This is a genomic window from Myxococcales bacterium (assembly GCA_016703425.1).
Classification (GTDB): domain Bacteria; phylum Myxococcota_A; class Polyangia; order Polyangiales; family Polyangiaceae; genus JADJCA01.
Genome location: JADJCA010000008.1, coordinates 416,716 through 474,386, shown reverse-complemented (window position 1 = coordinate 474,386; position 57,671 = coordinate 416,716). Strand labels below are relative to the sequence as shown.

Here is a 57,671-nt window from a genome sequence, read left to right as displayed (position 1 = left end):
GCCGCGGAGATCGGTCGCCGCCTCCAACGTGGTTCGTGTGCTCGCGGCCGCCTCGGTGAACACGCGGCGAGACGTGTCCGGGCCCAGCCGGTAGGTGCCGTAGTCGAACATGGCGGCCAGGAGGCGCCCACCAATGTCGCTTCGGTTTTCGGTCCCGTCGCCGTCCCCGCGCTCGCCGTTCGCCCTGTCACCGTTGCCCCTGTCCCCGTTCCCCCTTTCACCGTTCATGGTGGCGTTCCACGGAGCAGGTCACGCGCGCGCGCCAAGCCGCTGGCCAAGGCGACGCCCGGTGCGAGGGCCGCCTTGAGCGCCAAGAGCAGAGGGCGCGGAAAGGTCGGAGGGACCTTAGGCTCCGGCACCGGCGGGCCGCCGTAGCGACGCACGAGCGCCGCGGCGGTGAGCAACGCGCTCGACACCGCCCCCTCCATGCACGCGAGGTCGATGGAGTTCTGCGCGTAATCGCCGCAGACGAAGAGGTTCGCGATCTTGGTGGTGGCGGCGGGCCGATCGGGCCACGCGCCGATGGTGTTGATGAAGAGCTGAGAGGCGACGTTCGAGTTGAGATCGATGGCGTCGATGAGCGTGTCGGGGATCGGCAAGTACTCGCGGATCTCGCCCATCAGGGCGTCTTTGGCAGCGTCGTCGTCGACGTTCATGAGCGGGACGTAGTTGCTGGCGATGAAGCACAGGTTCGTCGTGGGCTGATTGGGCCACGCCTGCGCCGCGTCGATGAACGAGAGGCCATAGCGGCCACCGTGGAGAAATACGTGCTCGCGAGGCACGTTGGGCAACGTCGAGCGCAGCTTCACTTGCATCGCGGCCATGGGCCGCATCTCGAGATCGTTGATGTCGCCGAGCGACGGATCGAGGCGATAGACGTCGCCGTCTACGAAGGCGCGCGTCACCTCCAGCGGGGTCGCCAAGATGAACGCGTCGGCCGTGATCGAGGTGCCGTCTTCGAGCACGACACGCGTGACGAGCGAGCCGCCGTCGACCTCCACGGACTTGACGCGCTGCTCGAGGCGAACCTCGACGCCGGCGTCGGTGACGGTCTTCGCCAGCGGATCGATGAACGTCGACTGAAGATCGCCGGGGAGCACCGACAAGAAGGGTGACGCTTGCCGGAGCCAGAAGCCGCCGATGCGTTTCGCCGTCATCGCGCTCATGTCGTAGGCGGGGATCGCCGACGCCTTGAGCATGTTCTCCTGGTTCAGCTCGGCGACGCGCTCGGTCATGTACCAGGCCTGGCGCATGAGCCCGATGGTGCTCACGCGATCGAGGAGGCGCTTCTCCGAGAGGGAACGCCCCACCATGTCGAGCGTGAAGTACGCAAAGAGGACCTGCTCGTACCAGGGCAAGAGGCCATTGAAGGTGTCGTGAAGCACCGCCGAGACGCTCGCGGGGCCTCGCACCGTGATGACCTCAGGGAATTTCCCCCGATCGAGGTAGTGGTAGCGATCGAAGTCGGTGAGTGTGACGCCGAGCTCCGAGAGGAGCGCGCGGACGTTGGGGTACCAGGCGGGGAAGACGTGGTAACCGTGCTCGACGATGCGTCCGTCTTTAACGTCGGCGCCGGCCTTGCCACCGAGTCGCTTGGAAGCCTCGAGGAGGAGCACCGAGTGCCCTCGCCGCGCGATCTCGCGCGCGGAAATCATGCCCGAAAGCCCGCCCCCAACCACCACGACTCGGCTCATAGGTGACTCGTCAGCTTAGCGGCGTTTTGTTGCAGTTTGCGACGATTCGCCGCGCCCTCGCGTGGGCCGGAGGGTGGGGCTGGACGCGCCTAAAGGCGCACGTCGTGCGCGGCCGCGCGCCGCTCCCCCAACCATGCAGTAGAATCGCCTCGTGCATGTTCGCCTAGGAGTGTTGGTCCTCGCTTTGCTTGGTGCGTGCGATTCCGCGAGCGACCTCGCCGTGACGCCCATCGAGGAAGGTCCGCCGGACGCCACGCTGAGCGGCGACGCCGGGCTCGAAGCGTCGCCGCCGACGGACGCAGGAGCCGACGTCGGGCCCGCCGCTCCGACCTTGTCGCAGGCTGGTCTCTACCAAGACATCGCCGCGAAGGTTGTCGCTGCCGGCGCCGTCGAGTTTTCACCGGCGCACCCGCTCTGGTCCGACGGCTCCGTCAAGAGGCGCTGGATCGTGCTGCCTGCGGGGGCCGTCATCGACACCTCGAACATGGACCATTGGCAGTTTCCCGTCGGCACGAAGTTCTTTAAGGAGTTCGCCTTCGCCGGAAAGCGCGTCGAGACCCGCATCATCGAACGGCTCGCGACGACCGGTCAGATCGGCACCGACTACCGCTTCGGCGCCTTCGTCTGGCGGAGCGACGAGAGCGACGCGGACTTCCGGCCCGACGGGCTTCCCGACGCCCTGGCCGACGCTGGCGGCATCCGCCACGACGTGCCCTCGCAGGCGCAGTGCAACGCGTGCCACGGCAGCGAGCCGGGCTTCATCCTCGGCTTCTCGGCGGTGCAGCTCTCGAAGGGCGGCGCAGCGCCGACCTTTAAGTCGCTCGCTGCGGCGGGAACCTTCTCCGTTCTACCCGACGCCGGGGCTGACGCAGCCGCCGACGCCGGCGACGCGGGCATCGACTTCCCCGTACCTGGCAACGCCGTCACGGCCGCGGCGCTCGGTGCCCTTCATGCGAACTGCGGCCATTGCCATCAGCCTGCGGGTTTTGCCTTCGACGAGACCAAGATGGTCTTGCGCTTGACGGTCGCCGACTCGCGCGCCGCGACGCCGGGGCCCGTCACCTCGATGGTCAACGTCGGTCTCGACAAGTGGCTTCACCCGACCCTCAAGACGCGCGTCGTGCCGAAAAATCCCGCCGCGAGCGCCGTCTTTCACCGCATGACCCAACGCGGGACGGTGGAGCAGATGCCGCCGCTCGCGACGAGGCTCACCGACGACGCGGGCGCCGCGGCCGTCTCCGCGTGGATCATGAGTCTGTAACGACGCGCGTCGACGGCGCGCGCCTCGCGCGCTTTACCAGGCGTAGGCCTCGGGCGCGGCCCCGCCGGGCCCGGGGAAGAGAGCGTCGAGCTCCTTCATGGTCTCGTCTGAGAGCTTGACCTCGAGCGCCTTCATGGCGCCTTCGAGGTGCGCCATCGTTCGCGGGCCCACGATGGGCGAGGTGACGGCGGGGTTTTTCAGCACCCAGGCCAAGGCCACGTCGGCCGGCGAATGGCCGAGCTTCTCGGCGAGCGCGTCGAACTTCTCGAGCGCCACCTTGTGCTTCGTGAGCGTGCGCTGTTGCAGATCGCCGGTGCGCCGCCCTTCGGCGAGCTTCTTCGCGCCGCCGAGCACGCCGCCCTTGAGCGGACTCCACGGAATGAGCGCGAGCCCGTAGGCGAGGCACGCAGGAATGACCTCGAGCTCGATGGTTCGATCGATGAGGTTGTAGAGGCTCTGCTCCGAGACGAGCCCCAAGAAGTGACGCGCCTTCGCGGCTTCTTGCGCTTGCGCGAGGTGCCATCCGGCGAAGTTGGACGAGCCGACGTAGACGATCTTGCCTTGCGTGACCAAGGTCTCCATCGCCTGCCAGATCTCCTCCCACGGCGCGTCTCGGTCGACGTGGTGCATCTGGTAAAGATCGATGCGGTCGGTCTTGAGCCGCTTGAGCGACGCCTCGCACGCGCGAACGATGTGAAGCGCCGAGAGCCGCGACTCGTTGGGCCAATCGCCCATGGTGCCGAAGACCTTCGTCGCCAAGACGACCTTGTCGCGACGAGCGCCGCCTTGGTCGAACCAGCGGCCGACGATCTGCTCGGTGACGCCTTCGCCCTTCTTCCATCCGTAGACGTTGGCGGTGTCGAAGAAGTTGAGCCCGAACTCGAGGGCCCGATCCATGATGGCGAAGCTGTCGGGCTCCGTCGTGTGGGGACCGAAGTTCATGGTGCCGAGGCAAAGGCGGCTGACTTTGAGGCCCGTGCGGCCGAGGCGTGTGTACATGGAGAGGTCCCTCAGGTGATCCGTGTGAATGCGAGGCGCGAGGCGTCGGTCACCACACTTCGCAGCGCTTGCCTTCGCCGCGGGCCATCGGTGCGCCGTCTTTGCACGCGAACGCCTTGCTGAACTCGGGCATGTTCGAGACGACGCCGTTGACGCGCCACTTGGGCGGCGAGTGGTAGTCGTCGGTGGCGCGGCGCTTCGCGGCCTCGGGGCGGACGTTGCCGCACCAGCCCTGCGCGTAGCCGAGGAAGAACTGCTGATCGGCGCTCATGCCGCTCGCCTGAGCCGAAGGCGCGCTCTCGCCGCCGGAGCTCTTCCACGCGAGGTACGCGAGCTTCATGCCGCCCAAGTCGGCGATGTTTTCGCCCATCGTGAGCTTGCCGTCGACCTTGAGGTCGTCGATGGCCACGTAGTCCGAGTACTGCTTGTCGACGCACTCGGCGCGGCGCTTGAACTCGCTGCTCGAGGCCGGCGTCCACCAATCGGTGACGTTGCCGGCGCCATCGAACTTGCGACCCTCGTCGTCGAAGCCGTGGGTGAGCTCGTGGCCCATGACCATGCCGATGGCGCCGAAGTTGACCGCCGGCGGAAACGCGCTCGAATAAAACGGCGGCTGAAGGATGCCCGCGGGGAAGACCATCTCGTTCATCGACGAGTCGTAGTAGGCGTTGACCTCGGGCGGCGTCATGAGCCACTCGTTGCGGTCGAGCGGCTTGCCGATCTTGGCGAGGCGCCGCTTCATCTCGAAGGTGTTGGCGCGGGACATGTTCTCGTAGTGCTCGCCGCGCGCGATGGTGAGGCCGTCGTATTTGCGCCACGTGTCGGGAAAGCCGATTTTGTTGGCGATCTTGTGGAGCTTCTCCTTGGCCCGCGTCTTCGTCGTCGCGTCCATCCACGAGAGCTTGTCGAGGTTTCCGTCCATCATCTTCTCGATGAGGCCGATCATGCGGAGCGCGTCGGCCTTGCCGGCGTCGCCGAGGGTTCGCTTCACGAAGGGGCGCGCGAGGGCTTCGCCCATGGCGACGTCGGCGGCGCGAACGCAGCGCTTCCAGCGGGGCTGAAGCTTCGCCGTCCCCGTGAGCACCTGCGAGAGGACCATGTCTTCGTCGACGAACTTGGCCGGGAGGCGCTTGGCCGACGAGTGGAGCACCTGCCACTTGAGGTACGTGCGCAGCGCGCCGCCGCTACCGGCCGCGCCTGCGCCCGCCGCGTCCGTCGCGACGCGGGCCACGGCCTTCGCGAAGTCAGGTTGCGCGAGGTTGAGCTTCTTGGCGACGGCGGCGTCGATGCCGAGCTCGGCGAAGTAGGTCTTCCAGGGGAACGCGCCGGCTTGTTTGCCGAGGCCCGCGAGATCGGTCGGGTGGTAGACGTTCTCGGGGCTCCGAAGCATGACGCGCTTCATGGAGGCTTCCGCGAGCCGCTTCTCGAAGGCGACCACAGTCTTGGCGCTCTTTTTCGCCGTCGCCTCCTTCTCGCCGCCGAGCACGAACATGCGCGCGACGTGGTCCTCGTATTTGACGACGAGCTCCTTGCGCTTCGCATCGAGGTAATAGTCGCGATCGGGAAGGCCCAGGCCGCCTTGCCAGACGCCCGCGATGAACTGCGTCGAGTCCTTCAGGTCTTGTTCGGCCTCGAGCGTGAAGAGCGCCGAGATGCCGTTCTGGTGGAGCCAGGCGAGCGCCTTGGCGAGCGAGTCGGCGTTCTTGACGCCATCGATCTTGGCGAAGGCCGGCGCCAGGGGCTCGATGCCGCGCTTCTCGACGGCGGCTTCATCCATGCAGCCGGCGTAGAGATCGCCGAGCTCTTTCGCGTACGCGTCGGTGGAGGGCGCCAAGCTCGCGAAGCCTTCGAGGACGTCGCGGAGGACGATCTGATTCTGCTCCGTGATGACGCTGAAGCTTCGCATCCAGGTCGCTTGGTCGTCGGGGATCGGCGTCTTCTTCATCCAGCCGCCGCAGGCGAACGCGTAGAAGTCGTTGCACGGCTCAACGCTTCGATCGAGCGCCGCGTCGTCCACAGCGGGCGGCTTCGCCTTGGCGGCGCCGGCGTCCGCGCTCGACGTGAGCGGATTGACGGGACCCGGCAGCGCCGTCGTGGGACCGGGAACGGCCGGCGGCGGGGGCTCGCCGGCGCAGGCCGCGGCGAGGAGGGGAGCGAGCGAGAGCGTCGACGTGAGGATCAGCGAAAGGGCGCGCATGGCCGAAGGAGTACCGCGGAAGGCGCCCGTTTGCGACAGCGGTGACGAGGATTCGAACTCAAGGATGTGCCCGTCGACGGGGCAACGGCTACTTCCGCCTTGCGCGCGACTTTGACGACCAGACTCGCAAGGGGCAATGTTTGGAGGGCAAGGTTTGCGCGGTGACCCTTCACCGTGCCGCGAACGCACGAGCAAGGGCGAAACAGGTGACCGCGCCCACGACAGGCCCGGCTCCAGCACCGACACATGGGACAGGGAACGGACCCGCTAGCCCCGCGGCGATTGAGCCGGCCATGGCGCCGGCCAACACGCGGCCTATGGGAGATGCGTGACGTTGGCGCTGCGCGACAGCGACGAGGCTGCCCCACGGAAGAAGGAGGGCGCACCCTGCGAGAGCTGCCATCAGCGCGCCGTCCTCGCGGGCCAACGTCAAGATGCCCTCAACGGTTGGCACGAGCGGCAGGTTGTCGGGGCGCCACGCGAAGAGGACGTCGCCCACCCCGAGTGCGAGTCATGGGGCAGCGCGCCGGGCCCGCCCAAGAGGCGCTGAACGCGGCTCGGCATCCACGAACAGCCCGATGGCTGTGAACGCTCCAAGCGAGGCGAGCGCTTGCCCACCGTCGGGCTGAAGCACATGCAGCGCCTGCAGAGCGAAGGCCAGCGCGAGTCCGCGGCCCCGTTGGCCTTGCGAGGTCGCATGGGCGCTCGCCGCGAAGACCCACGGCGAGAACGCGGCCGATGCGTGGAGCGACAGCGAACCGATGGGCAGCCAGCGATGGACCCCGGCGCTGCCAGGGCTCACGAGCGTCGTGGCCATGAGCAAGAGCGCGAGGAGACCGAGCGGCACCGCGAGCGAGCGCACGCGAGGGCCGCCGAGTCGTTTGACACCGCCGGCCAAGAGAAGTCCCGCCGCGAGCCCGGCCACGTTGGTGAAGAAGGGCGCTGCGGGCAAACCCGCTCGCCGAGCGATCGTCGCGCCCATCGCCGAAGCGAACGCGATTGCCAAGAAGGGCGCGACCATCGCGCGATCTTCTCACGGCCCGTCTAGCGGCGACCACCATGGCCCAAACTTGAGGTGCCAAGTTGGAGCCTCAAGTTGGCAGAGTCGGCTTCATGTTCCAACTCACGGAAGCCGAGGCGAAACGGTCAAGGTCGTCCACCCGCTGGCTCAGGTGGGGACGCACGCTCCCGCCTTGACCGCCGACGCTGCTCTCGCTGGAGCCGGCGCGAGCGAAATCGCACTCCCCTCAGTTCGATGCGCGGTCGGCTCGCTTGCTGAGGGCGTGGCGTGAGACGCCATCGCTACCGAGGGCCGGGGCAGAAGGCTCAGGTCTACTTGAACGGCCAATCGCTGACGGTGTCGGGCTCGAACCAGACGGCGGAGACCGGCACGACGGGCTTTCAGGTTGGGACGAACTCGCAAGGCGTACCCGAGCCTTGGGGCGGACTCATCGCCGAGATCATCGTCACCGACAACGCCATTTCGGACGACGACCGTGAGCGCGTCGAGCAGTACCAGCGCGAGTTCTTTGGGGTCTGAGCGTCTGTCTAACGTGTACGGAGCGGAGCCCATGAATCGAGCGATGTCGTCGTGTCTTATGCAAGACTGGATCACGGTCGGTGGGTCCGGTGCGAGCGGCGTGCTCGTCGTGACGCAGCCATCGGCCACGTGGGTCGACCTCGCCGCGGCCCGCGACGCGGTCTTCTACCTGGAGGTGTCGGCAAAGGACTCTCCGGATTCGGCCACGCTCGAATACGAGACCTCGCCAACGCGTGACGCCTCGCAGTTCCGGTCGATGGCCTCACGGGTGATGACGCCAGCGCTGACGCCGTACGTGCAGCGCGTGACGGTCTACGACAACCCGCCGGTGCCGCTCGCGCGCTGGGCGCGGTGGCGGATCACCTATCCCGCGGCTGCTCTTTGGAGCGTCACGTTCCGAATCAACGTCATGGCCTACGGCCGGTAGGGGAGCACCCCGTGCGAACGATGCTTCTTCAGGATTGGATCAGCGTCTCGTCGACGGTCGCGTGGCCGGTCGGCAGCGCGCTCTTCACGCTCATCCAGAGCGAGCCTCATTGGGCCGTGACCGACGAGCTCCAGGACCTCGCGTTCCTGGTTGAGGTGGCCTACGCGACTGGCTCCGCCCCAACGCTCGCGTTTCAAACGGCGCCGGCGCCGGAGCACGGTCTGTTCTTGCCGATGCAGACGCCGCTCGCGCTTCCTGGCCTGGCCGGCTCGAGCACAATCGTGCGTGCGTTCGCGACCGCCACGACGGGGCCACCTGCAGGGAGGTACGTACGCTGGGCCGTGACCGACACGGCCACGTGGGAGGCGTGTTTTCGAATCACGATGGTCGGTTTCTGAACTGGCCGGGCATCGACGGCCAGTGGTGAGAAGTGAGAAGGACGGCGACCTCGCTCATCGAGGTCCAAGGAAAGTCGAAAGAGACGCGCCTGGGGCGCAGAAGGAGCAAAGGATCATGTACGGATTTCTGTTGCAGGATTGGATCACCATTCGCGGCTCGAACAGCCTGCTCGTGTCGGTCACCCAGAGCGAGTCGAACTGGGCGAGCCTTCAGCCGTACCAAGACATCGTCTTTTGGCTCGAGGTTCGGGAGATCACGGTGACCGCAGCCACCAACATCACCGTCTTCTACGAGACCGCGCCGCTCAAGGACGACTCGCTCTTCATCTCGATGACGACCAACCCCGCGATTACGGTAGCGTCCACGACGCCGACCATCACCAAGGTGCTGCTCCAGCAGAACCCGGCCGTGCCCTTGGCGCGTTGGGTGCGCTGGCGACTCGCCGCGTCAGCCGCGCAGTCGGCGGCGTGGGACATGACCTTTCGCATCTCCTGCGCGGCGAATGCGGTTGGGGTGATGGGGTAGGCGCGCGCGCGGCTCGTTGCGGCCCCGCGGTCACTACCTGGCTCGTGGGGGCCCGGGCTCCCTTGCATCATGGTAGGTGCGACGCTCGCAGCGAGACGCCATGAAGAACCACGGAACCATTGCTAAGCGCATTGTGTTTGCCCTGATCGGGACCGTCGTCCTGACGGCCGCTTACCTTGCGCTGTTCCACAGTGACCGAACGTTCAAACGCTCGTCGGAACCGCATCCCGTGATCATCGATGGTGAGAGGCATCCTCCGGTTCCCCCGTACCCGCTTCCTCTGAACGGCGATCGGTAGTCAATAGAAGGAGCTCCAAATGCCCGGCGAGTATGTCTCCTCGAACGACGCTGCGATTGCCGCGATGCAGGCCATGCTGGTGGCGGGTGACCCGGGGAACGGCGAGTGGGTCTCTGTCATCGTGTTTCTCGGGGGCGGGCATGGGTACACATTCACCAAGCTCGAGTTTCATCCCTTCACGAAGACCGTGGCTGGAGGCATTGGGGCAAACATCGCCGGGCCACTGGCGGCCGCTGCAGCTTGGGTTGCCCGCTTTGGCGGCCGCGTGGTCGGCCTCGCGCACAGTCATCCATATGGGGAGTTCGGCCTCAGCCAGGATGACGTGAAAACCGCGCGCGGCGAGAGCTCAAGCGGGCCGTTTAGCATGTGGGCACTCCACTTTCCCAGCCTGCGAGCGTTCGAGGCGCGATGGGGGTCGCCCCGCGACTATCGCGGCGAACGGAGCTGGGGCGCTGTGGCCGGGTATCACCCAACGAAGGGCAACCCGAGTTCAGGCAAGGCGATAAAGGGTCCGAAGTTGGACTACACGGATCGTCCGGCGTCCGGCGGCGCCAAGGGCAAGTCCGGCCCACCCGAAACGAGCAAGGGCTCGAACTCGGCCGGGACTACGCCAACGACAAGAGGCGACGACTACCGTGAAGGCACGCAGTCTCGGCCAGCCAAGCCGACGAACCCGGCGCCGCAGGCGCCGCCGGGAGCGGGACGAGGGCGGCGATGGTTCTGACGGCGATGATGAGGGTGACGACGACGACAGCGACGACAGCGATGACGAGGACGACGACGACGACACATCGGATGAGGGCGACGGCGAAGAAGACACGACGATAGGCTCCGGTGGAACGAGCGCAGGCCGAACCGTCGACGACGACGGAGGCAGCGGCGGCAACGACTATGAGGCTCGTTGCTTCCACCCGAACTACCTGACGATGGACGCGCGGATGATGCTCGCGATGGCGGACCTCGCATGGCGGCGCGGGCAAGGCCCACGTCCACCGTCCGGCGGACCGACGGACATCTGGCAACCGTTCAAGCGAAAGACGAGCAGCGCAGCGCCCGAAGTGGCGCGCTCGCGCGGGCGCATGCTCGAGAAGTCAGCGTTCATGGATGCTGCGCTGCTCGGAGCGCTCGGGAAACAAGGGAGTCACGGCCCGAGCGACGGAAGCGATCAGATCCCGCTGACGCGCACGGTCGGAGACGAAGCGGAAGCCGAGGCCGCCGCGAACCGCGACGACGTGCGGCGGATGCTCTGGAAGAAACACGTCGAGCCGAGAATCTTGTCGGCGTCGCAGCGGACGAAGAGGACAGGATGAAGCCAAACGAACGGTGGGTGATGACCGAGTGTTCCGATGGTCGTTGACATCGGCTCGCACGAACTCGTGCGACGTGCCCGGGCCCTCGGCCCTGGACCGTCCTACTGGCCGAGCATCTACACGGCCCTCTTCCGCCTGCTGCTGGAGCGCGCCATCGCGCTGGCCGCCCGAGAGGCGGGAATCACCGTGACCGAGGTCGAGATTCGGGAGGAACTAGCGTCCCGGGCTCGCAAGTTGCTCGCAACATCGGATGACCTGCTGCAAATGGCGCGAGTGGCTGGGCTAACCGCGGACGACATGACCGAATACGTGCGCGCGGACCTGCTCTTGCGCAAGTTGACGCCTTCGGAAGCACCTTCCGCTGCGCACCTGGCGCGTGCCGGCGCACTGGCTGCGGCCGAGTCGTTCTTGACACTCCGAATAGGCATCTATCGTGGATGGACCGACCGCTCGAAAGGGCTCATCGCGGCGCGGCGCGTCCTTCGCGCGCGCAGTCCGGGCACGCCATGCGAAGCGACAACGCGCGCCGGACACGACTGCGTGTTGGTGGGACCGCTTCCGACTACGGCGGTGCATCCCGCTTTGTTGTCCGTGAGTCCGGCGAAGCCCGGCGAGCTCCGCCTGGTTGAGCTTCCCTGGATTGGAGTGGCCCTCGTGGAATTGTTACATCGCGACCCGCCTGCCGGGGAAGCTTGGCGTGAGCACGTCCACCAGTTGGCTATTCGACTCCGCCTGGACGAAGCGGAAGCTGCCTACGAGCGACAGGTCAGGCGCGCGTACCCGCCGTGGGTGAACATCCACGCGTTCGGTCGCGCGGAGCAGGAGGCTACGAAATGACCGTGAGTGAGTACGACACGCTTGGGTGGTTTGATCCGTTGCCTGACGTCGCCCGACTGGTTTCGGATCAATTTCAACTCCTGTATCAGACGTTGCTGTCGGACAAGGATGACGACGTGGCCCAATGGGCCCCGGCAGTCGCGTCGGAGTGGAGCAAGGCGGAGCGAGAACTCAACCGGCTGCTGCTCCCGGGGCCCAACCGCTACGGCTCGTTGAGTCGCAGGCAAGCCGCAGCATTCTGGGATCTTGCCATGGGCCTCCGGCGGTGGCGCGAGAAGATCGAATTGGGTCGTCGCAGGCGAGGGTTTGGTATCGGCGCCGCGCACCCGGCTGGGCCACCCCAACTGGTAGCGCCGTTGCCGGGGCAAGGGAGCCGTTGGGGCGTTCCAGGCCCCGGCGCGGGTCCGGCGACTTCGCCGAGTGGTCCGCCCTCGACGCCCGGCCCGGGGAGCGGCGGTTCGACGACGCCCGGTCCGGGAGGCGGCGGCGGTCCGACAACCGGAGGCACCGGACCGCAACAGCCCCACGATGCCAACGATCTGCGCGAGGCGCCCGACCCGCGGCCGACGCCTGCGCCCTCCCCGGATGACAGGGGCCCGGGGCCCGGCCCGCCGGCCCAACCGAGACCCGAGCCGCCGCCGGACGGGAAAAAGAAAGAAGAGAAGGCGGACGACGAAAAGAAGGACGAGGACAAGAAGAAGGACGAGGACAAGAAAGACGAGGACAAGAAAGACGAGGACAAGAAAGACGAGAAGAAGGACGAAGACGGAAAGAAGGACGAAGACGGAAAGAAGGACGAAGACGGAAAGAAGGACAAGGACCAGAAGAAGCCGCCGGAGAAGAAGGCGCCGGAGGCACCCAAGCCGCCGCCCCCACCTCCGGGCCCTCCGTCGCCAAACGTCGCGATGCCCGACCCAACGGGCGACGCCGACGGAGGCGGCGACGGTCGCCCCGGTCAGTTCCACCCGAACTACCTGACGATGGACGCGCGGATGATGCTCGCGATGGCCGATCTCGCTTGGCGGCGCGGGCAAGGCCCACGTCCACCGTCCGGTGGCCCGACGGACATCTGGCAACCCTTCAAAGGAAAGACGAGCAGCACAGCGCCCGAAGTGGCGCGCTCGCGCGGCCGCATGCTCGAGAAGTCAGCGTTCATGGATGCCGCGCTGCTTGGTGCGCTCGGAAAACAAGGGAGCCACGGCCCATCCGACACGGGCGATCAGATCCCGCTGACGCGTACGGTTGGCGACGAAGCCGAAGCCGAGGCCGCCGCCAATCGCGACGACGTGCGGCGGATGTACTGGAAGCAGCACGTCGAGCCGAGAATCTTGTCGGCGTCGCAGCGGACGAGGAGGACAGGATGAAGCCAAACGAACGGTGGGTGCTGACCGAGTGTTCCGAATGGTCGTTGACCATGCGGCTTCCGTTGTTGACTGAAGGCGAGACGGCGGTCGCGGTTGGCGAGGAGGATAGCGTTCGCGAGCGCGGTGAGCTTCGCGAGGTCGGGGCTCCCGACAGCGATGCGGCCGTGCCGAGTGTCGATGCGCGTCGAAAGCGATGAGTCTCCGTGGGGCTTGGTGCTGCCGAGGCTTCTCGCTGCCGAGGAGTAGGTGCCTTGGCTAGCGCCGATGAAGAACAGGGGGAACTCCCTCGCGACGCTAGGCCGGAGCGCGCCGACGAACGTGGTGAAGGCGGCCCGCGGGGATCCCCGGCGGAGCCAACGGGCGCAGCGCACGCGAACGGCGCGTGGCGGCGCTGGCGCTGGTGGTTGCTTGGCCTCGTCGCACTCTTCGCTGTCCTTGCGATCGCGCTTGTCTCTGCGCGTCGGCGCCCGCCGGCACCCCCGCCGGTGCGCGACCCGGCCGAGATCGTCTGGCAGTACACCTGGAACATGAAGAACACCGACGGCCCGTGGTTCAACGAGCCAACACCCCCGGCGCCAAACTTCAAGCCTCCGCGCTCGAGCGCATCGCCGAACGGCTACGTCGTCCCGGCGACGCTCGACGAAGCGGCGGCGCTGTTCCGCGCGTCGACCAGTGATGAGTTCCGGGCGTACTTTCGAACGACCCAGTGGGCCGACAGGCAGTGGATGTTCACAGCCGCCGGCAACATTGACCGCCACATGTCGCTCGTCGCCGGACGCGCGCATGTGTACGCGTTCGAAGGGCATCCCTTCGCCGATTGGGCTGGCCTGTTCTGGCTCTTCGACGGGTCGGCGCTGCGCCGTTGGTTTGAGGAGCACGGAATAACGGAGCGCACGACCATGGTGCGGGTGCTGACCCTCAGGGTCTTGGCGGACATGAACGGCAGTGCGTTCGACTTGCGCTGGGCCAGCGCGACTGCCGCTGGGAACGACTGGTGGCCCGACATAGCCCTGCGGGTCGCGCCGCACCGTTTCCGGGCGAGGAGAGCTGCCCAGTGAGGAGAGCCAGTGCGACGCGCGCGCCGAAGGATGCCTTCGACGGATGGCTGCGACGCGCTTTGGTTGGCGTGCTTGGTGCCCTCGTCGCCGGATGTCACAGCCCGCAGCAGTTCACCGCTCCGTCCATCGCGACAGTCGACAACGCCGCGCGTCGGCGCGAGTGCGCGGCGCCCACGACGACGCCGCAACCTCGCGAAGCGGGCGCCGTACGCGCAAGCCGGACCATCGTCCTCCGCGACGCGGGGGATGGGAGCGTTTGGACGGTTTCGCCGTCCGCTCCCGAATGTCGAGAGCTCCTCCCCGCCGGAGCGTCCCGGTCGATGGTGCGTGCGGGGCAGCGCGTGTGGATCGTGCCAGATGCATCCGCTCGCGATGCGTCGCGTCTGCTCGAGTTTGACGGACGCGTGCTGCGGCCTGGGCCCGCGCTTCCGACCGTGGACGTCGAGGCCGTGCTGCCACTGGCGAGCGGCATGGGCTGGCGCACGCGGACGACGCTCTTGATGCAAGCCGGCCCGGCCGATGTGAAGAGGTTCAACTTGCCTGGTAGCAAGCGCGCGCCGCCGCGATGGGCTGGCACGAGCGCGCAGCAGTCGGTCTACCTGGGCTTCGACGACGGCGAATGGGGAGGCGGCGCCTGGCGATTCGACGGCAGCGGCGACTGGCGCGGTATCGCTGACGTTGGCGAACACCTTGAGGACGTCGTCGCCGACCCGGGAAACCCAACGTGTGTTGTCGCGGCGCTGCGACGGTTCGTCGAAGTGCCTGGCTTTGGCGTTCAAGCATCGACGGTACGCGTCGTTCGCGTGTGCAACGACCAGCGGCCAGCGGAGTCCCTCGGCATGTTCAACAACGCAGAGGGTCTCTCGCTAGGCACGGCTGGCGGGCGCGTCTTCCCCCCCCCCCCCCCCGCCCCCCCCCCCCCCCCCCCCGCCCCCGGACCCCCCCCCCCCCCCCCGCACCCCCCCCCCCCCCCCCCCAAAAAACCCCCCCCCCCCCCCCCCCCCCCGGCCCCCCCCCCCCCCCCCCCCCCCCCCCGCGCCCCCCCCCCCCCCCCCCCCCCCCCCCCCCCCCCCCCCCCCCCCCCCCCCCCCCCCCCCCCCCGCGAAAAAAACCACCCCCCCGGGCGGAAACACCCCCCCCCCCCCCCCCCCCCCCCCCCCCGGCCCCCGGGACCCCCCCCCCCCCCCCCGCCCCCCCCCCCCCCCCCCCCCCCCCCCCCCCCCCCCCCCCGCCCCCCCCCCCCCCCGAACGCCCCCCCGGCCCCCCCCCGCCCCCCCCCCCCCCCCCCCCCCCCCCCCCCACCCACCCCCCCCCCCCCCCCCCCCCCCCCCCGCCGAAAACCCACACAACCAGGGGCCCCCCCGCCCCCCCCCCCCCAGGGGGGCCCCCCCCCCCCCCCCCCCCCCCCCCCCCCCCCCCCCCAAAAAAAACCCCCCCGGAAAAAGGGGGCGGGACCCCGCGGCGCCAAAGGGGGGGCCCCCCCCGCCCCCCCCCCCCCCCCCCCCCACCCCCGCGCCCCCGCGCCCCCCCGGGCCCCCCCGGCCCCCCCCCCCCCGGCGCCCCCCCCCCCCCCCCCCCCCCCCCGCCCCCCCCCCCCCCCCCCCGCCCCCCCCCCGCCCCCCCCCCCCCCCCCCCCCCCCCCCCCCCCCCCCGGCCCCCGCGGCGGACCCCCCCGCCGCCCCCCCCCCCCCCCCCCACCCCCCCCCCCCCCCCGCCCCCCCCCCCCCCCCCCCCCCCCGCCCCCCCCCCCCCCCCCCCCCCCCCCCCCCCCCCCCCCCCCCGAAGCCCCCCCCCCCCCCCCCCCCCCCCCCCCCCCCCGCCGCCCCCCCCCCCCCCCCCCCCCCCCCCCCCCCCCCCCCCCCCCCCCCCCCCCCCCCCCCCCCCCCCCCCCCCCCCCCCCCCGTCCCCCCCCCCCCTCCCCCCCCCCCCCCCGGCCCCCCCGCCCCCCCCCCGGCGCGGGGCCGGGGGCCCGGGGGGGGGGGGCGCCCCCCCCCCCCCCCCCCCCCCCGCCCCCCCCCGGCCCCGCCCCCGGCCCCCCCCCCCCCCCCCCCCCCCCCCCCCCCGCCCGGGCGAAGGCGGCCCCCCCCCCCCCCCCCCCCCCCCCCCCCCCCCCGCCGCCCCCCCCCCCCGCCCCCGGGGCGGGGGGCCGCGACCCCCCCCCCGGCCCCCCCCCCCCCCCCGCACGCCCCCCCCCCGGCCCCCCCCCACCCCCCCGACCCCCCGCCCCCCCCGGGCCGCCCCGCCCCCGGGTGCCCCCCCCCCCCCCGCGCCGCACCCCCCCCCCCCCCCCCCCCCCCCCCCCCCCCCCCCCCGGCCCCCCCCCCCCCCCCCCCCCCCGCCCCCCCCCCCCCCCCCCCCCCCCCCCCCCCCCCCCCGCCCCCCCCGAACCCCCCCCCCCCCCCCCCCCCCCCCCCCCCCCGCCCCCCCCCCCCCCCCCCCCCCCCCCCGCGGGGCCGCAGCCCCCCCCCCCGCCCCCCCCCCCCCCGCCCCACCAACCAACAGCCCCCCCCCCCACCTCGTTGTGCGCGGCATTGATTGCCAGGAGTTGACACCAAGCGGCCCGCGCGGCGTGCGTTGCTCGCACGCTCAAATTTGCGGAATGCCGGTAACGCGAGTCGGTGATGAGGAGCTCTCGCAGTCGTCGGTCATCGGGTTGTCAGACGTTCAATAGTGACTGAAGGGAGGGGAGCAAGGATGAGCGAGCGTAAGTTGCTTGGGACGACCGCCAAGCGCGTTGTGCTTGCGCTCATAGGGGTCGTCGTCCTCACGGCCGCTTACCTTGCGTTGTTCCACAGTGACCGAGCGCTCAAGCGCTCGTCGGGACCCCATCCGGTGATCATTGACGGCGAGTGGCGTCCTCCCGTGCCGCCTTACCCGCGTCCCCTGAACGGCGATCAATAGAAGGAGCGCGCAGCCGCAGCGCGCGCGCCTACAGCGCCTTGACCGCCTCCGAAATGTTCGCCTTGATTGCCGCCCAATGCTCGGCGGTCATGCCAGCGGGGAGCGGCGCGCGGTCGGCGTCCCCGAAGTAGGCGAGGCTTCTTATGACATGCCCCACGTCGACCGACGCGAACTTCGTTTGATACAGCGTCATCGCGTATCCGAGCGAACCACGCGCGGCGCCCGCCTCGAGAAGCCCCGTTAGATCCCAGAAGTCCTTGGCGGCTCCGCGACCGGCGATGGCCGATAGCTTCATGCATACCAAGTCGTCGGGCGACGCAACCGCAACGGGAAGGCCCCCGCGTGGCTCCGCAGGCGCGAGCAGCGGATACCGGTAGCTGAGCACGCTGATCGGTACGCCTTCCACCTCGAGATGGACCGTACCTACGGCGCGCCCCGTCACTTGATAGTCCTTGAGCTTCCTCGCAAGTCGCTCGACGAACTGCTCCGAGTCGAAGGCGTGCGGCACGAACAAGTCGATATCGAGCGACAGCCGATGTCGCAGGGTGCTGGCGACGGCGACGCCCCCGGCGAGGTACGTCCCCTCGTCGAGCAGCGGAGCAAGTCGACTCATCACGCTTCGCTGATGTTCGGGTACCTCGACCCGCGTCGGCGTCATTGCGGGCCCGCCCAGTTTGGGCGACCGCCGCCTTCTGCCACTGGAACGTCGACGTCGTAGATGAGCGCCCAATAGGCGAGATCACGGGGCGCGAGTCGAGAAGGTCCACGCTCGCGCACGAACGCGCGGACGACCTCGACCGGATAGCGGGCGCGCAGCCACTTCATGGCATCCCACGTGCCACGCGACATGACGCGCTCGAGGATGAACTCGGCATCGCGGTCAACGTCGATTCGGTCAACGTCGACATCCCAGAGGAGCCGACGGACCGACTCGGGTAGCGCTTCGTGCACGTGGGCAGTTTAGCAGGACGCGCATGGCCCTGCGCGCGTGCGCACGCGGCGGAACCGACGTGCACGGCCCCGTTTCGATAAAATCCGTCTCATTGTCGACCGACGGCGTCTCATCGTTGGGCGGAGAGCCTTCCTGCACGGCCATCGGACCTTCCGCGGCGGCCGGAGACGCTTCGGTTTTCAGCGGCGAACCTTCGGCCGCGGGCCTCCAAGGCTCCGCGCCCGGAAGCCAAGGATCCGCCACGCGTTTTGAGCCTTCCTTCTTGTCTCCGATGGTTCCCTTGTCGGCGGATGAGCCTCCCGCTTCGTGAGACGGAGCTTCATCGCTGACGTGAGACCCTTCCTTGGCGGCGATGGAGGCTTCATCGCCGGGCTCGTAGGCGATCCTCGTGACTTAGGAAGCATGGGCATCCGTCAACGAAGCTTCCGATGCGGAGCGCGAAGCTTCCGTCGCCGAGCGCGAGGCTTCACCCGCCGTGCGCGTAGGTGCTTGCTCCAAAAACGAAGCGCTCAGACCGAACACGGGAGCAACCTGGTCGAGCACGGAAGCGTTCGTGCTCACCACGCAAGGCGCGCCCGCTGACAACGGAGGCGCCGCTCACGATCGTGAAGTGAGGTCCGCCGCCACGGAAGGCGACGCTTCGACGAAGCAAGGCCCGTGCAGCGCCGCGCAAGCTGGATTCGGAGAAACGGCGCTCCCGAACCGGTTTCGCGGCCGCCACATTCGGCAACTTGTTGGCTCCCGCGCAACCGGTAGACTGACCCACTGTGCAGGACACCCGCGGCGCCGCGCTCGATCGGTATCACGAGCTCCTTCGTGCGCAGCAGCCCTACGAGCGCCTCGCGCAAGCTGTCGCGTTGACCACGATGGTGCGCGAGCTGGCAGTCGCTGGCATCAAGGCGCGGCACCCTGCCGCGTCGGACGCGGAGGTGCGCGTCCGGTTGACGGTGCGGCTCTATGGTCGGGCCGTGGCGCAGCGACTCTTTGGCGACGTTCCGGAAGACGCTCGGTAGCGATGGACGCCATCGCGGTCGCCCTCTCGGTTGCCAAGGCCATCGAATCGGTCGGCGGGGCGTATTTCATCGGTGGCAGCGTAGCGAGCTCGCTGCAGGGAGAGCCGCGCGCGACCAACGACATCGACGTGGTGTTGGAGATTCCGCTGGGCAAGATCAACGCCCTCGTCGCCGCCCTCGGCCCCGACTTCGAGGTTGACGTCGACATGCTCCGCGACGCGCTCTTGCATGGCCGCAGTTGCAACATCTTCTACCTTCCGGTGGTCATGAAGGTGGACCTCTTTGCCGTCGGCCCGAATCCCTACGACGAAATCGAGTTCGCTCGCCGCCGGGCCGTCCCGGTGCGCGCAACGGGCGAAACACTTGTGCTCAAGACGCCCGAGGACACCATCGTTCGCAAGCTCCTTTGGTACCGCGAGGGCGGGGGAGTCTCCGATCGCCAGTGGCGCGACGTCGTCGAGGTCCTACGCGTCAACGTCGACACCCTCGACGGCACGTACCTCGCGACGTGGACCCAGCGGCTTGGCCTCTCCCGGTACTTCGAGCGGGCGTCGGCGGAGGCGCGGGGCGAGGCCACCGGAACGCCCCGCGACTGATCGCAAGAAGAACCCCCCGCCGCGCCGGTGCGGGTCGTTGTAGCGTTGCAAGACTTGCTCCAGCGACTCGAAGGTAAGACGCGCGTCGTCGTTCTCCTGCTCTTCGCTTGGTTCGTTCTCCCAGCGCTGAGCACGAGCGCGCCCTCGTTGCTCGCGCTGCTCGCGGTCGCCCTCGCGGCCGGTGCGGCCCTCGGGCGCGTGCCCGTTTGGGGCGCCGCCGCGTCGGGTCTACTGGCCCTCGCCATGGCGTTCGTCGCACCCACGCAATGGGGCGTCACGTTCTTCGCGCTCGTGGCCACGAGCGTCGCCGCCGAGGCGCTCGTGCTTCCACGTCGACGCGCGTCTCACCTCGCGTGGGCGCTCACGCTCGTCGGACCCGCGCTCACGATGCTCCTCTTGCACCTCGGTGGCGAAGGCGCGCTCGCCAGTGGGGCGCTCCGCGCGCTCGCGCCGGCGCCAGCGGGAGGCGCTGTTCTGTTCGGGCTCTCTGCGCTCAAGGCGCTCGCGGGCCTCGCTCTCCTCGCTGAAGCGATCGCCCCGGTCCAGGCCCCGGCCGCAGCTCCCGCGCGCGCGGCGCGGCTCGTCTTGGCGCTCGCCGTGAGCCTCGCCGGGGCGCGCATCGCCTCGGTCCTCGCGCAGTCGAGCTTCGACGCGGAGCTCTTTTGGACCGAGGCTCCGTTCCTCGTCAACGCCACAAAGCTCGCGCGGGGCGCCACGCTCTACGGTCCCGCCGAGGAGCTTGCAAGCTACAGCTATTCGCCGCTCCTCGACTTGACGCACCGCCTCCTCCTCGCGCCCTTGGGCCGCGCGCTCGACCTCTCGGCGCATCGCAGCCTCGAGCTTGTCGCCCAAGCCGGCGCCGCGGCCATCGCTGGAGCCGCACTCTTGCGTCGCCGCCCCGTCTCGCAGAGCGCCCCCGTCTCGCGAAGCTTCGGCGTCGCGGCATCGCTGGTCGTCTTGTTCGCGGCCTTCGGGAGCTTGCTGGCGGCGACGGTCCACCCCGATCACATGCTCGGCCTCTTCTTCGCCGTCGCCATGGCGCTTGTCGTCGCGCCGCCTCGAAGCGCGCCCTTGCGCCTCGCCCTTCTGTTCCTCGTGACCCCACTGGCCTTCGCCACGAAGCTCTCCGGCGCGGGGATCGGCGTCGGCCTCGGCCTTTGGGCGCTCTTTCGCCGCGATCGTCGGGACGTCGTCGTCTTGGTGGCCTCGGGCGCCGTGGCGTTGCTCACGATCCCGCTCTTCAATCGCTCGCTCGGCGACTTCACCGGCTACGCCATCGCGCTTCAAAAGGCCCATCCCATCCACCTCGCGCAGTTGGGCCTGCCGCCGTGGCCGAGCTACGCGCTCTTCCTCGCCGTCGCGGGCGCCTTCGCTGCGTGGTCGTGGTCCGCGCTCGACGCGCCCGATCGCAGCCGCCTCGGCGGCATTCTCACGCTCACCGTCAGCATGGGCCTCGCCTCGCTCCCCGCGGCGGCGAAATACGCGGGCCGCGAGAACAACGCGCAGCCGCTCTACTTCGGCCTGTCGGTGGCCCTCGTCTTCCTCGCCGTCGTCGCGCCACGTCGAGCGGTCGCTGCGCTCGCGCTCGCGCTCTGGGGCGGCCTCGTGACGCGTCCACCAACCACGTTCCCGACGGCGACCGCGCGGGCCCTCGCCGCGCAAGAGACCGACGCCGTCGCGGCCATCGTGCGCGACGACGCGGCGCGCGGGGAGTCCACGCTCGTTGCGCCCATGGTGCTGCCGTACCTGCGCGCCGGCGTCACCGACTTCGCGCGCGATCGCTACGCGTCGGCCAACGAGTTCTTTCTCGCGCGTCGCCCCGAGGCGGACGTGCTCTTGGCCCACGTGCGGGACGGTCGCTACCGCACAATCGTCGTGGGAAACGATCTGCTCGCCCCGCGCCAAGGTCCGGCGGCGGCGTTCTCGCGGCGGTTCATCGACGCCGTGGAGTCGCGGTACGAGCGTCGCGAGAGTTCACTGGCGAGCGCGCGGATTTACGTCCGGCGCTAGCGACGCGACGCGAGAACGCCACGCGCGCGCGGCGTTACGGGTATTGAAGCACCCGCGCGACCTCGGCGATGGTGAGCGGCGACTCCAGCAGGCCACCGTCGCCCGAGTGCGGGATCTTTCCCAGCTCGATGTTCTCAGCGCCGATGAGCTTCGACGATGCCGCCGGCACCGTGCCGTCGTCGACGCTGTAGATCGACACCCAACGAGCCGGGCCCGGCGTCGTCGGCGCGACGTCGAGCTCGGCGATGTACGCGCCCTTCTCGCAGAGCTCTTGCCAAACGCACACGGGCAACGGCGAGAGGCACGGCTCCTTGAGCCCGTGATGCATGCTCGCGATGGTCACGTAGGTGCCCACGCGGGCCGCGCCGCCGAGCGTCTTCATGTAGCGGCGCGAGCTGAGGCCGCCCATGCTGTGCGCCACCACGTCGAGGCGCGGCGCGCCCGTCGACTTGAGGATCGCCTCGGCCCAGTCGGCGACGAGCTTGGCGTTGTCGACGTTGCATCCCCACGCCGGGTCGGGGAACGTCTTCGCGAAGAGTCGATCGGCGGGCCAGCCTAGCGCCGACAGTCGCTGCATCATGACGTCGAAGTCGTTGCCGGCAGAGCGAATGCCGTGAACGAAGAGGACCGGGTCTCGCTCCGTGGGCGACGCGTCGGTGATGTCCGTGGCGTCAGCACCGCCGTCGCTCGGCGACGAGGCTGCAGGGGTCGCCCCCTTCCGGGAGGGCCGTGGCGTCGGGAATGCTTGCCGCGGTCTCGTCGGCTTTGCTGGCGCACCCCGCGAGCACAGACAACAGCGGGAGCACGCGCAGAACGACAGCCAAACGCACCCGGTTCTATACGGCCGGCTCTCCCATCGCGCCGCCGCGGTGACGGCTTAGTCCCCTTTCGCCCGCGCCGCGCCGCGCCGCGCGCTCCGCGTCCTAACGCCGTCCACGCGCGGCGTCTTCGAGGGCGCGCATCTTGTCGCCGAGCGACGCGGGCCGCGGCTCGGGAACCGGCATGTCACCCCCGTCGATGGGTCCAATCGGGTGACGCGATTCCATCAGCGCCCACGCTCCTTCGGTGGACACCAGCTTGGCGTCCGGCAAGAGCGCCACGACGGTCATCTCAAGGAGCCGCGTGTCATCGGAGCGAAGAAGGGCGTACCGAAAGCGCGTCAGATCGTGGGCCGGCAAGAGCGCGAACGCGTTCTTCTTGAGCCGCAGCGCGGCCTCGCCCCACTGCTTGTCTTTCGCCACCATGATCGGCGACACCGTCGAGTGCACGAAGCCGTGGTGCACGCGCCCGCCGCGCTCCGCGAGCGACGTGCTTGTCAGCGCGGAGAGCGCCATGGGTCGCTTCGACTCCTGAAGCGCGAGGCCCACGACAGCGCTACCGAGAGGGACCGTTTGCAGCACCGACAGCACGTCGGCGCGATCGCGCGATGACTCGACGAACAGCGGCAACGTCGCGACGATGCCGCTCAGTCCGGCGAGGCCACAAACGACGGACGGCACGAGCCGCGGCGTCGCACGCCTCCCGAGGGGAATGGCCAAAAGGAAGAACGACGGCGCCAAGAACCGATGGTGCACCAACGTGGCCCCATTCCAGTCGGCGGGTGCGAAGAGGTACCACGCAAAGACGAGCGCCCCGACGAGCGCATGCCGCCGCTCCCAGAGCGACGCGCGCTCCGTCGGCGCGTGTCGCGACAGGTGCACCGCAAGGAGGCCGAGCGCCATGGCGAACGCGAGGCCGTATCGCAACGGCGCTTCGTGCGCGCCGACGAGATCGGCGGCCATCGAAGCGAGCTTGCGCCACGGTGGGACGAACACGTTCGGGCTCGCCCTGAGCGTCAGCGGCTTCAGCGACTCTTGAAGCACGAGCTGCGTCACCGCGACAGAGACGAAGCTCAGAACCAGAACGAAGGCGAAGATGCGCCCCCGTCGCGTCGCCTCCTTGGGCGCGACAACCGCGAAGAGCCCCGCTGCCGCGAGGAACACGAACAACATGAGCTCGTGGGCCACGTAGAGCGCGGCGCCCGCGAGGAGCACCCGCGCGAGCTGCGTTTTGCTCGGCGTCGTCACGAGGGCGTCAAGCTCGGGCAAAACCGCGAGCAGGAGCGCGAGGCCCAAGAGGTTGTTCACGAGGCCCATCGTGAAGAGAAAGCCCGTCGCGATGGGCGCGAGCGCGATGACCGGCAAGAGGCTGGCCCCGAGGCTCTTGGCGAGGCGCGCGCCGCCCCAGAGGACGCCGGCGGCGGCGAGCGCGACCACGAGCTTGCAAGCCAGCGGGACACCGAAGGCGTACGAGAGGAGCCACGCGCCGAGCTGGAAGAGCTGGTTCGGGTGGCCGAAGTTGTGAACGTAGATGCCGGGCGGGTAACGCGCGGCGTCGCCGCCGTGGCGCAAGATCGCGACGACGGCCTCGTGGTGCGGCAGGTCCGTCATCGGCGGGTACGGAAACGCCAAGACCGGCACGACGACGGCGAGCGTCACGAAGAGGAGAAGCCAGCGTTCGACGCGAGGCACAAGAGACCTATAGAGCGTATTTCACGGCCATGGCACGCCGAAGTCGGGCCTCGCCTCTCGCGTTCGTCGCTCAAGAACGCTCAAGGGCGCGTGACGTCGAGGCCGTAGAGCGCCTCGTCAACGGGGCCAGCGGGCACCGAAGGCCGAAGCTCACGCAAGCTGAACCCGAGCCCCTCGAGCAGCCTGCGGGACCGAGCGTTCTCCGTGTGAACCGTCGCCGAGAAGCGGCGCACACCCTCGGCCTCGAGGAGCGCCATCATGCAGAGGGCGGCGGCGCGCGCGTAGCCGAAGCCCCAGTGTTCGCGAAAGAGCACGTAGGCGATGCTCGCGTGCTCCGCCGGCGCGACGGTGGCTTGAACGTAGCCGAGGTATTGCTCACCGCGTCGCACGGCCCAATTGAGCCAGCGCTCGGCGCCATCGGGACTGCGTCCTCTCGCGAGTCGCTCGTAGCGACGACGCAACGCCTCCGCGCTCGCGGGAGGTCTCTCGTCGATGAACGCGTAGAGCTCCGGATGGCAGAGGCCCTCGAAGAGCACCTCCGCGTGCTCCGCGACGAGCACCTCCAGCACGAGGTCCTCGCTCAGGGACCCTCGACGGCGCCGCGCTGACCGGTGGGAATGTTCAGGTTCGTGGGGGGCAGATCGCGCGCGATCGTGGAGGAGGCCTGCGTGAGGATCTCGGGCCTGATCGCCACGTCGACGTTGCGACCGCTGACGGAGCCGTGGCAGTTGCCGCAGAGCGCGTCGAACATCTCGCGCCGGAACGACTGGTGCGAATATTCGCCCGGCGAAAAGAAGAGGGTCTCGCGCTGGAGCCGCGGGAAGCGACCGCCGCTCTCCTTCGATTCGGGGACCTTCAACATGATCGGCAAGCCGCCGGGCATGACGAACTTGGCCGACCCATCGGCCTGCAAGGGGACGCGGCCGAGGAGCCTCCGCTTGTGGAAGAACGAGCCGAACTCATCCTTGCCCACGTTGGGGCCGCCGCTGGCGGCGCTCGCGAGGTCGAGCGGCGGCGGGATCTCCTCCCAGACCTCGAACGAATCGAGGGTCTCGATGGGGCGCCCCGTGGGCGTGTTCTGAAAGACCAACGACGCGAACATCGGCATGTCGTGCACGAGCACCTCCGACTCGGGCCGGCCCGGGAGGATGCGCGTGTGGCCGTTGGGCTCGTCGAGCGCCGAGCGGAAGACGCCGCGTGAGACGCGACCGTAGACCGCGACCGCATCGACCTCGGCCTGGCCCGGCTCGCCGAAGAGCTTGGTCCGCGCGCCCGTCTCCGCGTCGACGACGAAGACGTCGTAGTCGCCCGTGAAGGTCGCCGCATCGCTGGCCGCGCCGAAGCTCACGAGGAACTTCGTGCTCGGGAGCGGCGATGGCGAACGGAAGACCCCGGCCGTCGGCTGTTTGGGGCGACCCGAGACGTTCGGATCGACGAAGTGGAGCGAGCGCAGGAAGAACTCGGGCTCGAGCGACGTCGGTGACGCGGGATCGATGACCGACGGGTCCAAGGTGTAGTCGCTCGGGGTCTTGCTCTGGAAGTCGATGCCGATGGAGCGATTGAAGACGCCGAGCGCGCCGCCGCCGCCAGCGACGCCGGGATCGCTGAAGATGGCGGCGAAGTTCTTGTCGGCGAGCTCGACGACCTGCGCCGCCTCGCGGTAGCCGATGGTGCCGCGCTGCGCGAAGAGCGGGTGGTAGTCGCCGCCGTCGAGGTTGATGCGACGAAGGGCGACTTGATAGAAGCCGTTGGCGCGCTTCTCGGCGGTCATGATGACGCGACCGTCGGACATGAAGCTCGGGTGCCGCTCGAGGTTCAAGAGGTACGTGAGCTGCCGCACGCGCGCTCTACCGCTCGCCGGGTCCGGCTCGAGCACGTAGAGGTTCGCGTTGGGCTTGCTCGGATCGGCTGGCGTCCGTTGCGGGCCCTTGTAGTCGTAAGAGCCCCCATCGAGGTTGCCACGCGTGGAGGCGAAGACGACGCGCACGACGCCGCCGTCGTCGGGTGGGCTGTAAGTCGGATCGAAGTTGTGAACGAGAAGGCCGTTGTCGGAAGCGGGGCCCGCGTTCATCTCGAGGTGCTTCGCGCAGTCGGCGCCGTCGGGCGCCATCTCGTAGATCGCCAGGGGTTCGGCGGCGCTCGCGCGGGCGGCGAAGACGACGCGCTGTCCGTCCCAGCGCACCTGCGGCCGGCGGATGTCGGCGGTCGCAGCGGTGAGTCCGCACTTGGTGGTCAACGACTCGTCGGCCCCGGCGACGAGCGTTCCGTCGGCGGCGACGGTGATGAGCACGCGACGGAGATCGGCGCCGGCACGATACACGTCAAAGTCTTGCGGACGGTCCACACCGGCAAGCGCGCGGCGCACGTAAAGGACGCTCTGGAGCGCCGCGGGAGCTTTTGCGGCGCGCTCGCGCTTGTGCCACTCGGCGACGACGCAATAGGCGGGCAACGCGTCGAGGTTGCCGCCGTCGTAGTCGAGCTTCTTGTCGTCGCAGAGCTTTTGCGACGGCGTCTCGGGGAAGTCCTCGAAGAGCGGCCCGCCACGGTGGGCGATGCCGATGGCGCCCGGCGCGAGCCCGGGCCGATAGAGGTTCTTCTTGATGAGCCGGCTGGCGTTCGGGTCGACGCTCTCCACCGAGAGCTGCGCCAGCGACAGATCGTAGTTTCGCTTCGTGGCCGAGAGCGAGAAGCTGCCGCCGGAGCCGCCGCGCAGGCGGTAGTCGTGGAAGAGCGACGCCGAGTGGCACTGGACCATCATGCAGCCCTTCTTCGCGAGCACCGGCTGCACCTTGTGGGCGAAGAAGAGGAAATTCGCGTCCAGCGTCCCGAACTCCGCCGGGCCGTGCTCGCGGGCCCAGTCGAGGATGGAGACGTAACGCTCGTCGGTCGGCGAATCGAAGATCACGCCGCCCTCGTGGTACGCGCCGCCTTGCGACGGCGAGAGGGGGCGCCGCAAGAGCTCGCTGCCCTCGGGGGTCTGCGTCAGGTATTGGCGCGCCGCGAAGTAGTTCCAGCGCACGCCCTCGTCGGTGTCGCCGCACGTGAGGTAGAGGTCGTTCGACTGAGCGCCGTGGCAGTTGCCTGCCGCGCAGCCGACCTTCAGCGTGTCCTTTAGCCGCGCGTCGTTCTTGAAGCGCGCGAAGTCGGGTCGCGACGGATCGCGCGCGGCGTCGAAACCGGCGACCTGCGGAATGTCGTTCTTGCAAGGCTGCCGCGCGAGGTTCTGCGCCGGCGGGCCGCTGTTGTTCTCGCTTGCGCCGTTCTGAATCCAGCGACGGAGCGTCTGATACGCGCTGCCAGTGGGATCGAGGATCGGTCCGCCGGTGTGCTTGATGTCCGTCGTGAGCGAGGCCTTTTGGCCATCGAACGCCTGGAGCTCGACGGTGAAGTTGGGGATGTTCTTCACCAAGAACGCCGGTTGCCCGTAGGGGCCGTAGTCGAGCAAGAGATCGCGGCGCTTGGCGACACCGGCGAAGGTCGAGGTGTCGAGGTTGCCGAGGGCGTTGCCTTTGGGCGTCGCGACGTGGCATCCGGCGCCGGTGTTGGTGCGGACGCACGAGGTCACGAGCACTGGAGCGATGGTGCGCTCGAAGTAGGTCGAGCGCGTGACCTCGCTCTTCTCGCCGCAGGAAGCGAGCAGCGATGCGGCGGCAGCGAGGACGCCGGCAGCAAGCGAGAGGCGGCGGAGCATCGACGGGAGATGGTATCGCGGATCGGCGTCACGGCGCGACCAACAGGCCAACGAGGGCGGCGCCTCCGACGAATCGCACGGAGGACACCGCCCGAAGACGTGAACGTAAACTCGGCCTCGATGGCCGCACGGCTCGGTCAGCCCATTCGGTATCCCAAGGACACCGAAACGCGCCCGGCCCCCGCCAAGGCCGCCCACAAGCCCCCCCTCAGAGGCTTGTGCGCGGCTCGAGCCTCTCGTCTACGCCCACGTCTTCGAGCGATGTCCTCCTCTCATACTCAGAGTCGTCGCAGCGCGATCTGCGCCAAGTCGCGCACGAACGTGCTGGGATCCTTCGCCGCCGCCGCCTCGAGGGCGGGACGCGCCGCGGCGTCACCGAGCGCACCGAGCGCGTGGCACGCGGCGCCGCGAACGTCTGCGTCGGCGTCGTTCTGCGCCACGTTGACGAGGGCGCCCACGGCGTCTTTGGCCCGGTGCGCGCCGAGCACCTCGGCCGCTCGCTTGCGAACGACGGCGTCGCCGTCGGCCGTGAGCTTCACGAGCGTCGTCGTGTCGTTGAACGCGTTGATGCGACCCGCCGAGCGGAGCGCCGCGAGGCGCACGGTCTTGTCCGCGTCGACGAGGGCTTGCGAGAGCGCACCCTTGCCGTCGTCGTTCAAGCGGCCGAGGGCGCGAGCCGCGGCGGCGCGCACGAGCGGCTCTCCGTCTTTGGCGATGGCTTCGGCGCAGGCGTCGACGCCCGGCGTGGCCAAGAATTCGCCCAAGGCCTCCGCAGCGCGCGCGCGCCGCTTGGGCGCCGGGTCGCTCTTCAGGACTTGCAGCGTCTGCTGGTAGATCTCACCCTCGCCGAAGACGCCGAAGATGCGTCGGCGCAGCCACCAGGCCGCGATCTCGCGCGTCTCGGCGGTGTCGTCGTAGAGGAGCGGCGCGACGGCTGGAATGCACTCCATGCACTCGACGCGCTCGCCGTGTTCCAACGCTTCCCAGATGGTCGACGGCGTACCGCCGCGGGCGACGCTCAGGATGCGCTCTTTCGTGGAGAGGAACTCGACCTGATCGGGCGGGACCTGGCCGTAGACCGCCGTGGTGCCACCCACGGAAATTTCGGTGTTCGAACTGGCCACGCGTCCGCCGAGGGCGATGGCGCAGAGGCCGGCGAGCGCGAGCGCGGGCTTGAGGAAGGCGAGCGACTTCATCAGTACTTCACTCCCCCGCTGGCGAGGCCCGACGAGAGCGGCTGGAAGCCCGTGTTCTGGCGCGCGAAGTATTGGCCGCCGAGATCCATCGCGAGGATGAGCAACCTCCGCTCTTCGTCGGTGAGCTTGTGGGCTTCGCCCTTGTCTTCCGGGTGCATCGGCGTCGGCCAGGCCGTCGACCCGTCGGCGGCGCGCACGTTGAGCTTCTCGATGAGCTTCGAGGCGCGGGCGCTGCCGGGGACGCCCCACTTGGGCGGAATCGTGCCCACCACCGTGGCCTTGCCCATCTCCATCTCGAGCGCCGCCGGGTAGAAGATCGACACGTACGACGTGTTGTATTCGCGCGCCGCGCGATCGTAGTAGGCCACGAGCTTCGCCTCGCCGAGGTCGAGCGTGGGGATCTTGTAGGGCTTCGTCACGCCCGACGCGGGGTCGGTGATCGTGACGCTGTAATAAGACGTCGTCTGCGCGTTGTGGCAGCTCGCGCACTTCTCGGTGAGGAGCTTCTGCACGAAGCCCTTGCCCAGGTCGTTCTTGTCCCAGGGCACTTCCACGCGGTCGTTGATCGGCTGCATGAACGCCATCGCCTGCCGCTGCTCGGCGACCGTTGGGTTCTGCCCGAAGCGCGGCGTGCCTTGCCCGATGCGTTGCTCGTGGCAACCCACGCAGCGCCGATCTTCGCCAGGCACACCCTGAATCCACGTGCCCTGCGACCGAATGGCCATGCCGAACTTGTCGATCGGTTGGAGACGCACCGGGACGTAGGGCGGCACGTTGGCGAGCCAGCTTCCGTCGCCGTAGACGGGCGCCTCGCCGAGCACGGCCGCGCCCTCGTGCATCGTCAGGCCGAACATCGTGACGCCCTTGGCGGCTTCGCTCGAGAAGCCTTCGAGGATGCGGACCGCCGTCGCCGACTTGAGCGCCTCGACGAGCCCCGTGTCGGCGAACTGCGCGCCGGTGACGCGATCGCCGGCGAGGCTTGTTTTGGTGACGTCGATGGAGCCGAGACGCACGGGCTCGGTGGGGTCGGCGAGCCGCTGGAGATCGCCGATGATCGGCGGCTCCTTGCGCGGCGCCACGGCGATGGCGCCGAGATCCCACTTGTCGCGATCGTTGTAGACGAGCTTGTTCTTCTTGGTCGCCGGATCGTAGACGTAGATGCCGAAGTCGGGCGCCGTGCGCGATTGCTCGCTCAAGTCGTTGACGGGGCCGTCGGCCCACGACACGAGCAAGCGGCCGTCGGGCAACGCCGACGGCTCGCGGTATCGACCGACCGGTGACGGCCCGTTGCCCGTCGGAACGTCGGGCGTCAGGATCTCGTACTTCACGTTCTCTTCGTCGAGGCACGCGTGGCCAGCCTTGTCGGCGGCGGGGTCCAGGCACACGGGGTCGGCGTGGTTGCGCGCGTCGATGCGCACCAGCGCCCCGGCGTGGATCGTGCGGTTGCGGGTCGTGCCGATGCCGACCATCACGTTGGGCTCGATCTCGCGCACGTTGACGAGCGAGTTGGCGGGCTTTCCGTGCTGGCCAGCCACGGCGATCATCTGCGTCCCGTCGGGGTTGGCGGCGAAGAGCTTCACGTCGTTCACGTTGGCGACGTGCTCCCAGCGCGAGTAGCCGACCTTGCCGTCGTGGCGAACGAACGGAGCGACGGTGTGCGAAAGGTTCTGGGAGAAGAGGCGACGGTCGGCGTCGCCGCCGTCGACCGAGATCGTCGCGAGCTGGGTCACCGACCGCGAGTGCTCGTACTCGTCGGCTCGCGTGCCCATCTCGGTGTACATCTGGTTCGTCACGAAGACGATGCGGCCGCCGGGCAGGTATTCGGGTGTGAAGTCGTCTTGGTCGCCGGCGGTCTTCTGGTGAAGCTCGAAGCGATCGCCGTCGAGCTGCACCGTGTAGAGGTGGTAGTGGTCGTTGGCGTTCTTCTTCATGGAGAAGACCGCCTGCTTGCCGTCGAAGGAGACGGCGACACCGTTGAAGTCGGCCTCCGGGAACTCGGCCGTGAGGTTGATGAGCTTGCCGTCGGCGCGCGCGGGCTTCAGCATGTTGAGGCTGCCGCCGGGCACGTAGCGGTCGTAGTCGATGACCTGCGCTTGGCCGCCGGCGACGTTCACGCTGATGCCTTCCGGCGTCTGGGTCGTGTGCTCGCGCTTCACGAAGAGGATCGCCGAGACGCCGAGGTCGCCGGCCTTCTCTTCCGCGGCGCTGCAGCCGCTCGCCGTCGCACTCAGAACACCTGGCCCGAGGAGGGCAGGAACGAGCAGTCCTGCTGCAAAACGGAGAGCCGTGTGGGTGCGCTTAAGCATGATGAAGGGTCCCCAACTTGGTGAAGAGAAGCACGGTCCGAGCCAAGGCGCCGCGGTGCAAAAGCCGCCGATTCCGTCCGCCCCGACCCGCGACCTTCGGGGTCGACGCCCCGCCCGAGGGGGCGTGTCCCCTCAGGGGCAACTGTCCTACTTTCGTGGCGCGAGCTCGAAGACGTCGGGCAAGAGCTTGGCGAGCTCCACGCGCCTTTTCACCGGTTCGCCGCCCGTCGTCAGGCCCACGAGCAAGATCGGAAGCTCGCGCGCGAACTCCACGAGCACCTGGCGACACATCCCGCAGGGCGCCGCGGGCACCTTGCCGCCGGTCACGATGGCGCACGCGATGGGCTTCCTCTCGCCGGCGGCGACCATCGCAGCGATGGCGCCGCGCTCCGCGCAAATACCCGCCGGGAACGACGCGTTTTCCACGTTGCAGCCGGCGTAGAGCACGCCGCTCTCGGTCGCGATGGCGGCGCCGACGCGGTAGCGCGAGTACGGCGCGTAGGCTCGGCCGCGAGCGCGCGTGGCCGCTTCGACGAGTCGTTCGAAGATGCCGTCGAGGGGATCGACGGCGATGGCGAGCTTCTTCTTCGTCACGCTTTACTCTCCTTGTAGAGTGCACCAGCCTCTTCAATCCAGCCGCTGAGCAGCGTGGCCAAGTCGGCGCGCCGCGCGCGCGCCGTCGCTTCGACCTCCTTGTGGTCGAGCAACGTCGGCGAGATGCCCGCGGCGAGGTTCGTGATGCAGCTCATGGCTCCCACGGCGACGCCCATGTGACGGAGCGCGATGACCTCGAGCACCGTGCTCATGCCAACGGCCTGCGCGCCGAGCGCGCCGACCATGCGCACCTCCGCCGGCGTCTCGTATTGGGGCCCCAGGAGCCCCGCGTAGACGCCCTCGCGAAGCGTGATGGTTGCACGCTTCGCGACGCGGCGGAGCGCGTCGGCGAGCGCCGGCTCATAGGCCTTCGACATGTCGGGGAAGCGAGGGCCGAGAGCTTCGGGGTTCTCGCCCAAGAGCGGCGACGTGCCCGTGAGGTTCAAGTGGTCGCGGACGAGCATGAGATCGCCGGCCGCCCAAGACGGGTCGAGGCCGCCGGCGGCGTTGGTGACGAGCACGCAGCGAACGCCGAGCTTCGCCATGGTGCGCGCGCCGTGCACGACGTCGGCGACGGGGTGGCCCTCGTAGAGGTGAACCCGGCCCTGCATGCACACGACGGGCACGCCGGACACGGTGCCGAAGCACAGGTTGCCGGCATGGCCCACGACCTTGGACGAGGCAAAATGGGGAATCTCGGAATAAGGAACCTTCACGAGGTTCGTGAGGCTGTCCGCGAAAGAGCCCAAGCCGCTGCCGAGAACGACCCCGACAACGGGGCCAGCGACGGCGGGGCTGGCCGCGCTGGTTCCGCTGCCGCCGACTCGTAGGCGAATGGCCGCCACGCTCTCGTTCAAACGGTCCGTCACACCCAAAAACGCCATGGTCGGCAAGATACCTTGGAAGAGGCCTGCCCTGCCTCGGCGTTCGAGCTGCAATGAAAACGGGTGAGGTCGTCACGGGTGTGGGGGATGCGGGGGACCAGGCCAACGAGGGCGGCGCATCGCCGAAGCCGAGGCGGCGGCTGGGGCGGGGCCTAGGCCTGGGCGCACGGGCCTTGCGCCCGACGCTGGGCCTCCTGGCCTGCGTTTGCGCGGCCAGCGCGTGCGGCGTCGCCCCCATCTCGCGAGCACCCTCGAGCGCGATGAGGGTCGCGCCGCCGCGCGCGGTGGCGGCTCCCGCCTTCCTCGCGCGCGTGGGATCGCACCGCGAGGGCGCCACCGTGAGCCTTGGTGCGGCCGTCGCCGAAACATCGACTGCGAACGCCGGCGCGAACGCTAGCGCGAACGCGAACGCCAGCGAGGGTCGCTCGCTCGTGTACGTGGCCGACGAGGATGAGAACCTCCTGCGCGTCATCGACGCGAAGACGCAAGAAGAGCTTGGCGCGACGCCCTTGGACGGGCGCCCGGGTCAGCTCTTGGTGCTCGCCGACGGGAGCATCGCCGTCGCGCTCCGCGATCGCGCGCGCGTCGATGTGATGGTCCCGAGCGCAGGACTTCGCGAGCCGTTCCGTGCGCGCTCGCAGATCGCCGTCGCCGCCGAGCCCGTCGCGCTCGCCCTCGCGCCCGACGATTCGACACTCTTCGTGGCGAGCGCGTGGGGGCGCTCCGTGGCGTTCGTCGACACCTCCACCATGGCGGTGCGCGAGCGCGTGGCGCTTGGCGCCGAGGCGCGCGCCATCAGCGTCGCGGCCGACGGTCGGCACGCGTACGTGTCACACGTGACCGGCGGCGGCCTCTCGGTCATCGACGCCGACGGCGCCGTCCGCACGCTCAAGCTCGCCGCCGGTGAGGAGAGCTTCACAGGCGGCGACACGGTCTCCGAGCTCAAAGGCCGCGTGGCGGGGCAAACCTACGCGCTCGTGAAGGGGCAGGGGCTCACGGAGGGGCGCCTCTTCTTGCCGCAGACGCTCACGTTCTCAGGCGATCCGCTGGTGCAGAGCTCGGGCTACGGCGGCGACTCGTCGCGACTGTCGGCCCAAGTGTTCAACGTGGCCATCGTGGATGAGACCAAAGGGAAGGTCCTCGCCAAGTCCATCGTGCTCCCCGCCGACGCGGATCAAGACTTCGTCGCCCAGAACACGGGTACGGCGGCCGCCAAGCGCCGATGCCTCCTGCCCCGGGGCGCCGCGGCGCTGGGGCGAGCTCTTCGTCACGTGCCTCGGCATCGACGCCGTCGTGGCGTACGACGGCGCGTCGACGAGGCCACGGCAAGCGGAGCGCCGCCGCTTCGCGGTGCCCGAAGGTCCCACGGGCATCGCCATCGACAGCGCGACGTCTCGGGCCTTTGTTTGGTCGCAGTTCGCGCGAGCGCTGTCAGTCGTTGACCTGAAGAGCGAAAGCGCGGAAGGCGGGAATGTGCAGAGTGCAGCGCTTCCGCGCCACCGGCAGGCCGTCGCCGACGACGAGGTCGTGGCGCTCGGTCGGCGCCTCTTTCACGCGGCCGGCGACGAGCGACTCAGCGGCGACGGGCGCGTCTGCGCGAGCTGCCACCCCGACGGCCGCGACGACGCGCTCGTTTGGTCGACGCCGAACGGTCCGCGGCAGACGCCGATGCTCGCAGGCCGCACCCAGGGGACGGCACCGTTCTCGTGGCTCGGCGACGCAAAGACCGTCTCCGAGCACCTGGAGCACACGCTCTCGCGCTTGAGCGGCAAGGGCCTCCCCAAGGAAGATCGCGAAGCCCTCAGCAAGTACCTCGCGGTCATGTCGCCGCCTCCTTCGCCGGCCGCCGGCCCGAACGACAACGACGAGCTCCGCGCTCGCGGCGCCGCCATCTTCGCCTCCGCCGAGACCGGCTGCGCGTCGTGCCACGGCGCCAAGGGTGACGACCCCGACGGGCTCGCGCACGACGTCGGGAGCCGCGCCTCGGGCGACAAGGGCAAGGTCTTCGACACGCCCTCGCTTCGCTATCTCGGCGGAAGCGCGCCCTACTTCCACGACGGTCGCTACGCGGACCTTCGCACCATGTTGAAGAAGACCAACGGCCAGATGGGCCAGACCGCTCACCTTGCGAGCCGTGATCTCGACGCCCTCGAGGCGTTCCTTGGGAGCCTGTGACATGAGCCGCATCGCATCGGTTGGTTGTGCCCTCTCCATCGCGCTCGCGGGCGCCCTCCTCGCGCCCTGGGCCCTTGCCGAGGAGCTCGCGGCGCCGCTCGCCACGGTGCCCACTCTCAAGCTTCCTCCGCCGCTCGAAGGCGACGTGGCTCCCGACGTCACCGGCAGCCCCATCCCCGACCTCGCCCGCGCGCACTCGGAGCCCGATCGTCTCAACGCGAAAAACGGAGCCTGTTTCCGGTCGGGCCCCGTCGATGAAGCCACCACACGGGGACGCAGCGGTGAGCTTCAGCCGTTCGCGTACATTCACGGTGAGGCCCCGGTCCGCGTCCAGCGGCTGGTCGTCGACGGTCAGGGCGCGACGCTCGAGGTGGTGGACGGCTTCGTCCGCGCGAAGGGCTCGGTCGCCGTTCGCAAGTTGTCGACGCCGCTCCTTGCCGTCGCTCACGGGCCCGATGGCCTTGTGGCCTACGCGCGACGCGAAGGCCCTCTCGTGGTGGTTCTGGTGATGGAACCGGCGCGGGAGAAGGACGAAGTCCCCATGTGCCGCATGACGCAGCTCTACCTCGATCCGCGGACCGCGGGGGGCGACGAAGCGCGCGTTCCCGTGCGGCTCGCGAAGGACAAGCGCATCGCGCTCTCGGCGAGCGTCGGCGTTCTCTTGGGCAAGCCTACGGTGACCGCCGCCTTCGGCCCGCTGTAGCCATCGCGAGTGCCCTGCGGACGTCGCGAGGTTGTCGAGCGCTCGCGGACTCGATAGGAGTGTCTCGTGCGAAAACGTCTGCTCGGTTGCGTCGTGCTGGTGTGCGCCCTTCACTCCGTCGGCTGCCGCCGCGCCTCCACCGTTGCCTCCACCGATGCGGGCGCTCCGATGGCGGCGCCGCTCGTTTTGGATGCGGGCCGCGCTGCGGTTGAAGCGCGCGCGCGGGATGCGGGCGCACGAAAGCACACGGCGACAGACCGAACGGCGGTCGTGCAGGCGTTGCGAGAGGGCCGCTCGAAGGCTCAAAAGAAGGACTGGGTCGGCGCCCTAGCGACCTTTGAACGAGGGCTCGTCGTGGTCCCGGAGGACGCGACGTTGCTGGCCGAGACGGCCTGGGCTGCGTTTCAAACGAAAGACCTTCCCAAGGCCGAAGAGGCGGGGAAGCACGCCCTCCGCGCCACGTCGGCGGCGCCGTTGCGGGCGCAGGTGCTCTACACGCTCGGGCGCGTCTCTGATGCGAAGGGCGACCGCGAGGCGGCGCGCAAGTCTTATGCAGCGTCGCTCGCGCTTCGCGACAACGCGGAGGTGAAGCGGCGCCTCGAGAGCGCTGGCGGCGCGCCGAGCGCGGCGGAGGCCTGCGCGGAGGCCGACCATACGGAGGCCATGTGCCGCTGCTTGCTGGCCCACAACGAGCTCTTCCTGCTCGGAACGAAGCCCGTGTGCCGGCCCTTGCCTGTCTCCCTCGTGCTGGGAACGCCGCGGCTCACGGTGCTCCGTTGGGGCGCGCCCGAGGACGACTCCGGCGAGGCCGAGTACCTGCTCTTGGCGCGCGACGGCAACGTGCTTCGTCGCGTGGCCGAGCTTGGTCGCGACTACGAGCCGGGGGCGCTCGGCGTGCACAATGCATCGAAGGTCGTGGGCGGTGAGATGCGGAAGAGCGGCGGGCGCGATGTGTTCGTCGTCCGGTCGGACATCAACAACCTCGACATGAACCTCGCGGGCCTCGAGGAGTGTTTCGACAACCGCAAGCAAGAGACGGTCTGCGCTCTCGGCGAAGGCACACGTCCAACGCGGTGCGTTCCGGTCCCGGTGACGGCCGAGAGCGGCTGCGGCCCCGGCGTCGAGCCGGAGCCCGGTGATCTCTCGGCGAAGGAGCTGCTCAAGGAGCGGAGCGTCGACTGGAAGCGGACCTCGCTGACGCTCTCGTGGGCTGTGGCGCCCGACGGCAAGCTCGTCGTGACCAAGGGCGCCGGCGACGCGAATGCGCCGACGGCCAGCGCCGTCGGCTCATTTCCACTGTTCTGACGAGCTGCCGCTCCTCACTCTTGGGTCGCGCGCGGTTACTTGGCGCTGCACTTGATGCTGCACATCAAGTCGCCGGCCTTGCAGCCGCAGGGCGAAGCGGCGGCCTTCTTGGGCGCCGCCGGCGCGGCGCTCGCCGCCGACGTCTTCCCGGCCTTCGCGCCGCCGCTCTTCTTGCCGTAGCTCGCCTTGCCGCTCGCGGGCTTGGCCTTCGCTTCGGTCGTCGTCTCGGGGGCCGCGGCGGCCACGACCGGCGGGGGCGGCGCCGGCTCCGGCGCAGCGGCCACGACGGGCGGCGGCGGCGGCTTCGCAGCGGCGGCAGCGGCGGCCTCGACGCGCGCGTCCTCACTCCTCGAGGCGATCGCGCCGATGCCGACCATCAGCAGGAGCCCAGCGGCCGCGGCGGCGATCCAGATGCGCGGGTTGCCCTTGCCGCGGAACGCGGGGACCTCGATCGGCGCGGGCGTGAGGGAGACCTCTCGCGTGAAGGCGCCGAGGGGCGGCTCGCTCAGCGGCGCCGGGCGGATGCTCTTCGCATCGAGTGGCTTGTGGTCCGCCGCCATGAGCGCGAAGAGGTCGATGACGCCCGAGTCAGCCTTCGGCCTCGCGCTGTCGCCGGACGCGCCGCTCGTGGCGCCCATCTTCGGCAGGGGAGCGAGCTGCAGATCGGGGACCTTCGGCTTCGCGAGCTGGTCGAGGCTGAAGAGGACCGAGGTCTCGTTGCGGGCGGCCGTGAAGGGCGACGCAACCTCGCGCTCCACCACCGGCGGCGGCGCCACGGACTCCTTGGCCGCGAAGAGATCGCGCTTCGAGCGCTCGTCGTTTCGCTGCACGACGGCCGCGCGGCTCGACTGCACCGGCGCCGGCTCGGCTGCGCGCTCCGGGGCCCGGGAGCGACTGACGACGGGCGCCTGAGAGGGCGTGTGCTTGGGGGGCTTGATCGACGCCTCCGTGGGTCCGTCGAGCTCGTCCTGCGGGATGGCCTTGATCGGAGCCGCACACACGCGGCACCGAAACGTCTTTCCCCGGAGGGAGTCGTCGGCCTTGAACCGCGACTGGCAATGGGCGCAGGAGAGGAGCATGGGGAGGGGAAAAGCAAGCCGCTCGCCGCTCCGAGCCGCCCGCCCGCTCTTCCTGGCACCCGCGGGATCAGGCCGGGAAAGGCCATTTCCGGATGTGCGTTCTTAAAATTTCCACCGACCACGTGGATCACACGCGGACCAGCCTGGTGCACGATGGACCACCCGGCCATGGGGCCGACCAGCGCGGAAACGTAGGAGTCGGCCCCCGGGAGGGGGCCGCTCGAAAGGCCGATGCTGCACATCTGGTGCCTGGCGGCGTGGCCCCCGCGAACACCGGCGCGGCCGGTGCGCGTCAGCCCGGCTTCTTGAACTTCGCCCCGAGCGCGGCGCAGACCTCGGGCGGTGCGTAGCGGGTCACGTCGCCGCCGTGGCTCGCGATCTCACGAACCAGCGAAGCGGAGATGAATCCGTGCGCCGTGCGCGCCGGCAGGAAGATCGTGTCGACCTCGGGGCAGAGGTCTGCGTTGGCGTGCGCGATCTGAAGCTCGTATTCGAAGTCCGTCGCCACGCGGAGGCCCCGCACGATGACGCGAGCGCCGACCTTCGTGCAGTAGTTGATGAGGAGCCCATCAAACGAGTCGACGCGCACGTTGCCGAACTTGGACGACACGCGGCGCACCAGGTCGAGCCGCTCGTCGAACGAGAAGAGCGCGTTGCGCGTGGGATGAACCCCGATGGCGACGATGACGTCGCTGAAGATCGACGACGCGCGCTCGATGAGGTCGAGGTGACCGAAGGTCACCGGATCAAAGCTGCCGGCGTAGACGGCGACGCGCGCGATGGGGGCCGTCACGGGGCCTTCTTCTCCTCGGCCTTCTTGGCCGCAGGCGCCGGCTTCGCGGCGGGGGCTTCGCCCTTCGGCGCGGGCTTCGTGACGTCGCCCTTCGTGGGCTTCGCCGCCGGTTTCGGCGGCGTCTTGTCGGCCGGCGCCGGGGTCGTTGGGAAGAGCTCCGGTGCCTGCGGCACGGGCGGCGCGGCCGAAGGCGCACCCCGGCGCGACGCCGGCCCCAACGTGACCGGATCGGGCTCGAGCCACATGAAGCGGCCGTCGTCGCCGAAGGTCAGGCGGAACTCGGCCAAGAGGCCCGACCCGACGACGCCGTCGAGATCGACGTCGATGCTCTGCTGCGCCGGGCCCGGCGGCGCGCCTTGCACGGCGGGCACCTGCGGGAGGTCGAAGGCGCCGAGCTTGAAGGTCGGCACGGGGCCCGTGCGCATGTTGGGCAGGTTCGGATCGCTCGAGAGCTTGGCGATGTCGACGCCCGCCTTCTTCCACGCCGCGTCCGACAGCGAGAGCGGGAACGGAAACGCCGAATCGACGAGGTAGGCGCCGTTGCCGTCTTCCTTCGCGGAGAGCGCGGCGCGGAGCAACATGCCGCCGCCGCGGACGTACCAGAGCGGAATGCGGCTCCCGTCGGGCGGCGCCGGCGGTGCGCTCCGACGCACGACGAACTGATCGCCCCGCCGGTCGAGCGTGGCGTGCATGCGGCGCAGGACGTTGACGCCGAGGAGCGCCTTGATGTTGCCGCCGAGCTGGCGCGAGATGGGCGCGAGATCTTGCGTGATGGCCGGCACGTCGGTCACCTCGAGGCGGTCGCCGAAGCGAAGCGTCACCCACGCCGGCTCCTTGCGAGAGTTGGAGTCGATGACGACCTCCGACGTTCCCGTCGCGACGAGCGCGAGGATGTGCTCGCCGTTGAGCTCGCAGGGCACCACGAGCGCCGGGCCGGCCTTCGGCATCTCGACGGCGGCGACGAGCCCGCCTTCCACGCTGAAGGGCTTGCGCGTCGTGCCGCCGGACCGCGCCAGCGTGGCGATCTGCCGCGCCCAGGGATCTTTGACGGCGGGATCGCGGAGCAGCGTCTCGAGCGCGTCGGCGGCCGCTTCCACGTCGCCGGCGTACCAATGGGCGCGCCCGCGGAGGCCCAGCGCGTCGGCCGAGGTCATGCCCTCCGTGAGCTTCGCCGCCTTGCCGTATTCGAGTCGCGCCAGCGCCAAGCGCGCCGACAGCATGCGGATGTCCGGGTCGCTGGGCGCCGCCTCAAAGGCCGATTGGGCGGCTTGCGACGCGTCGTCAAAATCGCCGGAGCGATAGCTCGCCTGCGCGCGCGTGAACCATTTCTCTGCCAGAGGCGTTCGGTTGGGGCCTTCGGCTTCGCCGGCGGGGCCGCAGTGGTTGAGCGCCATGGTGAGGACGACGCCGGAGAGGAGAGGCGAGGAGAGCTTCATGATGGCGACTCTGAGATCGGGCAGCGGGGAGGGAGAGGAGATCAGCTTGGTTTTGGCGCGCGGTCGGGCTGGTCGGAGGCCTGGTCGGCGTGCTCGCCGGCGTGCTCGTCGGGGATGGGGGAAACGGTCAGGATCCGGTCGGTCCTAAGCTCGCGTCGCCCTCGACCAGGCAGCTGATAGCCGATCACCCGCGGGGGGTCGAGATCGGTCCGCAACTCGGTGAAAACCATGTCGAGCGCCTCCGGTTTGCGGCGGCTGGGGCGATACACCGTTCGCACCGGGGCGCCGCGCTCAAGGGCCGCGCTGCAAGCCTCGACGATGGCCGTGCGGGCCATGCGTTCGGCGATGCGCACCTCCCATAGATCGCGGGCGCTCACCGGTGCGAGGACCTTCACCGTCTCCTCGAAGACGCGCCGTAGCGCCGCCACGTCGTCGCCGGCGCGGTGGGCCTTGGGCCGCACGATGCCGAAGTGCGCACACAGGGACTCCATCGAATGGCTCGAGAGCGCGAGGGCGCGGCGCGCGAGGATCAAGGTGTCGAGGTAGTGGCCCGCGCGCGTTTGCCGACCGGCGCGCACAAGCTCCATCTCGAGGAAGCGCACGTCCCAGGAGGCCGCGTGGGCCACGAGAATCGCGCCGTCGAGCAGCGCCTCCACGTCGGTCACGACGTCGTCGAAAGGGCGCGCTCCCGCGAGCATCGCGCGCGTGATGCCGTGGACGTGTTCGTTGCCGATGCTGGTCTTCTCGGCGAGCTCCGCCTCCGTGAAGGGGCAGACCAACGTCTCGAGGCGGGCTTGCACCTCGCCGCCCACCACGCGTTCGAGGCACAGCTCGATGACGCGATGGCGCGCGACGTCGAGGCCGTCCATTTCGAGATCGACGAAGAGCAGTGGCGCTTCTGCGAGCGGCACGTCCCAGGGCGGGCCCGCCGGCGGCGGGGCCGTTCGGTCTTTGCGCCCGTCGGTCAATCGCGCTCGAGGAGCATCGCGATGCCTTGACCGACACCGATGCACAAGGCGGCCATGCCGCGCCGCGCGCTGCGCGCCTTCATGGCCCACGCGAGCGTGCCGAGGATGCGCGCGCCGCTCGACCCGATGGGGTGCCCGAGCGCAATGGCGCCGCCGTTGACGTTGACGCGGGTCGCGTCGAGCTCGAGGCCGCGGATGCACGCGATGGACTGGGCCGCGAAGGCTTCGTTGAGCTCCACCAGGTCGAGATCAGCGCTGGTCCACCCGGCGCGCGCGAGAGCCTTCTTTCCCGCGGGGATCGGGCCTTCGCCCATGAGCCGCGGCGCAACGCCCGCCGTCGCGAAGGCGACGACGCGCGCCAGCGGGGTGAGCTTCTCGCGCTTCACGACCTCCTCCGAGACCACGAGCACCGCGGAGGCACCGTCGTTGATCGGCGAGCTGTTGCCGGCGGTGACGGTGCCGCCCTTTCGGAAGACCGCGGGGAGCTTGGCGAGCGCGTCCATCGTGACGTCGGGTCTCGGGCACTCGTCGGCGCCCACGACCACGGGCTCGCCCTTCTTCTGCGGGATCGACACCGGCACAAGCTCGCTTCCAAAGGCGCCCTCGCCCACGGCGCGGCCCGCCTTCTGCTGCGACTCCATGGCGAAGCGATCTTGCTCTCCCCGCGTGAGCTTCCACTTCTCGGCGACGTTCTCCGCCGTCTCACCCATCGAGTCGAGCGTCATGCGCGCCGCGAGCCTGGGGTTCTCGAAGCGCCAGCCGAGCGTGGTGTCGACGAGCACCGGCGGCGTCCGCGAGAAGGCTTCGTCGGGCTTGCGCATCGCGAAGGGCGCGCGCGTCATGCTCTCGACGCCGCCGGCAAGGACGACGTCGGCGTCACCGGTCCAGATGCGCATGACCGCGTCGGTCACCGCTTCGAGGCCCGAGCCGCACAACCGGTTCACCGTGACCGCAGGGATCGTCTCCGGAAGACCCGCGATGAGCGCGGCCATGCGCGCCACGTTCCGGTTGTCTTCGCCGGCCTGGTTGGTGGCGCCGAAGATGACGTGATCGATGGACGGCGCGACGGCCGGCGTCCGCTTGAGCAGCGCCTCGATGAGGTGGGCCGCCAAGTCGTCGGGCCGAACGCTCGCGAGGGCGCCCTTGTATTTGCCGATGGGCGTTCGCACCGCGTCGACGAGGAACGCTGTCTTCACGGCGTTCATCGCGCACCCCCTCTCGCGGCGGGTCCGAGCGTCGGCACGCCGTCCTTCCAGACGTAGAAGCCTTGGCCGCTCTTCTTCCCGAGCTTGCCTGCGCGCACCATCGTGCGGAGCAGCGTCGGCGCGCGGAACTGTTCGCCGACCTCCTTCGTCAGGTGATCGAGGATCGCGAGCCGCACATCGAGGCCCACGAGATCCGTCAGCTTGAGCGGCCCCATGGGGTGGCGGTAGCCAAGCTCCATGGCGCGGTCGATGTCGGCGGCGTTGGCTACGCCCGACTCGAGCATCCGAATCGCTTCGGCGCCCAAGATGACGCCGAGGCGGCTCGTGGCGAAGCCCGGCGAGTCGTTGACGACGATGGGCGTCTTGCCGAGGAGCTTCGCGTAGCCGAGGGCGCGCTCGACGGCGACGTCGCTCGTGGTGAGACCGCGCACGATCTCCAAGAGCTCCATCACGGGCGGCGGATTGAAGAAGTGCATGCCCACGGTGCGCTCGGCGGCACCGAGCCGCGTGCCCAGCTCCGTCAGCGAGAGCGACGAGGTGTTCGACGCGAGGAGGCAGTCGGCCTTCGCCGTCGCCATCGCTTCCTTGAAGACGGCGAGCTTGAGCTCCATCGACTCGGGGACCGCTTCGATGATCAGGTCCGCGCCGTTGGCGGCGGCCCCGAGCGACGCTTGCGGCTCGAGCTGCGCGAGCGTCTTGTCCTTCGCGTCGGCCGTGAGCTTGCCTTTCTGGACGAGCTTCTCGAGCTGCGCGCCGATGTCCGCGATGGCGCGTTCGGCGCGGCCCGCCTCGGCGTCGAAGAGCCGCGTCTTGAGACCGGCTGCGGCGGCGATCTGCGCGATGCCGCGACCCATGGTGCCGGTGCCGATGACGGCGACGGCGGTTCCCTCAAGGTTCATGCTCGAGCCGTAGCGCGAGCTGGGCTCCGCGGGAAGTCGCTCGGCGCGTGCCCTCGTGCGACGCCTCCGGTGGCAAGACGGCGAGCTAACCCACGAGGACGGCGCCGCCGTTCACGTTCAGGATCTCACCGGTCATGAAGTTCGCCATCTCGCTGGCGACGAAGGCGATGGGGCCGGCGATTTCCTCCGGCGTCGCCACGCGACCGACGGGGATCTGTTTTTCGACCCACGCGCGCGTGGCGGCGTCGCTGAGGGCAGGCTCCGTCATGGGGGTCCGCACCCAGCCCGGCGCCACGCAGTTGACCAGGATCCCGTGGGGCGCCAGCTCCGTCGCGAGGCTCTTGGTCAAGCTGATGACGGCGCCCTTGGTGGCCGCGTAGTGGGCGTGCTCCGCTTCGCCGCGCTGACCTGCGGTGCTGGCGACGAAGACGATGCGGCCCGCGCGACGCGGCTTCATGCGGCGCACGGCGGCCCCGCTCACGCTGAAGACGCCGCGCAAGTTGGCGTCGAGCATCTCGTCGTAGTCGCCCTCGGTCATGCCTTCGATGGGGGCGCCCTTCCAGATGCCGTGGTTCAAGACGAGGACGTCGAGCGGGCCGAGGGCCGCTTCGAAGTCGCTGACGAGGGTCTCGCCGGCTTCCCAAAGCGAGAGATCCGCGCGAAGGGCCGCGGCGCTCCGGCCCAAGGCGCGAGCGCCTTCGACGACGGCCGCCGCGCCCGCCGCGTCGCCCTTGTAGTGGACGCCGACGTCGGCGCCGAGCTTGGCAAAGAGCGACGCCGAGGCCGCACCGATGCCCTTGCTCGCGCCGGTGACGAGGACGCGCTTGCCGCTGAAGTTGAGCAGGTCGAGCGGCATCATGCCGCGTCTTCGTCGTCTTTGCTCTTGGCCGCCAGCGCGGCGCCGCACTTGCACTTCTTGGGGACGTGATTCTTGTGGTACGCGCGCTCGCACCGCGTGCAGAGCCGCGCGTCGGGCTCGAACGAGATGATCTTGTCGGAGGCCGCGCAGCGAAGGTCCATGATCTGGAGCGGGTTGAGCTTCACGACCTCACCCTCGATGCCTTCGGCGGAAGCCGTGATGCGTTCGCGGACGTCGTCCCCGAGGTCGACCACGTCAGGAACGCGGGCCTTCGCTTCCTTCGCGATGGCCGCCGCCGCGGGGCCGTGGCTCGCGATGCGGACGGTGATCGAAAAGGGCACCGTGGCTTCGTCTTTTCCCGCCACGACCAGCGCTTCGAGGCCTGAGTCCCAACGAATCGATTCGACCTCGTGCCACGGCATGCGGCGCGTCGACGAGCCCTTGTCGATGGCCAAGCCGCCGTCGCCTACGCGGAGGCCGGGCTCGCCGCTCGTGCCGAACCAGAACGCGCCGCCGATGAGCGCCGTGCCGCTCGCGAGCAGCCACGGGATGAACTTGTACGGCTCGTCGACCTTGAGGCTGCCGAACTGCCCGTACGCGCCGGCCCCTGCCAAGAGAGCGCCGAGCCCACCTAAGACAGACACCACCTTCGGGCTGCCGGAGCTCTTGGGGTAGTAGCGGCGTTCGAGCCGCTCGCGCTTCGATTTCGCCTTCGCCATGGGGCCCGAACCATAAGGCAAACCGCGCCCCGTTGGAATCGCCTCGCGGGGCGCGGCGTGGAGGTCCTCCCAATTCGGAGACGTGCCAGGTCCCGGTACGTCGACGCTACTTCGACAGCAGGCCGAGCGCCTCGCGGACCAAGACGTCGAGCGGCTGATCCAACCTCGGGCCGAGCTGGGACACGGCGCGCTCGGCTTCTGCGGGCCGGTACCCCATGCGCGTGAGCGCCGAGAGCAAGACCTCGGAGGGCCCGCTTGGCGGCGCCGCCGCCGGTCCCGCCGCCGGACCCTTCGCGTCCTGTTTCGTGACGGGGACCGACTCAAGCTTTCCCTCGAGCTCGAGGAGCAAGCGCTCGGCGGTCTTCTTTCCGATGCCGGGCACCCGCGTGAGCATCGCCGCGTCCTTCAGGGCGACGGCCTTGGCCAGCTCCGCCGTTGGCAGGGCGCTCATGATTTGAATGGCCGTCTTGGGGCCGACGTTGGAGATGCCGATGAGGGTGCGGAAAGCGATGCGATCACCCTCGGTGGCGAAGCCGAACAAGATGAGCGCGTCTTCGCGGGCGTGCGTGTGGACGAAGAGCGTGACGTTGCCCGCTTCGTCGGTCCGCGCCCGGCCCACGGTGCCGAGCGGCGCCATGAGGTCGTAGCCGACGCCGTGAACGTCGACGAGGAGGTTCCCGTCGTCTTGTTGCTCCGCTTTCCCCGTCAGTCGCCCAATCACCGCGCCACCCGTTTGCTCGGCCGTTTTTCGTCGCTCGAGCCGCGCCGCCTCCGCTCTGGTCGGCGCCGCGCGCGAGCGATGGTACCCTACACGTCCCATGGCGGCCTCGCCCGAGATTCCCTTCGGCCTCATGCAGCAAAAGAAGGACGCGGCCGTGGGGACGGACTTCGCGGAGTTCTTGGCGTGGCTCGCCAAGGCCACGGGGCTTCCCATCAAGGCGAAGCCGGCGGCCACCTACGAAGAGCTCGACCGCATCGTGGCCTCGGGGGAGGCCTTGCTCGCGTGGGTCCCGCCCATCGTGTTCTTGCGGCTCGATCGCATCGGCGCGGCGACGCCGCTCGTCACGCACACGCGCGCCGCTGGCGTCACCTACGAGTCGGTGCTCATCGTCAACACGGCGTCGGCGATCCGCGCGCTTGATTCGCTCCGCGGCACGCGCGCCGCCTGGGTCGATCCGTGGAGCGCCGCCGGGTACGTGCTGCCGCGGCTCAAGCTCGCCACGCTCGGCATGGACCCGCGCGAGACCTTCAAGGAAGAGCGCTTCGCCGGCTCCCACGACGCGGCGGTGAAAGCCGTGCTCGACGGCAGCGCCGACGTCGCCGGCACCTACGCGCGTCGCGACGCCGACGGTCGCTTGGTGCGCGGCGGATGGACCGAGATGGCCGAGGCCGACGGGCAGATCCACATGCTGACGACCTTCGGGCCCATTCCGAGCGATCTCATCGTGGCCCACAAGACGCTGCCGGCGCCGACGAAACAGGCGGTGACGAAGGCGCTCTTGTCGTCCCCCGAAGGCCCCATCGGGCCCCTCGTGCGGAAGATCTTTGGCGTTCAAAAGTTTCGGCAGGGTGGCCTTCCGAGCTTCGGAGCCTTGCGGCGCGCCATCGACGGCGCCGTAGCGCGCGGCCTCTTTCCCGGGGCGAGGTGAGCGCTCCGCCGGACGAAGGCGACTCGGAGTCGAAGCGGAGCACAGCGCCGCCGCCGCCCGCGTCGTCGGTGGAGCAACGTCCCAGCAATACGGAACCGGGTCTCGCGACGGGCGCAGGAGAGTCGAACCGCGGCCTCTGGGTGCTCGTCGCGGGCCTCATCGTCCTTTCGTCGTCGGCCCTCGTCTTCGTTGCCTCGACGAAGCGACTCGTGAACAGCTCGGCCGTCGGGGAAGCGACGCAGATGGTTCAACTGATCCGCGTCGCTCAGGAGTCGTACCGAGCGGAGAAGGGCCACTACGCGAACGTTTCGGCGACGCTCGACGAGCGCCTCTGTCCTCTGGCGCCGGTGAACGGCAAACCCGTTCCTTGGGACTCCAATTGTCCCGGTGGCGGGAGCGAGGCTTGGAGTGTCTTGCCCCTCCACGTCGAAGGGCCCCTCCGCTTTCGCTACGCGAGCGTCGCCGGCAAGGTCGGACAGGACCTTCCGCGCTCGCCGACGGGCATGCCCCGAGCCGCGGATTTCGGCGGCAGCGGCAAAGGGCTCAACGACTGGTTCGTCTCATCGGCCAAGGGCGACACCGATGGCAACGGCGCCTACGTCTTCGTCGTGGCTACGTCGTGGTCGAACGCCGTCTTCGTCGACAACGAAGGCGAATAGCTCGCCGGGCGCAAGGCTAGAGACCCCTCACCCAAACCCCGGCGCGTACGTGTTCGCGAAGCGCGCTGGTGCCACGTAGCCGAGCGCCCTGAGCTTCGCTTCCTCGTCGACGAGGGCCGCTGCGCCAGCGGCGTCGTTGGCGACGACGCCCGCTTGCCGTCGCGCGATGGCGCCGAAGGCCACCATCTGGCCCCCATCAAAGAGCTCGGCGGCCTCGGCCAGGAGTCGCTCCGCGTCGCTCGTGCGACCGCGTTGCGCGAAGACCGCCGCGAGGATCATTCGACTGGCGGGAATGGAGAGCGGCATGCCCTCCTTCTTGAGTCGCAGCGCCAGCTTCTCGGCCTCAACGAGCAGCGCCTCGCGGTTCTTCCGCCGCTTGGCCCCCATCGCGACCAAGAGGCGCGCTTCGGTCCACCAGAGGTCGACGCGCTCCTGTTGAATCTCCGACAGCGGCGACTCTTTGAGCGCCTGCACGAGCAGGCGTCCTTGCGCCGGCAAGCCTTCGTCGGAGAGCGACGCCGACTCGTCGCCGAAGGCGTCGCGGTAGAGCGCGATGTTGGCGCGCGACATGAACGCGTGGGTGCCCCGAAGATCGAGCTCCGCGTCTTCGTGCTGGGCCTCATCGCGTGTGGCGTCATCGAGCTGCGCCATGGCGCCGTCGACATCGTCATCGGCGAGCCAGGCGCCGATGAGGTGCCCCGTTCGAAGGCCGTAGAGCGCGTAGAGGTTGCCGCGCTCCTGCGCCTCCCTTAGGTGCACCGGCAGCTTGGCCCGGAGCTCCTTGATGTTTCCGGTGAAGAAGAGCGCGCGCATCGACAAGAGCACCGCGATGTCGAGCTCCGTCTGCGCGCCGATGCAGCGCTCGCGGAAGATCGCTTCGGCGCGCGACGCGTCGCGCAAGATGGAGCCGTAGCGTCCCCAGAGATAAGCCGCGAAGGCTCGCGCCAGCGACACGACGCCTTGCGCGTGCGCGTTGCGCTGTTCGTTGGCGAGGACCTCGGCGCGGCGGAGCAGATCTTCGACCTCGGCCTCACCGCCTTGCCCCATGGCGGCGAGGTACGCCGCTTCGAGCGACAGCGCTCGGCCCACGCGCAGCGCGTCGCCGGCGGCCAGGGCCCGCAAGAGGCCCTGCGTCTGGAAGTCGCTGCCGCGCGTCGGATCGACGGTGCCAAGGCCCAGGCCCACGGACCAGCAGACATCGATGCGAACACGCTCGGCGTCGGGCACGAGGCTCGCGTCACGCGCCTTGAAGGAGAGCCCGCGCACCTTGAGCCAGGCGCGGCGTACGAGCCTCGAACGCCACGCGGCCTTGGAGGTCTCGGGAAAACGCAGGCCGAGCCCCTTCAGCACGTTGCGAAAGGCCGACAACCCTTCCTCGACGTGCCCGCTGAGGAGCAGCTGCGTCGCGGCGCGCCGGCGAAGCTCGAGGGCCTCGCTCGTTGACGCGCCTAGCGCCGCCTCGAGGTACATCTCCGCGGCTTCGGCCCCGCGTCCGGCGCTCGCCAGCGCGTCGCCGAGCTTGCGGCGTAGGTCTCGCAGCTCCTCTTCTTGCGGCGTTCTTAAGACGAGCACCAGCCGATAGAGGCGCGCGGCGCGATCGAAGGCGAAGGCCGAGAGCGCTTCCTGCGCTGCGCGCTCCGCGTATTGCGCCGCCTTGTCGGCTTCGCCGGCCCCGCGCCAATGCTCCGCCAGCGCCTCCGGATCGGGTTTGGGCGACGCCTCGAGGGCGACGGCGAGGCGCGCGTGGACGCTTTGTTTCGTCTCCGCGTCGACGTGCGCGAGGACGCTTGAGCGAATCTTGTCGTGGAACGGCTCCAGCGCCTTTTTTCCGGCGAGGGTCGAAGCGCGGACGAAACGACCTGCGCGCAAGGCCGAGACGCTGCGCTCGAACTCCGTCGCGTCTTCGATGCCGGACGCGCGGTCGAGCTCGTCGCGGCCTACCGGATGTCCCGCCACGCTGAGGAGCTCGAGCACGGCCCGCGCCGCCGGCGGCAACATCTGAACGCGAGCCCACAAGGCGTCCTCGAGGCGCGAGACAGCGTGGCCGGTGCCCACGATGGCCGCATGGCGCACCAGCTCTTCGATGAAGAGCGGATGCCCTTGCGCTTCCTTCGCGAGCGATTCGGCGGTGCCGGCGCCGGAGCCTGAGCGAGCCACGAGCTTCTCGGCGAGCTCCAGCGCTTCGGCGGCCGAGAGGCGGCCCAAGGGCACGAGCCGGACCTCGCCTGGCAACATTGCGCCGCCGATGTGCAGCTGGCTGATGGGAACGGCGCCGCCGGGGGCCCCTCGCAGCGTCAGCAAGAGGAGCATCGGCGGCGCGCTCGGCACGCGCATGACTTCGCGGAGCAGCGCCATGCTGTCGGCGTCGGCCCACTGCAAGTCATCGATGATGACGACGAGGTCGACGAGCGTCGTCAGGCTCTGGAACAGCTCGCGGAGCGCGCCGAAGAGGCGTGCGCGCAGCTCCTGAGGGTCGAGCGCCTCGAAGGAGTCGCGGGGCGCGTGGGCGAAGGCCTCGACGCGCCGCAAGACGGGGAACACCTGCGCCAAGAGCGCCGCGCGGGCCGGCAAGAGCGGCTCGACCTCGCGCGTCTTCATGCGCGCGAGGGCTCGACTGAGCGCGTCGATGACGCCGTCCAACGCCTTGTAGGGAACCGACTCGCGCTCGTAACAGCGGCCGCGCAACACGACCGTGGGCTGCGCGTCGGGATCGCCGAGGGCGCCGATGAATCGATCGACGAGCGCCGACTTTCCGACGCCCGACTCGCCGTGCACGTAGACCGTGACGGCCTTGCCGCTCCGCACCATTTCCCACGACTGCTCGAGCTGCAGCAGCTCCTTGCCCCGTCCGACAAAGGGCACCGTGGTCGACAGCGAGCTCGGCGAGAGGCTCGTGGCGCGGATGATCCCTTCGATGCCCAGCCGTCTTGCGACATCGGCGCCGGTGGCACGGCGCAGCGGGTCGAAGCGCAAGAGCTCGCTGGCGAGCGCGTCGAGATCCGCTGGGATCGACGCGTCGAGGGCGCGCGGCGGATCGGGCTCGCGCATCTGTTTGTGCATGAGCACCGTGATGGGCGTGCCGTCGAACGGTAGCCGGCCCGTCAGCGCTTCGTAGAGCACCACGCCCACGGCGTACCAATCGGCCTCCGGTCCCACAGGCTTGGACGCGGCCTGCTCCGGCGCCATGTACGCCGCCGTGCCGACGATGCTGTTGTCGGTCGGTTCCGTGGCCCGCTGCGACTCGGACACGAGACCAAAGTCCAGAATGACCACGCGGCCCTCGCGCGTGACGAGGACGTTCGAGGGCTTGATGTCGCGATGGACCTTGCGCGCCGCGTGGAGGTGCACGAGGCCTGCCGTGAGCTCGGCGAGGCTCGCGCGGAGCCGTTGCTCGTCAAAGGCATGACGCGGCCGCCCGTCGGAGCTCGGTTTTCCCGTGAGCCGCATCGGCGGCTGCGTAGACGGCGGGGCCTTCGCCGCGTCGGCCCAGTCGATCATCGTCTCGTCGTCGGGGTCCACCTCGCGGGGCCCCGTCGTGCCTGGTATCGGCCTCGTGTACGCGAGGAAGTCGACGCCGGCCACAAGCTCCATGGTGAAGAACCACTGACCGTTCTCCTCGAACAGCTCGTGGAGCGTGATGAGGTTCGGGTGCACGAGATCCTGCAGCGACCGAAACTCGGTCTTGAAGCGGAGAAGCGACGACGCGTCGAGGTCGCGCAAGGTCTTCAGCGCCACCCGCGTGTTGCGCTCCGTGTCGAGCGCCTCGTAGACCACGCCCATGCCGCCGGCGCCGACGCGCCGGATGAGCTGAAATCGCGACGAGATGGCCGGCAGCGCCACGGGATCAGGAGTCTACCTCTACCTTTGGCCAAAAACCGGGTAGTCATGATCGCGTCATGGTCCCCTGGCTCATGAAGGCGGCTGCCGTCGCCGTGTTCTCCAAGGTCCCTCACGGTGACAAGCTCGCGGCCTTCGCACGAAGGCGCATCACGGGGAGCCTCGCCTTTCCGAAGCGGATGGCCGCCGGCAAGTGCGATCGAGCGCGGCTGCACGTGCAACATTTTCTCGACCACGCAGGCCTCGCTCGAGTCCCGGAGGGGTTTGTCGCGCTGGAGCTCGGCACCGGCTGGTTTCCCATCGCCCCCGTGTGCGTGGCGCTCATGGGCGCCGACCGTGTCTACACGGTCGACGTGACGAGCCACCTCGAGTGGCCCCAGCTCGCGCGCACGCTCTCCGTGGCGCGAGAGATCGTCGTGGCCGGCGACGTGCCCGGCATCGGCACCGAACGGGTGGGCCTCCTCGACGTCGCGCTCTCGACGCGCAACGTCGACGCGGCGCTCGACACGCTCGGCATCGAGCGCGTCATCGGTGACGCGAGCACCATCGCGCTTGACCGGCCCGTCGACCTCTTCTTCTCCAACAACACGCTGGAGCACATCCCGAACGAGGCGCTCCTTCGCATCGCCGAGCGCTTTCACGCCCTCGGCAGCGAGCGGGCCGTCATGAGCCACTGGATCGACATGTCCGATCACTACGCGGCCTTCGACCGGCGCATCGGGCCCTTCAACTTCTTGAAGTACCCGAGCGCCGTCTTCTCGTACATGAACGGCTCGCTGCACTACCAGAACCGCCTCCGCCATTCGGACTACCAAGCCATTCATCGCGCGGCCGGCTGGCGCCTCGTCGTCGACGAGCCGACGCGGGGCGAGGCGACCGACCTTCGGGCCCTCGACCTCGCGCCCGAGTTCTCGAAGTACGCGGAGGACGATCTCCTCGTCTACGAGGCGTGGATGGTCAGCGCCAAGGGCGAATCGCCGCGTTGACGCGACGGCGATGCTCGGCTTCGGCCGCGAGCACGCTCAAGGCGACTTGCGGCGCGGACGTCCGCGCGGCGCGCCGCCATCGCCAAAGAGCGACAGCGTCTCGCCTTGCGGGGCCGCCGCTCGCGCCGGCCCCGCCGGTTCCTTGCCGCCGTCGCCATCGGGCGCCCCGTCGTTGACCGGCGCTGCGCACTCCGGCCCCTCGTGCCTTGGGTCGTTGACGAAGGTGGACACGCGGGTCGCGACGAAGGCCGGCGCGCGCTCGAGCATCTCGGTCAACCACGGCGCGGGGTCGCGCTCCTTCGAGAGCCACGCGTCGAAGCGCTCGGCGCCCACCACGAGCGGCATCCGATCGTGCACCTCCGCGATGGCGCCCTTCGCCGGACCGGTGACGATGGCGCAACTCTCCACAACGGCGCCACCGGCGAGCCTCGTGGTCTCCCAAATGCCGGCCAGCGCGAAGGGGGCACCGTGCGCAAACGCGATGCGGTACGGCGTGTTCTTCGCGCCAGCGCGACCGCGCTTCCACTCGTAGAACGCGTCGACGGCGACGAGGCATCGACGCTGTCGCGCGGCGGCGGCAAAGATCGGCTTCTCGAGCAGCGTCTCGGCCCGCGCATTGATGTGCTTCGCGCCTGACGTCACGTCCTTGTCCCAAGGAGGCAGAAGCCCGAAGCGCGCGAAGCGCAGGGTGCGCGCTCCGCGCGCCTCGCCGACAACCATCGGCAAGGGCTGCGTCGGCGCGATGTTGTAGCGCGCCACGAGCTCCGGCATCTCCGTCAAGCCGAAGACGTCGGCGATTTCCTCCGGTGAGGCCGTCAGGCTCGCGCGTCCGCACACGGATGACAGCGTAGGCGATCTGACGAGTTAGTCGACTTGGGGCGGCGCGCTACCGCGCGAGGCATCGGTGTTCTATAGGAGCGCGATGCAAGTTCGTCTCGGCTCCGCCGGCAAGCTCGGCCTCCTTCTCGGCCTGGTCGCCACCCTCGTGGCTTGTTCCAGCGCCGACGCCACGGCCCCGAGCGGCGGTGCCACCGACGGTGGCGTCGCGGAAGCGCCCGGCGACGCGGCCACCGCCACGTTGCCCGATGGCGCGCTCGCCAACGTCGCGTCGTGCGCGCCGGCCGGCACGACGGGCACCAAGGAGCTCGATTGCGAGGGCTTCACGCTCAAGCTCAGCGTGCCGGCGTCGTGTCCCAAGGCCGGCTGCGGATTCATCCTCGACCTCCACGGGGCGCTCATGAGCGCCGATCTCGAAGACGCGCACACGGAGCTGCGCTCGCGCGCCGGCGCCAAGGGTTACGTGGTCGCGCAGCCGACGGCGCCGACGCATACCTTCTCGGGCCTCACGGGGCCGCAATGGTTCAATGAGCACGACGACGCCCTCTTTCGTCTCGTCACCGCGCTCCTTCGCGATCTGTCGATCGATCGCTCGCGCGTTCACGCCACCGGGTTTTCGCAGGGTGGCTTCGCCACGCTCCGCCTCCTGTGCGCGCACGCCGACACCTTCGCGTCGGTCGCGCCGGGCGCCGCCGGGGTCGACGGCTGTCCCCTCGACGCGAACATCGTCGCCGGTTGCCCCTTCGGCGCGGGGAAGACGCCGTCGCGACCGCTCGACGTCCTCTTTCTGTATGGCACCAAGGACGCCATCGTTCCGAAGGCGTGCGCCGAGCAAGCCGTGAACGCCATCGTGAAAGGTTTCGCCATGGGCGCTGCCACGGCGCTCACCAGCGGTGCCGGCTTCGAGCGAAAGCGCTACAGCGGCTCGGGCGTCGTCCTCGAGACGTTGGCCCACGATTATCAAGCCCGCGGAAGCCTCGGCGCCATCAACGGCGGTCACTGCGTTCCCGGCAGCAAAGCGAAGACCGGCGGCGTTTGGGATGACCTTGCCTGCGCCGGCGCCTCGGGCTTCGTTTGGGGCGAAGAGGTCCTCAAGTTCTTCGAAGCCCACCCCAAGTGACGCGTTCTCGGGCCCGCGGGGAATCTTCCGCGCCGCCCGCGCGTTCGCGTTCGGGCCTTGGTCTTTCCATCGCCGCCGGCGGCCGCTCGAGGCCGCTCTCCTCGGCCGATCTTCGAAGGACGCTCGCGAGTCGGGGCGGCCTTCTTGTACTCTCTGGACCCTTCCGCATGCGCCTTGCCTTCCTCGCCGTCGTCCCCGTCGCCGCCCTCAGTCTCTTGGGATGCGGGACCGCTCGCTTCGGTGCGGTCTATCCGGCGCGCCCGCCGGCGTCCGCCGCCGGTCCGCTCGCCGATCCGGCGCCGGCGCGCCTCGTGGCTCACATCAGCGTCACGGCGACGGCCCTCGCGAGCGCGCTCGAGGAGGCCGTTCCTGCGAAGGGGGAGGGAACGTTCCGTCTCTTGGCGGGCGACCGCAAATACACGTGGGAGCGAACGCCCGTCGCCTTGTCGTTTTCACAGGGGCGAATCGTGCTTGACACCCGCGTGACGGCGAAGGTCGACCTCCCCGTTTCATCGGTTGTCGTTCCCATGGAGCTGCGCGTCTTTGCCGAGCCAGTTGTCAGCACCGAGTACGCCGTTCGCATTCAATCGAGGGAGGTGAAGGTGACCTCGTCGGACCGACGCCTGACGGTCGCCGACTCGACCATCGTCGCCCTCGACACCATCGGCAAGGAGATCGAAGGCCGCGTCAAGGAGTTCCGCTACGACCTTCGTCCCCTCGTGGCCACGGCGCACGACCGCGTGAAGCTGCCGTTTGAGTTCCCCCTCGGTGACGCCAAGGGCTGCGCCGAGCTCCGTGTGCTGGGCGTGGAAGCGGGCCCGACGATCCTCGCCGACGGCATGGAGAAAGACCTCGCGCTCATCGTCGCGCCGCAGGTCACCTTGCCGTGCGCATCGGCGAAGGACTCAGCGGAGCTGCCGCCGCTGGCGAACGTAGCGACGCTCGTGCCTGGGCCGTTCACCGTCACCGTGCCCATCGCCGCGCGCTACGACGAGCTCACCAAGGCCATGAGCATGACCTTCGAAGGAGGAAAGTACTTCTTCTCGAAGGAGTACCGGAGCTCTACTTGAGCGAGCCCGAGGTCTACGCCGGCGGCGACCAACTCGTGTTGAAGATGCGCATTCGCGGTCCCGTAAAGAAGCTCGGCATCGAGGAAGACCTCGACGGCGAGCTCTTCCTCGCGGGCAAGCCGCAGCTCGCCGACAACGAGCTTACGATCCCCGATCTCGAGCCCACCATCGAGACCAAGAGCTTTCTCCTGAAGCTCAAGGCCATGACCGACGGCGATCGCATTCGCGACGACGCCCGTCGAGCGCTGAGCCTCGACTTGTCGGAGCGTTTCGCCGGGCTCAGGGAGCAGCTCGCCTCTTCGCTCAGCTTCGGCGATCCGAAGGCGTGTTTTCGCGGCGCCGTCGACAAGATCGAGGTCACCGGCATTCACGCCCATGGTACGTATCTGCGCGTGACCGTGGCTCTTACCGGTCGCGCCCGACTCGCGATGCCATGCCCCGGTTGAACCGCACGCTCCTCGGTATCGGCCTCTTGGTGACGCCGCTCTTGGGCTGCTCGTCACGGCGTGCCGTCGAGGTCGTGGCGGGCAAGGACAACACGTGCCTGCGCACCGACAAGGGGCGCATTTACTGCTTCGGCGACGACGCGTACACGCAGACCAAGGATCCGTCGTTCGGCGGGCAACCGGGCAAGCGCACGACACCCCGCCGCGTCGGGACGCTGGAGGGCGCATCGTCTCTGTCGCTCTCCGCGTCGCACGGCTGCGCCGGCATCGCGGGCGGCGGCCTCCGGTGTTTCCTCGACGTCGACCTCGAGCCGGCTTCCCTTTCGGGCGCGGATGTTCGCAGCGTTCACGCTTTCTTGGGCGGCGTCTGCGCGGTCACGTCTGCCGGCGAGCTCAAGTGCTTCCGCGCCGAACATCGCGCGCTGCCGAAAGACGTCGCGGACGTCCCCGCGTCTGTGAGCGGCGTCGTCGCGGCGGCCGCCGGCGAGCGCCACGTCTGCGTCCTCCAGCGCGACGGAACCGTTGGCTGTTTCGGCGACACGCGCGTCGCGCAGCTTGGGCCCAATTCGCTCGCGCCCGATACGAAGGCGAGCTCCTTCTTGAAGCTCGACGCGCTCAAGGACGTCACCGCGCTCGCCACCGGACAAGCGCACACGTGCGCGCTCAAGAAGGACGGCACGGTGGTCTGCTGGGGCATGAACGACCTCGGCCAACTCGGGCGGACGCCGCCGCTCGGCGGCGGTGGCGACGGCGCCCTCGTTGCCGTGGCTGGCCTCACCGACGTCGTCGCGATCGGGGCCGGCTACTACCACACCTGCGCGGTTCATCGAGACGGCGGCGTGAGCTGCTTCGGCAGCAACCATCAGGGTGAGCTCGGGCGGCCCGCCGCGAAGCCTCCTCAAGTGAAGCCGGAGCGCGTCCCCGGGATCACGTCCGCTGTGCAGGTGGCCTGCGGCGAGTGGCACTCTTGCGCCGCCCTGCAGAGCGGCTCCGTCATGTGCTGGGGCAAGAACCACCGCGGCCAGCTCGGCAACGGCACCAACGTCGATTCGCACCGTCCCGTCGAAGTGAAGTTGCCCTAGTGTCCTGAGTCAGAAGTTTGCTCGCCGAATCTCGCGCCCCCTCGTCGAGCGAGGGGCGCGAATTCGTCGGCCAAAGTCACAGGTGTACTCGGTTCCTGTCCTTGTTCGACGTGTGGTGAATCTCTGATTCACCACACTAGCCGCGGTCGCGGCGGCGCTCTCGCGTCGCCGCTCAGCGCGCGCGCGGGATCAGGTGCAGCTTGCTCTTCGCGCCGAAGCGCGCCCGCATGAGCCCCGGTGAGATTGGTAGCGGAGCCTTGGTCACGGCGCGCTGGAGGGCGCGACGGTGGAGGTTCTTAGGCGCGTCATAGACGAACTGAATCGTCTGCGCCGAAGCGCACGCCGCGTCGACGGGCGCCTCCGGCGCGCCGAGGAAGCCCATCTTGATGCCCATGCCGCAAGGGTCGAGCGCCCCGTGGGCCCCGCCGCCCATGGTCGCCTTTTGGCTCTTCGACAACGTCGACGCCGCCAGGTCGCGCCACGCCGGTGGCGTCACGGGATCGAAGACGCCGGCGACGGCCAGCACCGGCAAGTCCGACGCGACGGGCGCGAAGACGTCGTCGGCCTTGGGGCGAGTCGGCCAGCCCTTGCAGGCGTCGAAGACGGCGTAGACCGAGTCGTCGTTTCGCAGCTCGGGCCGGATCTTGGCCTCCAAGGCCAGCGCTTCGTCGATCGACTCGTATTGCGCGTAGTCGCTGCACACCACCGATTGGAACATGGCCTCGGCCATGCCGGCGGCGTCCGGATCGGGGTCGCTGGCGCCGCGCTTCAGCACCTCGCGGCCGAGATCCGTCGCCGCGAGCGTCTTGTCCTGTTCGGCGAAGTGCGCCTCCTCCGCGGCGGCGACCGCCTTGATCTCGGCGGCGAACTCGCTCTGCGTCATCTTCAGGAGGCGAGTGATGCGGCCCGGCACCTCGCCCGCGAAGCCGTCCGCGTAGAGGTTTTGTTCAAGCTCCATGACGAAGGAGAGAAAGTCGTACGGCTGTCCGTCCAAGACGAACGGCTCCGCGTCCAACTTCTTCTTCGCGTCGGAGAAGGCCTTGTCGAGGTTCGGATAGGTGAGGTTGCACTTCGAATCGTTTGCGCAGGCGGCGAAGATGCGCGCGAAGAGCGTCTCGTAGTTCACGTCACCTTCCGACAACACCTTCGCTTGCGCCGGCATCACGCCGTCGATGATGGTGCCGGCGACGGACGAGCCGTGTCGCCGAAAGATCTCGAGGGCGAGGCGGCTTCCGTACGAGATCGCGTGAAGGTTCATCTTGGTCGCGCCGAGGCCGAGCAT

Annotated in this window: 51 protein-coding genes (2 of these 51 only partly in view); 24 read left to right on the top strand and 27 right to left on the bottom strand. The window is 69.4% G+C overall.

The features are described 5' to 3' along the window. Together IPG50_17045 and IPG50_17040 are read right to left on the bottom strand one after the other, a co-directional pair. Positions 1–228, bottom strand: partial view of a HAMP domain-containing histidine kinase gene (locus IPG50_17045; GenBank protein MBK6693892.1) — the beginning only. It extends 1,464 nt beyond the left edge of the window; 228 of the gene's 1,692 nt are visible here — the first part of the coding sequence; the start codon lies at positions 226–228; its stop codon lies off the left edge, out of view. Further along, the gene (locus IPG50_17040; GenBank protein ID MBK6693891.1) at positions 225–1,694 is read right to left on the bottom strand and encodes an FAD-dependent oxidoreductase; all 1,470 of its coding nucleotides are present in this window, start codon (positions 1,692–1,694) and stop codon (positions 225–227) included. Before IPG50_17040 ends, IPG50_17045 begins: the two co-directional genes overlap by 4 nt. A gap of 151 nt (positions 1,695–1,845) precedes the next feature. Between IPG50_17040 and IPG50_17035 the strand changes: the two genes are divergently transcribed. Next, positions 1,846–2,955 carry a hypothetical protein gene (locus IPG50_17035; GenBank protein MBK6693890.1) on the top strand — a complete coding sequence of 370 codons (1,110 nt, stop codon included), beginning with the start codon at positions 1,846–1,848 and terminating at the stop codon, positions 2,953–2,955. Positions 2,956–2,988: 33 nt separating this feature from the next. On the opposite strand, the gene IPG50_17030 is transcribed toward IPG50_17035, so the two are convergent. The 3 genes from IPG50_17030 to IPG50_17020 all read right to left on the bottom strand — a co-directional run bounded on the left by IPG50_17030 (position 2,989) and on the right by IPG50_17020 (position 7,172). Then, on the bottom strand, positions 2,989–3,954 hold the full coding sequence (locus IPG50_17030) for an aldo/keto reductase (protein ID MBK6693889.1): 966 nt from the start codon (positions 3,952–3,954) through the stop codon (positions 2,989–2,991). A 49-nt stretch (positions 3,955–4,003) separates the two neighbouring features. Next, entirely contained in the window at positions 4,004–6,151 is a 2,148-nt protein-coding gene (locus tag IPG50_17025) for a M13 family metallopeptidase (protein MBK6693888.1), read from the bottom strand. Between the two features lie 511 nt (positions 6,152–6,662). Beyond that, positions 6,663–7,172 (bottom strand): hypothetical protein, encoded by a 510-nt coding sequence (locus tag IPG50_17020; GenBank protein ID MBK6693887.1) that lies wholly within the window; start codon positions 7,170–7,172, stop codon positions 6,663–6,665. A 267-nt stretch (positions 7,173–7,439) separates the two neighbouring features. Here IPG50_17020 and IPG50_17015 point away from each other — a divergent pair, with 267 nt between their 5' ends. The 9 genes from IPG50_17015 to IPG50_16975 all read left to right on the top strand — a co-directional run bounded on the left by IPG50_17015 (position 7,440) and on the right by IPG50_16975 (position 16,810). Further along, a complete protein-coding gene (locus IPG50_17015; GenBank protein ID MBK6693886.1) occupies positions 7,440–7,691 on the top strand; it encodes a hypothetical protein in 252 nt (83 codons plus the stop codon). 31 nt (positions 7,692–7,722) lie between these two features. Further along, positions 7,723–8,118 carry a hypothetical protein gene (locus IPG50_17010; protein MBK6693885.1) on the top strand — a complete coding sequence of 132 codons (396 nt, stop codon included), beginning with the start codon at positions 7,723–7,725 and terminating at the stop codon, positions 8,116–8,118. Positions 8,119–8,129: 11 nt separating this feature from the next. Next, on the top strand, positions 8,130–8,516 hold the full coding sequence (locus IPG50_17005) for a hypothetical protein (protein ID MBK6693884.1): 387 nt from the start codon (positions 8,130–8,132) through the stop codon (positions 8,514–8,516). Positions 8,517–8,631: 115 nt separating this feature from the next. Then, positions 8,632–9,042 (top strand): hypothetical protein, encoded by a 411-nt coding sequence (locus IPG50_17000; protein MBK6693883.1) that lies wholly within the window; start codon positions 8,632–8,634, stop codon positions 9,040–9,042. Positions 9,043–9,975: 933 nt separating this feature from the next. Next, entirely contained in the window at positions 9,976–10,650 is a 675-nt protein-coding gene (locus IPG50_16995) for a hypothetical protein (GenBank protein ID MBK6693882.1), read from the top strand. 36 nt (positions 10,651–10,686) lie between these two features. Beyond that, positions 10,687–11,487, top strand: coding sequence for a hypothetical protein (locus IPG50_16990; GenBank protein ID MBK6693881.1), 801 nt, complete (start codon positions 10,687–10,689; stop codon positions 11,485–11,487). Then, positions 11,484–12,851: a hypothetical protein gene (locus tag IPG50_16985; protein ID MBK6693880.1), complete on the top strand. Its 1,368-nt coding sequence runs from the start codon at positions 11,484–11,486 to the stop codon at positions 12,849–12,851. Before IPG50_16990 ends, IPG50_16985 begins: the two co-directional genes overlap by 4 nt. 485 nt (positions 12,852–13,336) lie before the next feature. Beyond that, positions 13,337–13,909: a hypothetical protein gene (locus IPG50_16980; GenBank protein MBK6693879.1), complete on the top strand. Its 573-nt coding sequence runs from the start codon at positions 13,337–13,339 to the stop codon at positions 13,907–13,909. A 2,694-nt stretch (positions 13,910–16,603) separates the two neighbouring features. Then, the gene (locus tag IPG50_16975; protein ID MBK6693878.1) at positions 16,604–16,810 is read left to right on the top strand and encodes a hypothetical protein; all 207 of its coding nucleotides are present in this window, start codon (positions 16,604–16,606) and stop codon (positions 16,808–16,810) included. Between the two features lie 28 nt (positions 16,811–16,838). Here the strand turns inward: IPG50_16975 and IPG50_16970 are convergent, their stop codons facing one another. Further along, positions 16,839–17,426, bottom strand: coding sequence for a nucleotidyl transferase AbiEii/AbiGii toxin family protein (locus tag IPG50_16970; protein ID MBK6693877.1), 588 nt, complete (start codon positions 17,424–17,426; stop codon positions 16,839–16,841). 38 nt (positions 17,427–17,464) lie between these two features. Continuing rightward, entirely contained in the window at positions 17,465–17,761 is a 297-nt protein-coding gene (locus IPG50_16965) for a hypothetical protein (protein ID MBK6693876.1), read from the bottom strand. A gap of 768 nt (positions 17,762–18,529) precedes the next feature. Here IPG50_16965 and IPG50_16960 point away from each other — a divergent pair. Genes IPG50_16960 through IPG50_16950 form a run of 3 tightly spaced genes read left to right on the top strand, consistent with a single transcriptional unit; the run spans position 18,530 to position 21,381 of the window. Next, on the top strand, positions 18,530–18,775 hold the full coding sequence (locus tag IPG50_16960; GenBank protein ID MBK6693875.1) for a hypothetical protein: 246 nt from the start codon (positions 18,530–18,532) through the stop codon (positions 18,773–18,775). Positions 18,776–18,777: 2 nt separating this feature from the next. Beyond that, a complete protein-coding gene (locus IPG50_16955; GenBank protein MBK6693874.1) occupies positions 18,778–19,371 on the top strand; it encodes a hypothetical protein in 594 nt (197 codons plus the stop codon). Between the two features lie 54 nt (positions 19,372–19,425). Continuing rightward, positions 19,426–21,381, top strand: a complete 1,956-nt coding sequence (locus tag IPG50_16950) for a hypothetical protein (GenBank protein ID MBK6693873.1) — start codon at positions 19,426–19,428, stop codon at positions 21,379–21,381. Positions 21,382–21,415: 34 nt separating this feature from the next. Here IPG50_16950 and IPG50_16945 read toward each other — a convergent pair whose 3' ends face one another. The 8 genes from IPG50_16945 to IPG50_16910 form a co-directional block, all read right to left on the bottom strand. Beyond that, on the bottom strand, positions 21,416–22,201 hold the full coding sequence (locus IPG50_16945) for a hypothetical protein (GenBank protein MBK6693872.1): 786 nt from the start codon (positions 22,199–22,201) through the stop codon (positions 21,416–21,418). A gap of 103 nt (positions 22,202–22,304) precedes the next feature. After that, complete coding sequence (locus IPG50_16940) at positions 22,305–23,891, bottom strand: hypothetical protein (protein ID MBK6693871.1); 1,587 nt, start codon at positions 23,889–23,891, stop codon at positions 22,305–22,307. Positions 23,892–23,971: 80 nt separating this feature from the next. Further along, a complete protein-coding gene (locus IPG50_16935) occupies positions 23,972–24,460 on the bottom strand; it encodes a GNAT family N-acetyltransferase (GenBank protein MBK6693870.1) in 489 nt (162 codons plus the stop codon). 11 nt (positions 24,461–24,471) lie between these two features. Continuing rightward, a complete protein-coding gene (locus tag IPG50_16930) occupies positions 24,472–27,582 on the bottom strand; it encodes a hypothetical protein (protein MBK6693869.1) in 3,111 nt (1,036 codons plus the stop codon). Positions 27,583–27,860: 278 nt separating this feature from the next. Further along, entirely contained in the window at positions 27,861–28,778 is a 918-nt protein-coding gene (locus tag IPG50_16925; GenBank protein ID MBK6693868.1) for a HEAT repeat domain-containing protein, read from the bottom strand. Further along, on the bottom strand, positions 28,778–31,084 hold the full coding sequence (locus tag IPG50_16920) for a hypothetical protein (GenBank protein ID MBK6693867.1): 2,307 nt from the start codon (positions 31,082–31,084) through the stop codon (positions 28,778–28,780). The genes IPG50_16925 and IPG50_16920 overlap by 1 nt, the downstream gene beginning before the upstream one ends. A gap of 147 nt (positions 31,085–31,231) precedes the next feature. After that, on the bottom strand, positions 31,232–31,633 hold the full coding sequence (locus IPG50_16915; protein MBK6693866.1) for a cytidine deaminase: 402 nt from the start codon (positions 31,631–31,633) through the stop codon (positions 31,232–31,234). Between the two features lie 41 nt (positions 31,634–31,674). Then, the gene (locus IPG50_16910; protein MBK6693865.1) at positions 31,675–32,562 is read right to left on the bottom strand and encodes a purine-nucleoside phosphorylase; all 888 of its coding nucleotides are present in this window, start codon (positions 32,560–32,562) and stop codon (positions 31,675–31,677) included. A gap of 260 nt (positions 32,563–32,822) precedes the next feature. On the opposite strand from IPG50_16910, the gene IPG50_16905 reads away from it, so the two are divergent. The 4 genes from IPG50_16905 to IPG50_16890 all read left to right on the top strand — a co-directional run bounded on the left by IPG50_16905 (position 32,823) and on the right by IPG50_16890 (position 36,745). Continuing rightward, complete coding sequence (locus IPG50_16905) at positions 32,823–34,004, top strand: hypothetical protein (protein MBK6693864.1); 1,182 nt, start codon at positions 32,823–32,825, stop codon at positions 34,002–34,004. After that, a complete protein-coding gene (locus tag IPG50_16900; GenBank protein ID MBK6693863.1) occupies positions 33,913–34,737 on the top strand; it encodes a hypothetical protein in 825 nt (274 codons plus the stop codon). Before IPG50_16905 ends, IPG50_16900 begins: the two co-directional genes overlap by 92 nt. A 1-nt stretch (position 34,738) precedes the next feature. Continuing rightward, the gene (locus IPG50_16895) at positions 34,739–35,440 is read left to right on the top strand and encodes a hypothetical protein (GenBank protein MBK6693862.1); all 702 of its coding nucleotides are present in this window, start codon (positions 34,739–34,741) and stop codon (positions 35,438–35,440) included. A gap of 66 nt (positions 35,441–35,506) precedes the next feature. Then, positions 35,507–36,745, top strand: coding sequence for a hypothetical protein (locus IPG50_16890; protein ID MBK6693861.1), 1,239 nt, complete (start codon positions 35,507–35,509; stop codon positions 36,743–36,745). A 35-nt stretch (positions 36,746–36,780) separates the two neighbouring features. Here the strand turns inward: IPG50_16890 and IPG50_16885 are convergent, their stop codons facing one another. From IPG50_16885 to ruvA, 9 genes are all read right to left on the bottom strand, one after another. Further along, a complete protein-coding gene (locus IPG50_16885; protein MBK6693860.1) occupies positions 36,781–37,824 on the bottom strand; it encodes a hypothetical protein in 1,044 nt (347 codons plus the stop codon). A gap of 292 nt (positions 37,825–38,116) precedes the next feature. Then, positions 38,117–38,605, bottom strand: coding sequence for a pantetheine-phosphate adenylyltransferase (coaD, locus tag IPG50_16880; protein MBK6693859.1), 489 nt, complete (start codon positions 38,603–38,605; stop codon positions 38,117–38,119). A gap of 8 nt (positions 38,606–38,613) precedes the next feature. Continuing rightward, on the bottom strand, positions 38,614–40,053 hold the full coding sequence (locus IPG50_16875; GenBank protein ID MBK6693858.1) for a tetratricopeptide repeat protein: 1,440 nt from the start codon (positions 40,051–40,053) through the stop codon (positions 38,614–38,616). A 41-nt stretch (positions 40,054–40,094) separates the two neighbouring features. Then, on the bottom strand, positions 40,095–41,021 hold the full coding sequence (locus IPG50_16870; GenBank protein ID MBK6693857.1) for a 3'-5' exonuclease: 927 nt from the start codon (positions 41,019–41,021) through the stop codon (positions 40,095–40,097). After that, on the bottom strand, positions 41,018–42,217 hold the full coding sequence (locus tag IPG50_16865) for an acetyl-CoA C-acyltransferase (GenBank protein ID MBK6693856.1): 1,200 nt from the start codon (positions 42,215–42,217) through the stop codon (positions 41,018–41,020). Before IPG50_16865 ends, IPG50_16870 begins: the two co-directional genes overlap by 4 nt. Before the next feature lie 5 nt (positions 42,218–42,222). Beyond that, positions 42,223–43,125 (bottom strand): 3-hydroxyacyl-CoA dehydrogenase family protein, encoded by a 903-nt coding sequence (locus tag IPG50_16860; protein ID MBK6693855.1) that lies wholly within the window; start codon positions 43,123–43,125, stop codon positions 42,223–42,225. A gap of 85 nt (positions 43,126–43,210) precedes the next feature. Next, positions 43,211–43,981, bottom strand: coding sequence for an SDR family oxidoreductase (locus tag IPG50_16855; GenBank protein MBK6693854.1), 771 nt, complete (start codon positions 43,979–43,981; stop codon positions 43,211–43,213). Then, the gene (locus IPG50_16850; protein MBK6693853.1) at positions 43,981–44,703 is read right to left on the bottom strand and encodes a PH domain-containing protein; all 723 of its coding nucleotides are present in this window, start codon (positions 44,701–44,703) and stop codon (positions 43,981–43,983) included. Before IPG50_16850 ends, IPG50_16855 begins: the two co-directional genes overlap by 1 nt. Before the next feature lie 106 nt (positions 44,704–44,809). After that, on the bottom strand, positions 44,810–45,556 hold the full coding sequence (gene ruvA / locus IPG50_16845) for a Holliday junction branch migration protein RuvA (protein ID MBK6693852.1): 747 nt from the start codon (positions 45,554–45,556) through the stop codon (positions 44,810–44,812). Between ruvA and IPG50_16840 the strand changes: the two genes are divergently transcribed. After that, complete coding sequence (locus tag IPG50_16840; protein ID MBK6693851.1) at positions 45,522–46,352, top strand: phosphate/phosphite/phosphonate ABC transporter substrate-binding protein; 831 nt, start codon at positions 45,522–45,524, stop codon at positions 46,350–46,352. The genes ruvA and IPG50_16840 overlap by 35 nt on opposite strands. Beyond that, positions 46,349–47,011, top strand: a complete 663-nt coding sequence (locus IPG50_16835) for a hypothetical protein (GenBank protein MBK6693850.1) — start codon at positions 46,349–46,351, stop codon at positions 47,009–47,011. Before IPG50_16840 ends, IPG50_16835 begins: the two co-directional genes overlap by 4 nt. A gap of 27 nt (positions 47,012–47,038) precedes the next feature. Here IPG50_16835 and IPG50_16830 read toward each other — a convergent pair whose 3' ends face one another. Continuing rightward, on the bottom strand, positions 47,039–50,851 hold the full coding sequence (locus tag IPG50_16830) for an AAA family ATPase (GenBank protein ID MBK6693849.1): 3,813 nt from the start codon (positions 50,849–50,851) through the stop codon (positions 47,039–47,041). 56 nt (positions 50,852–50,907) lie between these two features. Here IPG50_16830 and IPG50_16825 point away from each other — a divergent pair, with 56 nt between their 5' ends. Further along, positions 50,908–51,834: a hypothetical protein gene (locus IPG50_16825; protein MBK6693848.1), complete on the top strand. Its 927-nt coding sequence runs from the start codon at positions 50,908–50,910 to the stop codon at positions 51,832–51,834. 36 nt (positions 51,835–51,870) lie between these two features. Here IPG50_16825 and IPG50_16820 read toward each other — a convergent pair whose 3' ends face one another. Beyond that, a complete protein-coding gene (locus IPG50_16820; protein MBK6693847.1) occupies positions 51,871–52,671 on the bottom strand; it encodes an SOS response-associated peptidase in 801 nt (266 codons plus the stop codon). A gap of 85 nt (positions 52,672–52,756) precedes the next feature. Here IPG50_16820 and IPG50_16815 point away from each other — a divergent pair, with 85 nt between their 5' ends. The 4 genes from IPG50_16815 to IPG50_16800 all read left to right on the top strand — a co-directional run bounded on the left by IPG50_16815 (position 52,757) and on the right by IPG50_16800 (position 56,389). Then, positions 52,757–53,791, top strand: coding sequence for a hypothetical protein (locus tag IPG50_16815; protein ID MBK6693846.1), 1,035 nt, complete (start codon positions 52,757–52,759; stop codon positions 53,789–53,791). Between the two features lie 167 nt (positions 53,792–53,958). Continuing rightward, positions 53,959–54,861: a hypothetical protein gene (locus tag IPG50_16810; GenBank protein ID MBK6693845.1), complete on the top strand. Its 903-nt coding sequence runs from the start codon at positions 53,959–53,961 to the stop codon at positions 54,859–54,861. Continuing rightward, positions 54,858–55,307 carry a DUF4403 family protein gene (locus tag IPG50_16805; GenBank protein MBK6693844.1) on the top strand — a complete coding sequence of 150 codons (450 nt, stop codon included), beginning with the start codon at positions 54,858–54,860 and terminating at the stop codon, positions 55,305–55,307. Before IPG50_16810 ends, IPG50_16805 begins: the two co-directional genes overlap by 4 nt. Continuing rightward, positions 55,295–56,389 (top strand): hypothetical protein, encoded by a 1,095-nt coding sequence (locus IPG50_16800; GenBank protein ID MBK6693843.1) that lies wholly within the window; start codon positions 55,295–55,297, stop codon positions 56,387–56,389. Before IPG50_16805 ends, IPG50_16800 begins: the two co-directional genes overlap by 13 nt. Positions 56,390–56,561: 172 nt before the next feature. Here the strand turns inward: IPG50_16800 and IPG50_16795 are convergent, their stop codons facing one another. Continuing rightward, positions 56,562–57,671 carry the 3' portion of an alpha/beta fold hydrolase gene (locus IPG50_16795; GenBank protein MBK6693842.1) on the bottom strand. Its footprint extends 582 nt past the window's final position, so 1,110 of the gene's 1,692 nt are visible here — the last part of the coding sequence; its start codon lies beyond the right edge, outside the window — the gene reads right to left on this strand; it ends in the stop codon at positions 56,562–56,564.

What these genes read in the sequence shown, in the direction of transcription:
- IPG50_16975 (MBK6693878.1), top strand. Translation starts at nt 16,604, where the DNA reads ATGAGCGAGCGTAAGTTGCTTGGGACGACCGCCAAGCGCGTTGTGCTT.
- IPG50_16855 (MBK6693854.1), bottom strand. Translation starts at nt 43,981, where the DNA reads ATGCCGCTCGACCTGCTCAACTTCAGCGGCAAGCGCGTCCTCGTCACC.
- IPG50_16885 (MBK6693860.1), bottom strand. Translation starts at nt 37,824, where the DNA reads ATGCTCCTCTCCTGCGCCCATTGCCAGTCGCGGTTCAAGGCCGACGAC.
- IPG50_17030 (MBK6693889.1), bottom strand. Translation starts at nt 3,954, where the DNA reads ATGTACACACGCCTCGGCCGCACGGGCCTCAAAGTCAGCCGCCTTTGC.
- IPG50_16930 (MBK6693869.1), bottom strand. Translation starts at nt 27,582, where the DNA reads ATGCTCCGCCGCCTCTCGCTTGCTGCCGGCGTCCTCGCTGCCGCCGCA.
- IPG50_17000 (MBK6693883.1), top strand. Translation starts at nt 8,632, where the DNA reads ATGTACGGATTTCTGTTGCAGGATTGGATCACCATTCGCGGCTCGAAC.
- IPG50_16825 (MBK6693848.1), top strand. Translation starts at nt 50,908, where the DNA reads ATGGTCCCCTGGCTCATGAAGGCGGCTGCCGTCGCCGTGTTCTCCAAG.
- IPG50_16985 (MBK6693880.1), top strand. Translation starts at nt 11,484, where the DNA reads ATGACCGTGAGTGAGTACGACACGCTTGGGTGGTTTGATCCGTTGCCT.
- IPG50_17010 (MBK6693885.1), top strand. Translation starts at nt 7,723, where the DNA reads ATGAATCGAGCGATGTCGTCGTGTCTTATGCAAGACTGGATCACGGTC.
- IPG50_16990 (MBK6693881.1), top strand. Translation starts at nt 10,687, where the DNA reads ATGGTCGTTGACATCGGCTCGCACGAACTCGTGCGACGTGCCCGGGCC.
- IPG50_16920 (MBK6693867.1), bottom strand. Translation starts at nt 31,084, where the DNA reads ATGCTTAAGCGCACCCACACGGCTCTCCGTTTTGCAGCAGGACTGCTC.
- IPG50_16905 (MBK6693864.1), top strand. Translation starts at nt 32,823, where the DNA reads ATGAGGGTCGCGCCGCCGCGCGCGGTGGCGGCTCCCGCCTTCCTCGCG.
- IPG50_16840 (MBK6693851.1), top strand. Translation starts at nt 45,522, where the DNA reads ATGGCGGCCTCGCCCGAGATTCCCTTCGGCCTCATGCAGCAAAAGAAG.
- IPG50_16860 (MBK6693855.1), bottom strand. Translation starts at nt 43,125, where the DNA reads ATGAACCTTGAGGGAACCGCCGTCGCCGTCATCGGCACCGGCACCATG.
- IPG50_16815 (MBK6693846.1), top strand. Translation starts at nt 52,757, where the DNA reads ATGCAAGTTCGTCTCGGCTCCGCCGGCAAGCTCGGCCTCCTTCTCGGC.
- IPG50_16910 (MBK6693865.1), bottom strand. Translation starts at nt 32,562, where the DNA reads ATGGCGTTTTTGGGTGTGACGGACCGTTTGAACGAGAGCGTGGCGGCC.
- IPG50_17040 (MBK6693891.1), bottom strand. Translation starts at nt 1,694, where the DNA reads ATGAGCCGAGTCGTGGTGGTTGGGGGCGGGCTTTCGGGCATGATTTCC.
- IPG50_16800 (MBK6693843.1), top strand. Translation starts at nt 55,295, where the DNA reads ATGCCCCGGTTGAACCGCACGCTCCTCGGTATCGGCCTCTTGGTGACG.
- IPG50_16875 (MBK6693858.1), bottom strand. Translation starts at nt 40,053, where the DNA reads ATGAAGCTCTCCTCGCCTCTCCTCTCCGGCGTCGTCCTCACCATGGCG.
- IPG50_16850 (MBK6693853.1), bottom strand. Translation starts at nt 44,703, where the DNA reads ATGGCGAAGGCGAAATCGAAGCGCGAGCGGCTCGAACGCCGCTACTAC.
- ruvA (MBK6693852.1), bottom strand. Translation starts at nt 45,556, where the DNA reads ATGAGGCCGAAGGGAATCTCGGGCGAGGCCGCCATGGGACGTGTAGGG.
- IPG50_16925 (MBK6693868.1), bottom strand. Translation starts at nt 28,778, where the DNA reads ATGAAGTCGCTCGCCTTCCTCAAGCCCGCGCTCGCGCTCGCCGGCCTC.
- IPG50_17020 (MBK6693887.1), bottom strand. Translation starts at nt 7,172, where the DNA reads ATGGTCGCGCCCTTCTTGGCAATCGCGTTCGCTTCGGCGATGGGCGCG.
- IPG50_17025 (MBK6693888.1), bottom strand. Translation starts at nt 6,151, where the DNA reads ATGCGCGCCCTTTCGCTGATCCTCACGTCGACGCTCTCGCTCGCTCCC.
- IPG50_16810 (MBK6693845.1), top strand. Translation starts at nt 53,959, where the DNA reads ATGCGCCTTGCCTTCCTCGCCGTCGTCCCCGTCGCCGCCCTCAGTCTC.
- IPG50_16955 (MBK6693874.1), top strand. Translation starts at nt 18,778, where the DNA reads ATGGACGCCATCGCGGTCGCCCTCTCGGTTGCCAAGGCCATCGAATCG.
- IPG50_16895 (MBK6693862.1), top strand. Translation starts at nt 34,739, where the DNA reads ATGAGCCGCATCGCATCGGTTGGTTGTGCCCTCTCCATCGCGCTCGCG.